The organism is Rahnella selenatireducens (assembly GCF_046449555.1).
Taxonomy (GTDB): Bacteria; Pseudomonadota; Gammaproteobacteria; order Enterobacterales; family Enterobacteriaceae; genus Rahnella; species Rahnella selenatireducens.
Window position 1 is genome coordinate 1 of record NZ_JBKEZJ010000004.1, and the last position, 57,671, is coordinate 57,671.

The 57,671-nt window shown below is 52.3% G+C and carries 51 protein-coding genes and 4 tRNA genes (1 of these 55 running past the window's edge); 32 read left to right on the plus strand and 23 right to left on the minus strand.

The window, feature by feature from the left end:
- Positions 1-168 precede the first annotated feature (168 nt).
- The 3 genes from actP to acs are packed head-to-tail and all read right to left on the minus strand — an operon-like array spanning position 169 to position 4,160.
- Positions 169-1,836, minus strand: coding sequence for a cation/acetate symporter ActP (actP, locus tag ACLBVC_RS07790; protein ID WP_410149154.1), 1,668 nt, complete (start codon positions 1,834-1,836; stop codon positions 169-171).
- Positions 1,833-2,144 (minus strand): DUF485 domain-containing protein, encoded by a 312-nt coding sequence (locus tag ACLBVC_RS07795; RefSeq protein ID WP_101078242.1) that lies wholly within the window; start codon positions 2,142-2,144, stop codon positions 1,833-1,835. The genes actP and ACLBVC_RS07795 overlap by 4 nt, the downstream gene beginning before the upstream one ends.
- Positions 2,145-2,198: 54 nt before the next feature.
- Positions 2,199-4,160 (minus strand): acetate--CoA ligase, encoded by a 1,962-nt coding sequence (gene acs / locus ACLBVC_RS07800; protein ID WP_410149155.1) that lies wholly within the window; start codon positions 4,158-4,160, stop codon positions 2,199-2,201.
- Between the two features lie 690 nt (positions 4,161-4,850).
- Here acs and ACLBVC_RS07805 point away from each other — a divergent pair.
- From ACLBVC_RS07805 to ACLBVC_RS07825, 5 genes are all read left to right on the plus strand, one after another.
- Positions 4,851-5,432, plus strand: a complete 582-nt coding sequence (locus tag ACLBVC_RS07805; protein WP_410149156.1) for a fimbrial protein — start codon at positions 4,851-4,853, stop codon at positions 5,430-5,432.
- A 95-nt stretch (positions 5,433-5,527) separates the two neighbouring features.
- On the plus strand, positions 5,528-8,029 hold the full coding sequence (locus ACLBVC_RS07810; protein WP_410149157.1) for a fimbria/pilus outer membrane usher protein: 2,502 nt from the start codon (positions 5,528-5,530) through the stop codon (positions 8,027-8,029).
- Between the two features lie 35 nt (positions 8,030-8,064).
- Entirely contained in the window at positions 8,065-8,802 is a 738-nt protein-coding gene (locus ACLBVC_RS07815) for a fimbrial biogenesis chaperone (RefSeq protein ID WP_410149158.1), read from the plus strand.
- 86 nt (positions 8,803-8,888) lie between these two features.
- The gene (locus tag ACLBVC_RS07820) at positions 8,889-9,827 is read left to right on the plus strand and encodes a fimbrial protein (RefSeq protein WP_410149427.1); all 939 of its coding nucleotides are present in this window, start codon (positions 8,889-8,891) and stop codon (positions 9,825-9,827) included.
- Between the two features lie 27 nt (positions 9,828-9,854).
- Positions 9,855-10,127: a helix-turn-helix domain-containing protein gene (locus ACLBVC_RS07825; RefSeq protein WP_104923563.1), complete on the plus strand. Its 273-nt coding sequence runs from the start codon at positions 9,855-9,857 to the stop codon at positions 10,125-10,127.
- A gap of 23 nt (positions 10,128-10,150) precedes the next feature.
- Here the strand turns inward: ACLBVC_RS07825 and ACLBVC_RS07830 are convergent, their stop codons facing one another.
- The 10 genes from ACLBVC_RS07830 to aspA form a co-directional block, all read right to left on the minus strand.
- Complete coding sequence (locus ACLBVC_RS07830; RefSeq protein WP_410149159.1) at positions 10,151-10,516, minus strand: hypothetical protein; 366 nt, start codon at positions 10,514-10,516, stop codon at positions 10,151-10,153.
- Between the two features lie 178 nt (positions 10,517-10,694).
- Positions 10,695-11,579 carry a winged helix-turn-helix domain-containing protein gene (locus ACLBVC_RS07835; protein ID WP_410149160.1) on the minus strand — a complete coding sequence of 295 codons (885 nt, stop codon included), beginning with the start codon at positions 11,577-11,579 and terminating at the stop codon, positions 10,695-10,697.
- A 264-nt stretch (positions 11,580-11,843) separates the two neighbouring features.
- Positions 11,844-12,869: a S66 family peptidase gene (locus ACLBVC_RS07840; protein WP_410149161.1), complete on the minus strand. Its 1,026-nt coding sequence runs from the start codon at positions 12,867-12,869 to the stop codon at positions 11,844-11,846.
- Between the two features lie 81 nt (positions 12,870-12,950).
- Positions 12,951-14,267 (minus strand): MFS transporter, encoded by a 1,317-nt coding sequence (locus tag ACLBVC_RS07845; RefSeq protein WP_410149162.1) that lies wholly within the window; start codon positions 14,265-14,267, stop codon positions 12,951-12,953.
- Complete coding sequence (locus ACLBVC_RS07850; protein WP_410149163.1) at positions 14,260-15,420, minus strand: mandelate racemase/muconate lactonizing enzyme family protein; 1,161 nt, start codon at positions 15,418-15,420, stop codon at positions 14,260-14,262. Before ACLBVC_RS07850 ends, ACLBVC_RS07845 begins: the two co-directional genes overlap by 8 nt.
- Before the next feature lie 392 nt (positions 15,421-15,812).
- Positions 15,813-15,888 (minus strand) — tRNA-Phe (locus ACLBVC_RS07855).
- Positions 15,889-16,017: 129 nt separating this feature from the next.
- Positions 16,018-16,593 (minus strand): division control transcriptional repressor DicD, encoded by a 576-nt coding sequence (gene dicD / locus ACLBVC_RS07860; protein ID WP_410149164.1) that lies wholly within the window; start codon positions 16,591-16,593, stop codon positions 16,018-16,020.
- A gap of 43 nt (positions 16,594-16,636) precedes the next feature.
- A complete protein-coding gene (locus tag ACLBVC_RS07865; protein ID WP_410149165.1) occupies positions 16,637-18,373 on the minus strand; it encodes a protein-disulfide reductase DsbD in 1,737 nt (578 codons plus the stop codon).
- 205 nt (positions 18,374-18,578) lie between these two features.
- Entirely contained in the window at positions 18,579-19,880 is a 1,302-nt protein-coding gene (locus ACLBVC_RS07870) for an anaerobic C4-dicarboxylate transporter (protein WP_410149166.1), read from the minus strand.
- Positions 19,881-20,015: 135 nt separating this feature from the next.
- A complete protein-coding gene (aspA, locus tag ACLBVC_RS07875; protein ID WP_152325347.1) occupies positions 20,016-21,452 on the minus strand; it encodes an aspartate ammonia-lyase in 1,437 nt (478 codons plus the stop codon).
- 372 nt (positions 21,453-21,824) lie between these two features.
- Between aspA and ACLBVC_RS07880 the strand changes: the two genes are divergently transcribed.
- The 4 genes from ACLBVC_RS07880 (at position 21,825) to ACLBVC_RS07895 (ending at position 25,167) form a co-directional block, all read left to right on the plus strand.
- The gene (locus tag ACLBVC_RS07880) at positions 21,825-22,316 is read left to right on the plus strand and encodes an FxsA family protein (protein WP_410149167.1); all 492 of its coding nucleotides are present in this window, start codon (positions 21,825-21,827) and stop codon (positions 22,314-22,316) included.
- Between the two features lie 214 nt (positions 22,317-22,530).
- Positions 22,531-22,824, plus strand: coding sequence for a co-chaperone GroES (locus ACLBVC_RS07885; protein ID WP_009636718.1), 294 nt, complete (start codon positions 22,531-22,533; stop codon positions 22,822-22,824).
- Positions 22,825-22,877: 53 nt separating this feature from the next.
- A complete protein-coding gene (groL, locus tag ACLBVC_RS07890; RefSeq protein ID WP_410149168.1) occupies positions 22,878-24,521 on the plus strand; it encodes a chaperonin GroEL in 1,644 nt (547 codons plus the stop codon).
- Between the two features lie 301 nt (positions 24,522-24,822).
- Entirely contained in the window at positions 24,823-25,167 is a 345-nt protein-coding gene (locus tag ACLBVC_RS07895; protein WP_014333641.1) for a DUF4156 domain-containing protein, read from the plus strand.
- A 101-nt stretch (positions 25,168-25,268) separates the two neighbouring features.
- Here the strand turns inward: ACLBVC_RS07895 and epmB are convergent, their stop codons facing one another.
- A complete protein-coding gene (epmB, locus tag ACLBVC_RS07900; RefSeq protein ID WP_410149169.1) occupies positions 25,269-26,297 on the minus strand; it encodes an EF-P beta-lysylation protein EpmB in 1,029 nt (342 codons plus the stop codon).
- A gap of 38 nt (positions 26,298-26,335) precedes the next feature.
- Here epmB and efp point away from each other — a divergent pair, with 38 nt between their 5' ends.
- The 3 genes from efp (at position 26,336) to ACLBVC_RS07915 (ending at position 27,372) form a co-directional block, all read left to right on the plus strand.
- Entirely contained in the window at positions 26,336-26,902 is a 567-nt protein-coding gene (gene efp / locus ACLBVC_RS07905) for an elongation factor P (RefSeq protein ID WP_101078258.1), read from the plus strand.
- 88 nt (positions 26,903-26,990) lie between these two features.
- Positions 26,991-27,119: an entericidin A/B family lipoprotein gene (locus tag ACLBVC_RS07910; RefSeq protein ID WP_013573743.1), complete on the plus strand. Its 129-nt coding sequence runs from the start codon at positions 26,991-26,993 to the stop codon at positions 27,117-27,119.
- 118 nt (positions 27,120-27,237) lie between these two features.
- The gene (locus ACLBVC_RS07915; protein WP_014333643.1) at positions 27,238-27,372 is read left to right on the plus strand and encodes an entericidin A/B family lipoprotein; all 135 of its coding nucleotides are present in this window, start codon (positions 27,238-27,240) and stop codon (positions 27,370-27,372) included.
- A gap of 77 nt (positions 27,373-27,449) precedes the next feature.
- Here ACLBVC_RS07915 and blc read toward each other — a convergent pair whose 3' ends face one another.
- The 5 genes from blc to frdA form a co-directional block, all read right to left on the minus strand.
- Entirely contained in the window at positions 27,450-27,974 is a 525-nt protein-coding gene (gene blc, locus ACLBVC_RS07920; RefSeq protein ID WP_410149170.1) for an outer membrane lipoprotein Blc, read from the minus strand.
- A gap of 121 nt (positions 27,975-28,095) precedes the next feature.
- Complete coding sequence (gene frdD, locus ACLBVC_RS07925) at positions 28,096-28,455, minus strand: fumarate reductase subunit FrdD (RefSeq protein WP_104923549.1); 360 nt, start codon at positions 28,453-28,455, stop codon at positions 28,096-28,098.
- A 9-nt stretch (positions 28,456-28,464) separates the two neighbouring features.
- Complete coding sequence (gene frdC, locus ACLBVC_RS07930; protein ID WP_410149171.1) at positions 28,465-28,881, minus strand: fumarate reductase subunit FrdC; 417 nt, start codon at positions 28,879-28,881, stop codon at positions 28,465-28,467.
- An 11-nt stretch (positions 28,882-28,892) separates the two neighbouring features.
- On the minus strand, positions 28,893-29,627 hold the full coding sequence (locus tag ACLBVC_RS07935) for a succinate dehydrogenase/fumarate reductase iron-sulfur subunit (protein WP_195813558.1): 735 nt from the start codon (positions 29,625-29,627) through the stop codon (positions 28,893-28,895).
- On the minus strand, positions 29,620-31,419 hold the full coding sequence (gene frdA, locus ACLBVC_RS07940; protein WP_195823969.1) for a fumarate reductase (quinol) flavoprotein subunit: 1,800 nt from the start codon (positions 31,417-31,419) through the stop codon (positions 29,620-29,622). Before frdA ends, ACLBVC_RS07935 begins: the two co-directional genes overlap by 8 nt.
- A gap of 283 nt (positions 31,420-31,702) precedes the next feature.
- On the opposite strand from frdA, the gene epmA reads away from it, so the two are divergent.
- From epmA to ACLBVC_RS07955, 3 genes are all read left to right on the plus strand, one after another.
- Positions 31,703-32,680, plus strand: a complete 978-nt coding sequence (gene epmA, locus ACLBVC_RS07945; protein WP_195813560.1) for an elongation factor P--(R)-beta-lysine ligase — start codon at positions 31,703-31,705, stop codon at positions 32,678-32,680.
- Between the two features lie 279 nt (positions 32,681-32,959).
- Entirely contained in the window at positions 32,960-34,324 is a 1,365-nt protein-coding gene (locus tag ACLBVC_RS07950) for a nucleobase:cation symporter-2 family protein (protein WP_410149172.1), read from the plus strand.
- A gap of 85 nt (positions 34,325-34,409) precedes the next feature.
- Complete coding sequence (locus tag ACLBVC_RS07955) at positions 34,410-35,768, plus strand: 8-oxoguanine deaminase (protein WP_410149173.1); 1,359 nt, start codon at positions 34,410-34,412, stop codon at positions 35,766-35,768.
- Positions 35,769-35,840: 72 nt separating this feature from the next.
- Here the strand turns inward: ACLBVC_RS07955 and mscM are convergent, their stop codons facing one another.
- The 3 genes from mscM to rsgA form a co-directional block, all read right to left on the minus strand.
- On the minus strand, positions 35,841-39,209 hold the full coding sequence (gene mscM, locus ACLBVC_RS07960) for a miniconductance mechanosensitive channel MscM (protein WP_410149174.1): 3,369 nt from the start codon (positions 39,207-39,209) through the stop codon (positions 35,841-35,843).
- A 34-nt stretch (positions 39,210-39,243) separates the two neighbouring features.
- Positions 39,244-40,233, minus strand: coding sequence for an archaetidylserine decarboxylase (asd, locus tag ACLBVC_RS07965; RefSeq protein ID WP_410149175.1), 990 nt, complete (start codon positions 40,231-40,233; stop codon positions 39,244-39,246).
- A 177-nt stretch (positions 40,234-40,410) separates the two neighbouring features.
- Positions 40,411-41,448, minus strand: coding sequence for a small ribosomal subunit biogenesis GTPase RsgA (gene rsgA, locus ACLBVC_RS07970; protein WP_410149176.1), 1,038 nt, complete (start codon positions 41,446-41,448; stop codon positions 40,411-40,413).
- 89 nt (positions 41,449-41,537) lie between these two features.
- On the opposite strand from rsgA, the gene orn reads away from it, so the two are divergent.
- The 4 genes from orn (at position 41,538) to ACLBVC_RS07990 (ending at position 42,633) form a co-directional block, all read left to right on the plus strand.
- Entirely contained in the window at positions 41,538-42,083 is a 546-nt protein-coding gene (gene orn / locus ACLBVC_RS07975) for an oligoribonuclease (RefSeq protein ID WP_410149177.1), read from the plus strand.
- Between the two features lie 203 nt (positions 42,084-42,286).
- Positions 42,287-42,362: transfer RNA gene (locus tag ACLBVC_RS07980), tRNA-Gly, on the plus strand.
- Positions 42,363-42,432: 70 nt separating this feature from the next.
- Positions 42,433-42,508 (plus strand) — tRNA-Gly (locus ACLBVC_RS07985).
- 49 nt (positions 42,509-42,557) lie between these two features.
- A tRNA-Gly gene (locus ACLBVC_RS07990) sits at positions 42,558-42,633 on the plus strand.
- Between the two features lie 313 nt (positions 42,634-42,946).
- Here ACLBVC_RS07990 and queG read toward each other — a convergent pair.
- Entirely contained in the window at positions 42,947-44,104 is a 1,158-nt protein-coding gene (gene queG, locus ACLBVC_RS07995; RefSeq protein ID WP_410149178.1) for a tRNA epoxyqueuosine(34) reductase QueG, read from the minus strand.
- Between queG and nnr the strand changes: the two genes are divergently transcribed.
- The 13 genes from nnr to rnr all read left to right on the plus strand — a co-directional run.
- The gene (nnr, locus tag ACLBVC_RS08000) at positions 44,103-45,629 is read left to right on the plus strand and encodes a bifunctional ADP-dependent NAD(P)H-hydrate dehydratase/NAD(P)H-hydrate epimerase (RefSeq protein WP_410149179.1); all 1,527 of its coding nucleotides are present in this window, start codon (positions 44,103-44,105) and stop codon (positions 45,627-45,629) included. The genes queG and nnr overlap by 2 nt on opposite strands.
- Positions 45,626-46,105: a tRNA (adenosine(37)-N6)-threonylcarbamoyltransferase complex ATPase subunit type 1 TsaE gene (tsaE, locus tag ACLBVC_RS08005; RefSeq protein WP_410149180.1), complete on the plus strand. Its 480-nt coding sequence runs from the start codon at positions 45,626-45,628 to the stop codon at positions 46,103-46,105. The genes nnr and tsaE overlap by 4 nt, the downstream gene beginning before the upstream one ends.
- A gap of 7 nt (positions 46,106-46,112) precedes the next feature.
- Entirely contained in the window at positions 46,113-47,900 is a 1,788-nt protein-coding gene (gene amiB, locus ACLBVC_RS08010) for an N-acetylmuramoyl-L-alanine amidase AmiB (RefSeq protein WP_410149181.1), read from the plus strand.
- A gap of 34 nt (positions 47,901-47,934) precedes the next feature.
- Positions 47,935-49,839: a DNA mismatch repair endonuclease MutL gene (gene mutL, locus ACLBVC_RS08015; protein WP_410149182.1), complete on the plus strand. Its 1,905-nt coding sequence runs from the start codon at positions 47,935-47,937 to the stop codon at positions 49,837-49,839.
- On the plus strand, positions 49,832-50,773 hold the full coding sequence (miaA, locus tag ACLBVC_RS08020; protein WP_410149183.1) for a tRNA (adenosine(37)-N6)-dimethylallyltransferase MiaA: 942 nt from the start codon (positions 49,832-49,834) through the stop codon (positions 50,771-50,773). Before mutL ends, miaA begins: the two co-directional genes overlap by 8 nt.
- Before the next feature lie 114 nt (positions 50,774-50,887).
- Complete coding sequence (gene hfq, locus ACLBVC_RS08025) at positions 50,888-51,199, plus strand: RNA chaperone Hfq (protein ID WP_104923534.1); 312 nt, start codon at positions 50,888-50,890, stop codon at positions 51,197-51,199.
- 98 nt (positions 51,200-51,297) lie between these two features.
- Positions 51,298-52,602 carry a ribosome rescue GTPase HflX gene (hflX, locus tag ACLBVC_RS08030; protein WP_410149184.1) on the plus strand — a complete coding sequence of 435 codons (1,305 nt, stop codon included), beginning with the start codon at positions 51,298-51,300 and terminating at the stop codon, positions 52,600-52,602.
- Between the two features lie 33 nt (positions 52,603-52,635).
- Entirely contained in the window at positions 52,636-53,931 is a 1,296-nt protein-coding gene (hflK, locus tag ACLBVC_RS08035; RefSeq protein WP_410149185.1) for an FtsH protease activity modulator HflK, read from the plus strand.
- A 2-nt stretch (positions 53,932-53,933) separates the two neighbouring features.
- Positions 53,934-54,938: a protease modulator HflC gene (gene hflC / locus ACLBVC_RS08040; protein WP_410149186.1), complete on the plus strand. Its 1,005-nt coding sequence runs from the start codon at positions 53,934-53,936 to the stop codon at positions 54,936-54,938.
- Between the two features lie 94 nt (positions 54,939-55,032).
- The gene (locus ACLBVC_RS08045; protein ID WP_410149187.1) at positions 55,033-55,233 is read left to right on the plus strand and encodes a DUF2065 domain-containing protein; all 201 of its coding nucleotides are present in this window, start codon (positions 55,033-55,035) and stop codon (positions 55,231-55,233) included.
- Positions 55,234-55,377: 144 nt separating this feature from the next.
- The gene (locus ACLBVC_RS08050) at positions 55,378-56,676 is read left to right on the plus strand and encodes an adenylosuccinate synthase (protein ID WP_101078282.1); all 1,299 of its coding nucleotides are present in this window, start codon (positions 55,378-55,380) and stop codon (positions 56,674-56,676) included.
- A 228-nt stretch (positions 56,677-56,904) separates the two neighbouring features.
- Positions 56,905-57,330 (plus strand): nitric oxide-sensing transcriptional repressor NsrR, encoded by a 426-nt coding sequence (gene nsrR, locus ACLBVC_RS08055; RefSeq protein ID WP_165058831.1) that lies wholly within the window; start codon positions 56,905-56,907, stop codon positions 57,328-57,330.
- A 41-nt stretch (positions 57,331-57,371) separates the two neighbouring features.
- A protein-coding gene (gene rnr, locus ACLBVC_RS08060) for a ribonuclease R (protein ID WP_218522147.1) crosses the window boundary here: on the plus strand, positions 57,372-57,671 show its 5' portion. 2,199 nt of this gene lie beyond the right edge of the window; 300 of the gene's 2,499 nt are visible here — the first part of the coding sequence; its start codon is at positions 57,372-57,374; the stop codon falls past the right edge of the window.

A 57,671-nucleotide genomic window follows, 5' to 3' on the forward strand; every position in this document is an offset into this window, starting at 1 on the left:
GGCATCAAATAAGTGGAAAGCCCTGTACTGACGTACAGGGCTTTTTGCTTTGAGGAATTTGAGACGTGGAATCGGTCAAGAAACCCACCAATTGCTCAGATTTTTCAGCCATTAATAGAAAAGGCCATCCTCACAGATGGCCTTTTTAACTTTTGTCTGCATAAAGACTCAGTGATTAGAACTCTGCGATATCCCAATGCCTGTTTGAGAACGAACAAACTGAGAATAGAAACGCTCTCTCTCTTTTTGTCCTTCAACAGAATTGTCGGTAATTGAGAAGAACCAGGTTCCTGCAAAGGCAACGATCATTGAGAAGAGAGCCGGATATTCGTAAGGGTAAATTGGCTTCGCGTGTCCTAAAATCTGCACCCAAATCGTTGGGCCAAGGATCATGAGTATCACGGCCGTCAGTAACCCCAGCCATCCACCTATCATCGCGCCGCGAGTCGTCAATTTAGCCCAATACATCGACAGAAGAATAATCGGGAAATTACAGCTTGCTGCGATGGAGAATGCCAGGCCCACCATGAACGCAATATTCTGTTTTTCAAACAAAATACCCAAAGCGATCGCCACGATACCGAGCACGATAACAGTAATCTTTGAGACCCTCAGCTCATCGCGTTCCGTTGCCTTACCATCTTTAATGACGCTGGCATACAGGTCATGAGAGACTGCTGATGCACCAGCCAGTGTTAATCCTGCTACGACGGCCAGTATTGTCGCGAATGCCACTGCCGAGATGAAACCGAGGAAGAAGCTTCCGCCAACCGCATCGGCCAGATGTACCGCTGCCATATTATTGCCGCCGAGCAATACGCCGCTGGCATCTTTGAATGCAGGGTTTGAACTGACCAACACGATAGCGCCAAAACCAATAATGAACGTCAGGATATAGAAGTAACCAATGAAGCCGGTTGCGTAAAATACGCTTTTACGAGCTTCCTTAGCATCATTAACGGTGAAGAAACGCATGAGAATGTGCGGCAAGCCTGCGGTCCCAAACATCAGGGCAAGGCCTAGTGATAACGCCGATATTGGGTCGGAAACCAGCCCTCCCGGGCTCATGATCGCGATACCTTTTGAATGTACTGCCACGGCCTGTGTAAAGAGGGTATTGAAGTTAAAACCAACAGATTTCATGACCATAACGGCCATAAACGTGGCGCCTGCCAGTAGCAGGATTGCCTTAATGATTTGTACCCAGGTTGTTGCCAGCATGCCGCCGAACAACACGTAGAGCACCATCAGGATCCCAACCAGGATGACTGCGACGTGATAGTTCAGGCCGAACAGTAGCTGGATAAGCTTACCGGCACCCACCATCTGTGCAATCAGATACAGTGCAACCACCACCAGTGAACCACAGGCTGAGAGCAGGCGAATTGGCTTTTGCTTCAGCCGATATGAAGCGACGTCGGCGAAGGTGTATTTACCCAAATTACGCAAACGTTCAGCAATCAGGAAAAGGATGATTGGCCAGCCGATAAGGAAGCCGATGGAATAGATCAGACCATCATAACCGGAGGTATAAACCAGCGCGGAGATCCCAAGGAAAGAAGCGGCTGACATGAAATCACCGGCAATCGCCATCCCATTTTGCAGACCGGTAATTCGGCCGCCAGCCGTGTAATAATCCTGACGGGAACGCGTCCGTTTAGCGGCCCAGTAGGTGATATAAAGCGTCGCACCCACAAACAAAACGAACATCACTATCGCTTCAATATTAAGAGGCTGGCGTTTTACCTCGCCTGCAATTCCTTCTGCTGCAAAAGCGCTGATAGGCAAAGCCAGAGATAACATCAGGAAAAGGAGGGAGCTACGGCGTGCGATCATGGCTTAACCTCACGGATAATATCAGCCGTCAGCTGGTCAAACTCGCTGTTGGCACGAATGACATAGATCCCCGTGAGGATGAAAGAAATCACGATCAGCCCGACGCCAACCGGAATACCTCGCGTGATTGTGGCACCTTCATACAATGGCGTCCCCAGCCACTGCGGATCGAACGCAATCAGCAATATGAACGCCACATAAAGCACCAGCGTAATGCCCGACAGAAGCCAGGCAAAACGGCTGCGTTTTTGCACCAGTTCCCTGAAGCGCGGATTACTTACAACTCTCTGATAAATGAGATCATTCATCTCAGTGACTCCTGTGAGGCATTGATAGAGTTCACCGCGCCAGGGCGGTGAAAATTATGACGGCACTTTCATTGATTGTTTTTCTTCCAACAATTTTTCAACTACGCCCGGATCCGCAAGCGTTGAGGTATCTCCCAGATTACTGGTGTCACCGGCAGCAATTTTGCGCAGAATACGACGCATAATTTTGCCGGAACGGGTTTTAGGTAATGAATCAGTCCAGTGAAGAACGTCCGGTGTAGCGATGGACCCTATCTCTTTACGCACCCAGTTACGTACTTCCGTATAGAGCTCCGGTGAAGGTTCCTCGCCATGATTCAGAGTGATGTAGGCATAAATAGCCTGACCTTTGATGTTATGCGGAATCCCGACAACGGCAGCTTCTGCAATTTTTGGATGTGATACCAGTGCGGATTCAATTTCTGCAGTTCCCAGGCGGTGGCCGGAGATATTCAGGACGTCATCCACGCGGCCCGTGATCCAGTAATAGCCATCTTCGTCACGACGCGCACCATCACCGCTGAAATACATGTTTTTGAAGGTGGAGAAATAGGTTTGCTCAAAGCGATCGTGGTCGCCAAACAATGTACGCGCCTGTCCCGGCCAGGAATCGGTGATGACCAGATTGCCCTCACATGCGCCTTCCTGCGGGATACCTTCATTATCAACCAGTGCGGGTTGCACGCCGAAGAAGGGGCGTGTTGCAGAGCCGGCTTTCAGCTCTGTTGCACCCGGCAACGGTGTGATCATAAAACCGCCGGTTTCGGTCTGCCACCAGGTATCGACAATCGGGCACTGGCTGTTACCAATCGCTTTGTAGTACCACTCCCAGGCTTCCGGGTTAATCGGTTCACCCACTGAACCCATGATCCGCAGCGAAGTGCGGCTGGTTCCTTCGACCGCTTTATCCCCTTCCGCCATCAATGCACGGATAGCTGTAGGCGCAGTATAAAGAATGTTTACTTTGTGCTTATCAATGACCTGCGCCATACGTGCTGGCGTCGGATAATTCGGCACACCTTCAAACATCAGGCTGATTGCACCGCAAGTCAGCGGGCCGTAAAGCAGGTAACTGTGGCCAGTGACCCAACCCACGTCGGCTGTACACCAGTAGATATCACCGTCGTGGTAATCAAAGGTGTATTTAAAAGTCAGCGCGGCATAAACCAGATATCCGCCGGTGGTATGCAAAACACCTTTAGGTTTGCCGGTGGAACCGGAGGTATAGAGGATAAACAGCGGATCTTCCGCTTTCATTTCTTCAGCCGGACAATCCGCCGGTACATCTTTTATTGCGTCATGCCACCAGATATCGCGGCCTTCTTTCCATTCACCCTGTTTCCCGGTGCGCTTGAAAATAATTGAGTGCGTGACGCTGGTGACTGCCGGATTTTTCAGGGCATCGTCCACATTCTGTTTAAGTGGGATGGTGCGACCTGCGCGCAAGCCTTCATCGGCGGTGATCACGACTTTGGCATTGGAATCAATGATGCGGCCGGAAACGGCTTCCGGTGAGAAACCGGCAAAAATGACGGAATGTACTGCGCCGATACGGGCACAGGCAAGCATTGCTACGGCGGCTTCAGGCACCATAGGCATATAGATGGCGACAACATCGCCTTTTTTGACGCCAAGTCCTTTTAATACGTTAGCGAACTGGCAGACATCATGGTGAAGCTGTTTATACGTGACGTGCTTATTTTCGGCGTTCGGATCATCGCCTTCCCAAATAAGTGCTGTCTGATCGCCTTTTTCTACTAAATGCCGGTCGAGACAGTTAGCGGCCAGATTGAGCGTGCCATCCTCAAACCAGCGAATATCAATATTCCCCGGTGCAAATGAGGTGTTTTTCACCTTGGTAAACGGTTTGATCCAGTCGAGTACTTTCGCCTGTTCTCCCCAAAAGGCATCGGGGTCTTCAACAGACTGCTGATAATACTGCTGATATTTTTCAGGTGTGATCAGGGCGCGTTCTGCCACAGAGGCAGGAATAGAATGCTTATGAATTTGGCTCATGGTTTTTCTCCTTTATTTTGTTAAATATATGTCAATCAAAAGTTAAGTGTAGTTTGCGTTAGGGCTTTGTTTGCTTTCTGGGGGGCAGATCACGCAAGCGGAGAAAAAACAGCAAGATATCTGCAACAGCGGTGCGGGACAGGCCACAAAAGTCAGGGCACCTTCAGCAGTAACCGGTCCATGAGCTAAAAAAGTTAACGGAAACTGTTCTTTCTCAATGCACACATGACGGTTTGATAAGAATGTTCCACTGAAAATGATCTGAGAAGAGATCTGGATGCTCTGTTCGAGGCTGGTCTTTTGATCTGAATGCAGAGTTTTCTCACTGCTGTTGGAGAAAATGTATCAATAACCCTGAAAACGTAAATTTTGATCACTCTAAAAGTAAAATATTGGTTAACTAAAGCTTAATTATTCAACTTAATAAGAATGATTTCTATTCAGGCTGGAACATTTAATGTTAATTATTTTAACTTTTAAGTTAATTTCCTTTCATAAAGGTGATGTTTAAAGATTAATCTGAGATTAAAGTTCTTAATATTTGCAATTATCAAATTATTATAACGTTAAATTAAAAATATCAGTATATTGATCTGGCAAGAGAGGGGTGCTCTCTTCGGTACAGCGAAAAATACCGCCTGTGAGCGTATTTATCACTTATTAGCTACCGTTAAATCTCAAGGACTTACTATGTTTAACGCTAAAAACAAGACACTGATTATTGCTTTATCCACTTTAATTTCTGCTTCAGCTTTTGCTGATGACGTCACAACACCTCCGACCGGCGCTGACCAGGGTTCCGGCCGTATTCATTTCACCGGTACCGTTATTAATGCGCCTTGCTCTATTGCCGCAGGCGATGAAGACATTAATGTCGATATGGGTCAGGTGGCGAATAAGGTGCTGGCAAGCGGCAATAAATATTCTCAAAACGTTAACTACACCATCCATTTGCAAGATTGTGATTTGACCGCGCAAACTGCAGGCACCATTGCATATCCGGCGATGTCTAAAGTTGCCGTATCCTTCGCAGGTACGCCTGACAGCAGCGCTGCTGAATTGCTGGCGAATACTGGCAGCGCGAAAGGTGCCGGCATCCGTCTCATCGATGCTAACGGTGATTTGTTGAAAGTTGGCGATACATCAAAAGACATTAATCTGGTAACAGGTAATAACGAGCTGGTATTTGCTGCGCGCGTTGAAGCCAACACCCAGCCAGTGTCCACAGGGACTATCGTTTCTCAGGCGACTTACGCCCTGAACTACAAATAAATATTGCTGTTATTTAGGGGAGTTATCTCCCCTTTATTTTCCGGGTGCATCGGGGTTCCGTGCTGGATCTATAAAAATAAATAAGTGATTTTATTATGTTGTTTGCGATGGACAGAACATCGACAAGGATGAGAATAACAACAGGGGTTATTATTTTCTTGTCGGGATGCCTTATTTCATTCAAAAGTCTGGCGGTGGAATTTAACGTTAACTTTATTGATTCTGCCGATCGCAATAATGTAGACCTTTCACGTTTTCAGGTGGCGAATTATATCGCGCCTGGTGAATATCTGCTGGATGTCGTACTCAATGGCCGCACGCTGGGCGATCAGAGCCTGATTAAATATATTTCCACTGAAGATAATAAAAACAGCCGTCTGTGCGTGCCGCCTTCACTGGTGGATAAATTCGATCTGACTAAAGCCGCGCAGGAAAAACTGACGCTCTGGCATCATGGCGAATGCACTTCTCTTGACCGCCAGAAAGAAATCACCGCGCGTTACGATCAGGAAAAACAGACGCTGAATATCAGTATCCCGCAGGCGTGGCTGACGTTTCACGATGAAAACTGGGTGCCGCCTTCCCAGTGGGATAATGGCGTAAATGGCGCATTGCTCGATTACAACCTGCTGGGTAGTCAATACATGCCACAGCACGGTGACAGCTCGACCAGTTTTAGCAGTTACGGTACCACCGGATTTAATCTGGGGGCGTGGCGTGCCCGTGCGGATTACCAGTATTCCGCCGCCCGTACGTCAGGATCGCCTGTGAACGACAAATTCACCTGGACACAAACCTATCTGTTTCGTGCGTTACCCTCCATCGGCGCACGTCTGACCGGCGGTCAGACCTATTTCAGCTCAGACATTTTTGATTCTTTTCGCTTTGTCGGCGTGTCCGTCAACAGCGATCAGAGGATGCTGCCGCCTTCACTGCGTGGTTATGCGCCTCAGGTAACGGGTATAGCCAAAACCAACGCCAAAGTCAGTATCAGCCAGAACGGTCGGGTGATTTATCAGACCAACGTATCTCCCGGGCCGTTTGTCGTTCAGGATCTGACAGAAGCCGTGCAAGGCGCGCTGGACGTTAAAATTGAAGAAGAAAACGGCAGTGTAACCACTTATCAGGTGACCACGGCGACGATCCCGTTTCTGACCCGCAAAGGTCAGGTGCGCTTCAAGACGGCGATGGGTAAACCGACTACCGGCAGCAGCAATCACGTTTTGCAGCCGGGTTTTTACAGCGGAGAAATGTCGTGGGGGGCGCTCAATGATTTCTCAGTTTATGGCGGGCTGATTGCCACCACCGGGAACTATCAGGCTCAGGCGCTCGGCGTCGGGCAAAACTTGCAAAAGCTGGGCGCGGTGTCTTTCGATGTCACGCGTTCTTCCGCAACAGTCCCTGTGGCGGGTAAACAAACGGGTTTCAGTTATCGCGCCAACTATTCCAAACGCTTCGATTCCACCGGAAGTCAGATCACGTTTGCCGGTTATCGTTTCTCGGAAAAAACTTTTATGTCGTTCAACCAGTATCTCGACAAGGTGAACGGCGACGGGTATTCCCGCGACGATAAACAAACTTATACGGTAACCGCCAACCAGTTTCTGCCGTGGCCGGCGATCACGTTGTATCTCTCGGCGACGCATAAGGTGTACTGGAACGAGAATCCCAGCAATAACTACAGCGTTTCCGTCAGCAAGATATTTGATATCGGGCGGTTCACCGGGATTTCCGGAACGTTGTCTGCCAGCAAACTGAGATACCGCGATACCGATGAAAACCAGATGTTTCTGTCATTCAGTTTGCCATTGTCTTCCGGGCAACAGATCAGCTATGACGCACAACAGGATTCCCAGGGCGGGTTTTCCCAAACCGCGTCTTATTACAACAGCCAGGATCCGAACAACAGCTGGCGCGTGGGAGCAGGCGGAAGCAGCCCTGACCTGCAAAAAGGCGACGGCGTTTTCCGTGCTAATTACCAGCATATGTCGCCGTACGGTCAGTTAGGTGTGAACGGCAGCGTAAAAAATAACGATTACCGCTCGGTAAATGCCAACTGGTACGGCTCATTTACGGCCACCGGAGGCGGAGCCGCCTTGCACCAGAGCAGCTCAGGCAGCGAGCCGCGCATGATGGTGTCAGCCGGGGTGAAGGGTATTCCGATCAGCGAAGGCGCATCGGTAACGAATGATTACGGCATCGCCGTCGTGAACGGCGTCTCCAGCTATCAGACTTCTGATATCCGCGTTGACGTCAATCATCTGCCTGATGATGTAGAAGTTTACAGCTCGGTTGTCAGCAAAACCCTGACTGAAGGAGCAATAGGTTTTCGCAAAATTCGCGCGATTAAAGGCGAGCGCCTGATGGCGGTCATTCGCCTCGCGGACGGCAGTTATCCGCCATTGGGTTCGTCGGTGACGGACAACAGTTCCGGGTTTGAAGCCGGCCTGATTGGTGATGGTGGTCTGGCGTATCTGGCGGGCGTTTCCGGCGAGAAGTCGTTGACTGTTCGCTGGGGCGAGGATCAGAAATGCCGGATACAGGTACCTCAGCAGCCCGTGAGCAATAGCGGACAGGTGTTATTACCGTGCATCTGAAAATTAACAAAGTGAATCAGGAAAGGAAGAGTCCGATGAAGAAGCAGATTTTACACACTGGCATGGCGTTACTGATGATGGCCAGCGTCGCCTTTCCGGTCATTGCGGCAGTAAACCTTGACCGGACGCGCATCATTTTTAATGCCAATGACAAATCGGTCAGCGTCATGCTGGAGAACCAGAGTAAGGATTTGCCTTATCTGGCGCAGGTCTGGCTGGAGAATGCGCAGGGCGAAAAGATTACATCTCCGCTGGTGGCGCTGCCGCCTATGCAGCGAATTGATGCGGGACAGAAAAGCCAGATCCGCGTACTTCAGTTACCGGAAACTGCCGCGTTGCCGAAAGATCGTGAATCGTTATTTTATTTCAATGTGCGTGAAGTGCCGCCAAAAAGCGAAATGGCCAACGTGATGCAGGTTGCGATTCAGAGCCGTGTGAAGCTTTTCTTCCGGCCCACCGAACTGCGCAAATTGCTGAAAGGAAACTGGCAGGAACAGCTTCAGGTCAGCCGCCTTTCGGACGGTTTGAAACTGACCAACCCGACGCCGTTCTATATCACCGTCGGTTATCTGGGAAAGGATAACAAGGGCAACGTGCCGGGTTTTGACAGTGTGATGTTGGCTCCGTTTGCGACGGAATCCCTGACCGGCAGCCAGTATGTCAGCGACCGGTACAGCCTGGGATATATGGACGACTACGGGGGTTTGCAGGTGAACGAGTACCAGTGCCAGACGCCTCAGTGTCAGCTCACCCGAAAAGAAGGCAAACGCTAAGCTGTGCGAAAGCCCGTATAAGAACCTGTTTATCTCCTTGATAAGGGATTGTTATGCCTGATATTTACCGGTTATCCGCTGGCAGGATGATATTAATTATTTTATTGCTCTGTTTTTCCCGCAGCGCGCTGGCGCTCGATTGCGTGGAAAAAGGAACGGGGATCGTCGATAAACCGGCGATCCCCGTCGGACAGCTGGCGATACCGTCGAATGTGCCGGTGGGCACCAAAATCTGGGAATCCAATGACATCAATGTCACCGCGTATTGCGATAACGTCCTGGGCTCAATCATTGATGTGGTGCACTTCTACTTCAATCCGAAATCGCAGTCGATCGGCGAAGGTTTACTGCTGGGTGTGAGCTATAACGGGCAGGATCTCGAACAGAATGAACAGCGTCTCAGCACCAACAGCACGCCCATCAAAAAAGGCCAGAACGTTACAGTAAATGTCACTTTCCGCCTGTATATCAAAGTCAGCGGGAACGCGCCTTCCAGCGGTCATTATCAGGGAGCCGACCAGTTCACGGTATTCCAGCTTGATGGCAGCCGGGGCATCAATAAAACGCCTGGCGCGAAAAACCTGAAATATAACCTCTCGGGCTTACAGGGGATTCGCTTCCTGGCCTGTGGCTCAGATTTGAAGGTCTATCCGGAATCTCAGATTGTGGATTTCGGCCCGATTCAAAGCACCATTCTGTCCCGATCTTCCGGCATTTCTCTGCCGTTTGCTATCAAAGCTGTTAAGCAGGGATGCCTGGATAATTTCTCCCTGCAAGCCGAGTTTTCCACGGCCAGTCCGCTGATCGATAACACGGCTATAGACTTGTCGAATGGCGCCAAACTAATGCTCTATAACGATAAAGAACAGGCGATTACGTTCAATCGTTACGATGATTTTGCTGAGCTTAATAACGTGAATGAAGTGACGAAAAACTTCACTGCGAAAGTGAGTGCGATCCCGGGGAGAGCACTTTCTCTCGGGCAATTTGATGCGTCAGTGATCGTCAAGATTAACTACTACTGACCGTGTCTGTAAGAGAGGGAGAACGACATGCTAAGAACGGCTAAATTACGGGCTCAGGCGCTTGAAGAACCGGTATATTCTGCGCAGGCTCCGGAACTGATTGCTGAGACAGAAATTCATGCGTTGTTGCAAACCTTACGCGAAGATGCCGGATTAAATAAAACTGAACTGGCCCGACGCCTGGGGATAACACCTCCGGCCATCACCCGCCTGGAAAAGCGTCCGGCACAGGCCAGTTTCAGTACGCTGGCTCGTTACGCACAAGCCTGCGGATTTCAGCTCTATCTGTATTATAAATAGACAAAAGCAGTGACTGCCGGGTCTCACAGACTCTTACTGAAGACGCACAGCGTAAACGGTGACTGATTGTTTTCGATGAGGAGGGCGTTATCGCCGTACTTCTTTAAGACCAGCGTATCTGTGTGGCCCGTCAGAAAAAAACTGTTCATCAGTAAAAGTGAGGAAATACGCCAGTCAAAATCATCCACGCTGTCGATATTGATCTGACTGCTGGTCATCGAGTAGGTATCCGTGGCTTTACTTTCATGGATATAATCATAATAGATATTGCGCAGCAGCGTTTTTTTCTCAACGACGACATTTTCGTTGTTATACAAATATCCTGTCCCGCTCAGAGAAATCAAAATTTTATTCTTGCTCAGAAAACTAAAGTACAGCGATGTCACCATTCTGGCTCTTTGATTATCATATTGTGCTTCTATGATCATGTTTCCCCTGCAAGGGATGTTAACCGGAAATGCCTCTTTATCTCTTCTTAAAAAAATCTCGCAAAAAATAATTAACAATAAAACAATAATAGGGGGTATGGATAAAATAAGGTTCTTCTTTACGGAAGATAATCTTTTATTATAGTTTGTCATTCGTGGTCCTGTCATTTGTATAATAACTTATGCAAATGTTCATCTTATGATTATCATCGGTATTACATTGCGTCATGAAGTCGCGCACAGAACCCGTATTTATCGGGAGAGAAAATCGCTCACTTTGAAATATGAATATTTCACCGGGCTTGCAGGAAATATTGTTTTTTCGCAGGAATATTTCGGCCAGACGCGCGAATTCCTCCTTTCGTGAAGGAGTGACGGGCGCGGCTGAATACAGTTCGCAGACGCCTATTCTCGCAATCTGCAAATGCGCCAACGGGTCACTCAGATTTTGGTGAAGGATGAAAATCCCCCAAGCCGTGATCACTGTCGTGACTAAAATACTTATAAAAACAGAGTGTTTTGTTTCCCACCCCTGATGATCCAGTGTCATTGTTTCGGGCTTAACTGGCTCAGTTACAACCGCTGAAGAAATTTGCTCTTCAGCGGCGGGCAGAATGATTTCCGGGATTTCGATAACACTTCTGCACTCTTGCGTATTTTCTGCGGGAGGTGCGATTTGCTCAAAATTCACCGCAATGGCGATCTCTTTCCTGATGAAAAAACCAACTTTGGGAACGGTGACAATGAATTCATCGGAATAACCCAGCATAGAAATCACTTTGCGTAATTTGCTGATACAGTGATTGAGATTGTTATTACTGGCGGTCAGTCCGTAGTCATCCCATACCTTTTTAAAAAATGTTTCACGATGAACAACAATGCCATGTTGTTCAATCAGCAATAATAAAATTCTCCGCGCAGGATTGGATACAGCGACCTTACTCTCAGCGTCGCTCAGCAAAGAAAGTGAGTTATCCTCTGGATTGAATACTATTTCATTTTCAATCAGATAAATCATTTGCATCCTTCGTCTCCCTGTTAAAAATATCCTGTCTTACATTTGCATTCAGATAATTAGTACAGTGCTACCCTATCAGAATTTTACCCTGATATACCGTCGTAAAGGGGCAGTCAGTATAAACCGTACTATTTAAAAGTCAGATTGTTGTCAGAAATATTTACATGCTGGCAATACACAGCCTTAACGGGGGAGAAGAAAAAGGGAGGCTTGAACCGGAGAGATATAAATCACGTACGGAATTTTAGTAGTACGTGATTTATACGGTCATCATGACAGGTACTGGCCGGTAATGTGAATCTGCTGCCGGTCAAAGTCGACAGCGATATCGACACCCAGCGGCAAGGTGAGCATCGGGTGAGTATGGCAGCAGTCAAAGCCATCGACTAACGGGATATCCTGGCCGTTAAGAATTTCCAGGAGTACATCGGCGGGCTGCCTGCCGGTTCCGGCGTCATCGAATAATTCATGCTTCCCGAGCACTATCGCACTGACGCGGTCGAAAACGCCATTGAGCTTAAGCATGGAGAACGAACGTTCGACGGTGGCGATATTCAGCAGGCTATCTTCGATAAACAAAATGTCGCCCTGACGGATTTCAGGCTGATAAGAACTTCCCCAGATACCCGAAAGCGTATTCAGATTACCGCCCATGACGCGTCCTTCAATACGTCCTTTGCCCAGAAAACGGCAGGTATTCACATATAAATGCTTAGCACGAACCGGAGCAATATCATTCCAGTTAAGCTTTTCGTCCGTCCAGTGTGAGGGCAGAGAATAACCATACGGCGCGTCGTGACGGTTCATCAGAACGTCAGTAAAAGATGCATAAGTCACATCAACCAGCGGGGGAAATTCGCCGAAAGAGGCAACCAGCGCAGGCCCGTAAAAAGTAATCAGTCCGGTCTGTGCGTAAATGCCTGCCAGCAGCGCGGTGGTATCTGAATAACCAATAATGATTTTCGGGTCAGCGCGCAGGGCATCGTAATCGAGATAAGGCAGCAGGGAGTTGGTGTTATTGCCACCGATGGTAGACATCACGCAACGCACCTGCGGATCACGAAACAGTTGGTTTAATTCTTCAGCCCGCCGGGCAACAGATCCTGAACGGTAAAGGTCTGATTCGCCGGTCAGCAATCCCGGTTTGAGCACAAAACCTTTCTCCCGCAGGAAGTTTTTCCCGCGCGCAAAGCGATTTGGTGCCGTAACGGTAACCGGTGAAGAGGCGGAGAAGAAACCAATAGTGTCACCGGTTTTCAATGCTGGCGGGAAAAGCGGAGTTCCGGACGAAGGCATTTCTATATCCTATAAATTTGCTCAATGTTCAACCTGCAATGTATCAGCTCAGTTGCAGGTTGAACATGACAAATCAAGGGATTAATGCTCAGTAATGACGTCTTCTGACGGGCTTTTTTTACCAAAAAGTTCATTCACTTTATCCTGGCGTACGAGTATGGCCATTGCGACCACACCGACGATCGCCAGACCGCTCGACAGGATAAAAGCAGACTGATAACCGCCGCCGTACTGGATTAAAAAGCCGGTAATGCTGGGAGATAAAATCCCGGCCAGATTAGCCAGCAGATGGACAAATCCCCCCGCTGTTCCGATGCGGTGCGCCGGCACGATATCCTGCAACAGCGACCAGCACGCCTGCGGGGTCATATACGCAAAGATACTGGCGACGGTGATCAGGGCGACGGCACCGGCCGTATTGCGAGTATAAGCGGTCATCAGCACGCAACCTGCGGCGATAATCAGGCCGGTGAAAATGACAGCTTTGCGTGAGAAAAGGAAGTTACCGGTCCGGCGGTACAGCATATCCGCCACAACGCCGCCGCCAATGAAGCCTGCCGTTGCGCCCAGCCACGGGAGAATGCCGATAATGCTCATGCTCCTGATGTCCAGATGTTGGAAATCCGTGAGGTAGCTCGGCAGCCATGACAGGAAAAAATACTGAATATAGTTGAAGCAGAAAAACGCGGCGGCCACGCCTAATACCGGTTTGGAAAAAACGTAATACCACAGGGTATGCCCATCTTTTTCTTTCATCCCGGAAGTGACCGGTGTCGCCGGACGGTCGCTGGCAATCAGCGTTTTCTCAGCTTCGGAGACGCGCGGATGCTGTTCCGGTTTATCGCGGAAAAGAATCATCCAGGCCGCCAGCCAGACGAAGCCCAGCGCGGCAATTACCACAAAGGCAATGCGCCAGCCGAAGTGCAACCCGATCAGCCCGACAATCGGTGCCGCAATTGCAGCGCCCAGCGGTTGCCCGGCGTTGGTAAATCCGACTGCGCGCCCGACTTCTTTACGCGGGAACCAGTTAGAGATGGACTTGTTGGTGGTGGTGCCCATTGGCCCTTCACCGATACCAAACATTACGCGTACGATCAGCAAATGCCCGAAACCTGTCACCAGCGCTGTAGCGCCGCAGAATACCGACCAGAAAGCCGCCGCCAGCCCGAACACTTTTCGCGGCCCGAATCTGTCAGCGCTCCAGCCCCCGATGAAACAAAACAGGCAGTAACCGATGAAGAAGGCGCTGAACAGAATTCCCATCTGCGCATCGTCAATGTGCAAATCGCCTTTGATCAGCGGTGCCATGACCGACAGCGCGGCGCGATCGAGATAATTCAGCATGCCCGCAAAGAACAGCAGCAGGGCAATAACGACGCGGTAATTGGATTTACGCATGAGTCGCCTCCGCTGTCAGGGAAAGCGTTTGTGAGCTGACGAGGTATTTCTGAATGACGGCGGGAGAAGGCTCGAAACCGAGACCCGGCGCATCAGGTAAAACCATGCGCGGTGTGAAGTCCAGCTGCGGATAAAGCTGTTCCTGCCACTGAATGAAAGGCACCTCCAGGCTAACACTTTCATCAAGCAAGGCCACCAGTTGCGCGCTCGCCATCAGGCCGGCGCCATAATAGAAGCAGTGCGGGACAACCCGGACAGAATATTGTTTTGCCAGCGCGAAGACTTTCAACATGGCCGTGATACCGCCAACTTTGCTGACGCTTGGCTGCGCGACGTCAATCGCACCGTGTTCGAAATGCTCGACAAATCCCTGTACGCCAGCGGCATTTTCGCCAGCGGCAATCCGTGTGCCTTGTGTTCGGACCTTCGCCAGACCGGCCAGATCATCCGGTGGCCAGACGGGTTCTTCCAACCATCCTAGATCCAGCGGGCGTAATTTCTGTGCCTGCGCCGTGGCATCTTCAACACTCCACGGGCAATTCACATCGACCATCAGTTCGGCATCCTGCGGCAACACTTCCCGCGCGGCGGCAATGGCAGTGTATTCGGTTTCATGCAATTTGATTGCGCGGAATCCGGCGTCATATGTGTTCAGCACTTTTTCTGCCACGCGTTGCGGGTCATTTCCATAACTCACCAGACTGGCATAAACACCGATTTTATGACGCTTCGCCCCGAGCAATTGCCAAAGCGGTTGGTTTCTGGCCTTTGCCACCAAATCCCACAGCGCGATATCCACCGCTGAGAGCGCAAACATCACCGGCCCCGTGCGGCCAAAGGCGTGGAAATTGATTTCTGCCTGTTGCATCAGTGAGTCAATTTCGTCGGGGCTTTGCGGGCAGGTTTGACCGAGGAAAAATCTGCCCACCAGGCCGTTCAGCGCCGTTTCCGTCATCGGGTTAGAAAGATGTCCAAAACCCTCGCCCCAGCCGTGTAAACCGGTATCCGTGGTGATTTTGACCAGCAGCGTTTCCATACGGGTTAATGTCGGTGACGCCGCGTTGTAAGCGTCAGTATTTTTCTCATGTGATTTTTCCCTGCCGCTGCTGAAAGGAATAGCAACGCGCAATACCTGAATGTGGGTTATTTGCATCAGACAATCCTGTTTGTAGGGCTTTGAGTAAATTTTTTAGCCTAAGGAAACAGTCTAAAGCGAGGAAACATGCCCGTTAACGGACGTTGGCCTAACTTTTAAACAGGATTAAACGGGGATTTTGTGCAAATGAATGAAGGGGTGAGAAGTGAGTCACGAAAGGAGAGTATTAGAATTTTTTGGATAGCAGAAAGCAAAAAACCAGCCGTTAAGCTGGTTTCTTTAAATATGGTGCCCGGACTCGGACAATGCTGCGAAGCAGCTTTGAACAGCGCTTGCGCTGGCCCCGAAGGGGTGAGTCTCAGTATGAGACGAATAATCGAACGGAGTTCGATGGAGAGTCCGTCGCTCAGAAAGCAAAAAACCAGCCGTTAAGCTGGTTTCTTTAAATATGGTGCCCGGACTCGGAATCGAACCAAGGACACAGGGATTTTCAATCCCTTGCTCTACCGACTGAGCTATCCGGGCAACGGGGCGCATTAAACCGTATTGGGCATGTGTCGTCAACGGCTTTGTCATCTAAAACACATAAAAGACGTTCGTTTGCTGTCTTTTCATTCAAAAATGGCGAAATGCCCTGTCTGTGGTCAGAGAAAGTCAGGAAAGTGCGCCATGTTCACGGCAGCGTGCAACATTCAAAACATCTTCTGCCAGACGTCGCGCCACTTCCACATCGATGAGCTGACGTTTCACCAGCAACTTGCTCAGACAACCTTCAAGGATCAGTTCCATCTGCTGCGCCACCATTTCGGCGTCATCGGAGCCCATTTCCTGGAGCAAAGACAGCGTGTAGTCGTAGGACGCCCGTTTCTGATTTTCGGCCAGTTGATGAATAGGCGCGTCGCTCTCAGGGAAAAACGTACAGGCCGCGATAAAGAGGCATCCCGGATAACGCTGCTGGCGCACCTGTTCATCGAGCACTTTATACCGTGCCAGCAATTTCTGCGGCGGAGTGAGCGTTTCATCCAGCATCAGCTGACGCCGCCAGATTTCAATTTGCTCACCATGATAACGCAGGCTGTCGTAGAGCAGCGCTTCGGCGTCGGGCCAGAAACGGCGCAGTTCATTGAGCGGAACGTCGACGAGTTCAGCGACTTTTTCCAGTGACAATGTTGCAAGGCCACGTTGTTCCAAGAGATTAAGGGTTTGATCGAGAACCTGTTCACGTAGCACGTTTGCCTCCTCACAATTCGCGTACTTCAAAATGTAGTGTCGTTTAAGGGCGGGCTTTCTGCAAATGCTCACTGAACTCAGCGGCATCCATAAAACCGGTGACCCGTGACTGCGGCAATTCATGGCCGTCGGGGCCAAAGAATAAAATCGTAGGCAAGCCCAGAACTTCAAGACGGTCTAACAACGCCTTCTGCTCCGCCGAGTTTTGCGTCACATCGGCCTGAAGCAACAAAGTGTTCGCCAGCTCATTCTGCACTTCTGGCGCGGAAAACGTATATTTTTCGAACTCTTTACACGCCACACACCAGTCTGCGTACAAGTCCAGCATGACGCGTTTGCCCTGCGCGCCCTGCAAGGCGGCGTTCAGTTCATCAACGTTATGAATTTTCTGGAAGTTCAGCGCGTGCTGTGGCGTGGACTGACTGCTGGCGGGCGCAAAAGCCCAGTCCTGCAACGGACGGCTGACGATAAGCGCAGCGGCGAGGAAAATCAGTTGCAGCACACGCATGATACCGCGCTGGCTTTTCAGGCTCAGCAGTAACGCCCAGCCGAAGAACGCGATGCCAAGCAGGCTCCAAAGACGTAATCCCCAGGTATCGCCAATCACACGCTCAAGTAAAAACACCGGCAGCGCGAGAATGACAAAACCAAAGCCTTCTTTGACGTAATGCATCCATGGGCCGCTGCGTGGCAGCAGTTTATTCCCGAACATCGTCACGATAATCAGCGGGATCCCCATCCCCAGAGCGTACAGATAAAGCGTGCCGGCACCGGCCAGCAGGTTTCCGCTCTGGGCGATGTACAGGAGGATGGCGCTCAGCGGCGCGGTGGTGCAGGGGGAACAAATCAGGCCTGCCAGAGCGCCCATAATAAAGACGCCCGGCAGCGAACCGCCTTTTTGTTCATTGCTCCACAACGCCAGCCGGGTCTGAACGGAGGACGGAAGCTGCAGGCTAAAAGCCCCAAACATCGATAATGCCAGCGCGATAAACATCACGGATAAAACGATCAGTACCCACGGGCTTTGCAATGCGGCCTGAAACTGCAAGCCCGCAGCGGCGACCGCCATCCCAAGCAGCGTATACGTCAGCGCCATGCCCTGTACGTACACCAGCGACAGCAGGAAAATTCGCTTCATGCTGTGCGGACGCTGGCGCCCGAGAATAATGCCGGAAATCAGCGGATACATCGGCAGCACGCACGGTGTGAACGCGATGCCGATACCAATCAGCAACGCCCAAAGTGGCGAAAACGGCAGCGGCGTGGAGATTTTCGCTGGTGTGGCCTCAATCGGTGGACGGGGGGATTCTGCAATGTCTGAGCTGGCTTTAACCGGCTCAGAAACTTCACTGAGCGGCACTTCGCGGATTTCCGGCGGATAGCAGAAACCGGCAGCGGCGCATCCCTGATAGGTCACGCGGACGGTCGCATCGGCGCTGGCCTGTCGTAATGGCACCGTAAGGCGCAGTGCGTTTTCGAAGACTTCACTGTCGCCGAAAAACTCATCGTGATGCTCACGGCCCTTCGGCAGGATATACGCTGCCAGCCGGGCATTCTTCGGTTCAATCTCAATTTTGCTGCGATATAAATAGTAACCGTCGCGGATCTGCCAGTTCAGTTTGAGGTCATGGCCTTGTTGTTGAAAATCAAAGCTGAAAGCCTGATCGACAGGGACAAATTGCGGGGCAGCCGGTTTATCAAACAACGAGGCGTGTGCCTGCAAAGGCAACATAAACAGGCTGCACAGCAGGAAGACAATTCTAAGAATGCGGTGATCCATGCGGAGTAAAGTTCTCTTTGTCGCGGCAGGTGAACGGCCACTGGGTGATTCGACAGAAGATGCGGACGGCTTCATGCCGCAGCGCGTTAATGAAATGTGAGTATACCCCGTGCGAACGCGGCGCAGAAAGCCTTGCAGGTACTTTACAAAAGAGTGAAGCGGGAGAACGCAGGGAAGACGGGGGCCGCAGCCCCCGGAAAAACTGTCAGAGAATAATACTGCCGACGGCGAAGCCGAAAAGAACCGACAAAAATACGCCGATCGTGCCCGGTATAAAGAACGGATGGTTAAAGACGAACCGGCCAATTCGGGTGGTGCCGGTATCGTCCATCTGCACGGCGGCCACCAGCGTCGGATACGTTGGCAAAATGAACAGCCCGGAAACTGCCGCGAAAGAGCCCACCGCCGTCAGCGGGGAAACGCTCAGCGCCAGCGCCATTGGCAACAGGGCTTTGGTCGTCGCGGCCTGTGAATAGAGCAGGGCCGAACTGAAGAAGAAAATCACCGCCAGCAGCCACGGATGTGCCTGAATAATGGTGCCCGCGGTGTCCTTAATCCAGCCCAGATTCGCCTGTACAAATGTGTCTCCGAGCCAGGCAACGCCGAGGATACAAATACAGGCGCTCATGCCAGATTTGAACGTGCTGGAGGTCAGAATTGAGTCGGTTTCGATGCGGCACAACAGGGTGATTAATGTCGCCACGCTGAGCATGATAATCAGAATCGCGCTGTTGGTCGTCATCACCGGTTGAGCAACCCAGCCAAGGCTTGGGCTGTTAATCACGGCGTAGCCGACCACAGAAAAAACGCCCAACAGGAACAGTAAAACGGAAAGCTTCGCGCCACGTTTTATTTCCACTTTTTTATCGCCACGCAGCTCAATCAGGCCCTCTTCATAACGCTTGAGATAAACCGGATCGTTGGAGAGTTTCGAGTCAAAGCACCAGCTGATAATCAGTGACATTACAATCACGGCGGCCAGCGTTGAAGGAATCATCACCATCAGCAAATGCAAATAACTGACGCCGTGGCCTTCCATCGTCGATGCCATATAGACCACGGCGGCGGAAATCGGCGAGGCGGTAATGGCGATCTGCGCTGCAACAACGGCCGTAGAAAGCGGACGACAAGGTTTGATCCCCTGCTCTTTTGCCACTTCAGAAATCACCGGGAGCGCAGAAAGTGAAATGTTACCGGTACCGGCCATGATCGTGAGGAAATACGTGACGATCGGCGCCAGAACGGTAATGTGTTTCGGGTTGCGGCGCAGCAGTTTCTCGGTTTGCTGCACCAGATAATCCATCCCGCCCGCGACCTGCATGGTCGAGATGGCGGCAATTACGGCCATGATGATGGAGATAACGTCAAAAGGAATCGAGCCCGGTTTCACGCCGATTAAAGCGAGCACCAGAACACCCAATCCACCCGCGAAACCAATGCCGATCCCGCCTAAGCGGGCACCGAGAAAAATCGCGGCGAGTACAATAATAAGTTCGATGATTAACATGGCTGTCCGTCCATATATCCAGCAATCCTTAAGGAATTGAAAAATAATTGTTATGTAATTGTTGTTTGTTGCTCAGTAAAAAGGCCCGCTGTTCCGAAGAACAACGAGCCTTTAAAAGGTCAGAAATGGAGTCTGTTACTGTTCATTTTCATCGGTATAACGCTTCGCTTTGTAAGCCGGGTGCTTCAGGTTTTCGATAGAGAAAATATCGTCCAGCTCGGCTTCCGTCAGCAAACCGCGCTCAAGCACGACTTCACGGACACTTTTGCCGGTTTCGGCACAAATCTTCCCGACGATATCGCCATTGTGGTGGCCGATGAACGGGTTCAGATACGTCACGATCCCAATAGAATTGAAGACGTAGAACTCGCACACTTCTTTGTTCGCTGTAATGCCGTTGATGCATTTTTCCAGCAGGTTGTAGCAGGCGTTAGTCAGGATATGCACGGATTCAAACATGGCCTGGCCAATCACCGGTTCCATGACGTTCAGCTGTAACTGACCCGCTTCGGCGGCCATCGTGACGCACATGTCGTTGCCGATGACTTTGAAGCAAACCTGATTCACTACTTCCGGGATTACCGGGTTAACTTTGGCAGGCATAATGGAAGAACCGGCCTGCAATTCTGGCAGGTTAATCTCATTGAGCCCGGCGCGCGGCCCGGAAGAGAGCAGGCGCAGGTCGTTACAAATCTTAGAAAGCTTAACCGCCAGACGTTTCAGGGAGCTGTGAACCATCACGTAAGCGCCGCAGTCTGATGTCGCTTCGATCAGATCTTCAGCCGGAACGCAGGCCAGATTGCTGACTTCCGCCAGTTTCTGCACGGCCAGCTGCTGATAACCTTCCGGCGTATTCAGACGCGTACCGATCGCCGTTGCCCCGAGGTTCACTTCCAGTAGTAATTCACCGGTGCGGATCAGGTTGCGGGTTTCTTCTTTAAGCAGCACGTTGAATGCATGGAATTCCTGACCGAGCGTCATCGGTACCGCATCCTGCAACTGCGTGCGGCCCATTTTGATGACGTTTTCAAATTCGACCGCTTTGCGCTCGAAGCCATCGCCCAACTGGGAAATCGCATCAACCAGCTTCAGCAAAGAGGCGTAAACCGCGATACGGAAACCTGTCGGGTAGGCATCATTGGTGGACTGACATTTATTAAGGTGATCGTTGGGATTAAGGAACTGGTAATCGCCTTTCTGGTGACCCATCAGCTCGAGACCGATGTTCGCCAGCACCTCATTCGTGTTCATATTTACCGAGGTTCCCGCGCCGCCCTGATAGACGTCGATAGGGAACTGGTCCATGCATTTACCTTTATCAAGCACTTCGTCGCACGCCTGAATGATGATGTCTGCAATGTGACGTGGAATGGTGCGCAGCTCTTTGTTCGCCAGAGCCGCCGCTTTCTTCACCATCACCATGCCACGAACAAACTCAGGCACATCGCTGATCTTGGTGTTGCTGATATAGAAGTTTTCAATCGCCCGCAGGGTATGAATGCCGTAATAAGCTTCTGCCGGTACTTCACGCGTGCCCAGCAGGTCTTCCTCGATACGAATGGTGTTTGACATGAGAACCTTCTCTTCGGTACTGAATGCGTTATGCGATGTTTAAAATTATGTTACTAGCCGTGGTAAATTTAAAACGATCAACCGTTGTTTCCACAACGAAGGCGATCATATGCTGCTTCAGGCGAATTGCACGTACTAAGATCACTATCCTGCCCTATGATTGTGCAAGATTTTAGTATCTGTGAGAATTCTCACAATTCATTTACGTGCTCAATTAAATCAGGTCTGGCGCTTGAAATCACCGTAACACAGCACCATTTCAGTGTAGTCAGCCTGCATTTCTTTGATGGCAAACATCGGAAACAGGCACTTATTCAGGGTTTCGAACGTTTCTGAAAAAGAACTTCGGGGCCAAATCACAAGGAGAATGCGGTGCGCTGGTTACCGTTACTACTGTTATTCCTGCTGGCTTATATTGAAATCACCTTATTTATCAAGGTGGCCGCGGTCGTTGGCGTCGCCACGACGCTATTGCTGGTGGTATTTACCTCCTGCGTGGGTGTTTCTCTGGTCAAAAATCAGGGAATGAAAACGTTCATGCAGCTTCAGCAGAAGCTGGCTGTGGGTGAAAGCCCGGCGGCTGAAATGGTGAAGAGTGTTTCACTGGTCATTGCCGGTTTCCTGTTACTGGTTCCGGGATTTTTTACCGATTTCCTCGGCTTGCTGCTCCTGCTGCCACCGGTTCAGAAACGACTGACGCTTAAGCTGATGCCACATCTGAATATTGTTCGCTCTGGCGGTAACTGGGGTAACAGCGCGCCCACCGGAAATACTTTTGAAGGCGAGTTCCAGCGGACAGATGAAACACCGGAACGTCTGGTTTCACCGAAAAAAGATGACGACACAGAGCACCGCGATCGCTAATCTCTGTGGCCTTGATTGTTAATACATTGTTGGGAAGTGGTTTTCAGGCCGGGTTTTGATTGCCTGAAAGCCAAAAGAAAAATCGAAATTTTTTCTGTTCTTCCCCTTGAAGGGCGATGTATTGCCCCCATTAAACAAACCACGAGGCCGGGCAGCATTTGTCAGGCATTCAACCCTAAAAATAGATATGGACCCGCTCACAGGAGAGTTATCAATGAAAATTCGTCCATTGCATGACCGCGTTATCGTCAAGCGTAAAGAAGTAGAATCTAAATCCGCTGGCGGCATCGTTCTGACTGGCTCAGCCGCTGGTAAATCTACCCGTGGCGAAATCCTGGCTGTCGGCCATGGTCGCATTCTGGAAAACGGTGAAGTTAAAGCGCTGGACGTTAAAGTTGGCGACATCGTCATCTTCAACGACGGCTACGGCGTGAAAGCTGAAAAAATCGACAATGAAGAAGTGTTGATTATGTCTGAGAGCGACATCCTGGCAATCGTAGAAGCCTGATCTTCCTCCGACCCACTTTTTTCTGAACTGAACGAATTGAAGGGAAATTAACAATGGCAGCTAAAGAAGTAAAATTCGGTAACGACGCCCGTGTGAAAATGCTGCGTGGCGTAAACATCCTTGCTGATGCAGTAAAAGTGACCCTGGGCCCTAAAGGCCGCAACGTGGTTTTGGACAAATCTTTCGGTGCTCCAACCATCACTAAAGACGGCGTGTCCGTTGCACGTGAAATCGAACTGGAAGACAAGTTCGAAAACATGGGCGCACAGATGGTGAAAGAAGTGGCGTCCAAAGCGAACGATGCAGCGGGTGACGGTACGACTACCGCAACCGTTCTGGCACAAGCCATCATCACTGAAGGCCTGAAAGCTGTTGCCGCTGGCATGAACCCAATGGATCTGAAACGCGGGATCGACAAAGCGGTCATCCACGCTGTTGAAGAACTGAAAAAACTGTCTGTACCTTGCTCTGATTCTAAAGCGATTGCACAGGTTGGTACCATCTCTGCTAACTCCGATGAAACTGTCGGTAAACTGATCGCAGAAGCGATGGAAAAAGTCGGTAAAGAAGGCGTCATCACTGTTGAAGAAGGCACTGGCTTGCAGGACGAGCTGGACGTTGTTGAAGGTATGCAGTTCGATCGCGGTTACCTGTCCCCATACTTCATCAACAAACCAGAAACCGGTTCAATCGAACTGGAAAGCCCGTTCATTCTGCTGGCTGACAAAAAGATTTCTAACATTCGCGAAATGCTGCCAGTACTGGAAGCCGTTGCTAAAGCCGGTAAACCATTGCTGATCATCGCTGAAGACGTTGAAGGCGAAGCTCTGGCGACTCTGGTTGTGAACACCATGCGTGGCATCGTGAAAGTGGCTGCGGTTAAAGCACCTGGCTTCGGCGATCGCCGTAAAGCTATGCTGCAGGACATCGCAACCCTGACCGGCGGTACCGTAATCTCTGAAGAGATTGGCCTGGAGCTGGAAAAAGCGACTCTGGAAGACATGGGTCAGGCTAAACGTGTTGTGATCAACAAAGACACCACCATCATCATCGATGGCGTTGGCGAAGAAGCAACCATTCAGGGCCGTGTATCTCAGATCCGTCAGCAGATCGAAGAAGCGACCTCTGATTACGACCGTGAAAAACTGCAAGAGCGTGTGGCTAAACTGGCAGGCGGCGTCGCTGTTCTGAAAGTTGGCGCAGCGACTGAAGTTGAAATGAAAGAGAAAAAAGCCCGCGTTGAAGATGCGCTGCACGCAACCCGTGCTGCTGTAGAAGAAGGCGTGGTTGCTGGTGGTGGTGTTGCGCTAGTTCGCGTTGCTCACACTCTGGCTAACCTGAACGGCGACAACGATGACCAGAACGTGGGTATCCGCGTTGCTCTGCGCGCAATGGAAGCTCCTCTGCGTCAGATCGTTGTGAACGCAGGCGAAGAAGCTTCTGTTATCGCGAACACTGTTAAAGCAGGCGAAGGTAGCTTCGGTTACAACGCTTACACCGAACAGTACGGCGACATGATCGCAATGGGTATCCTGGATCCAACTAAAGTGACCCGTTCTGCTCTGCAGTACGCGTCTTCTGTAGCTGGCCTGATGATCACCACTGAGTGCATGATCACCGACCTGCCTAAAGACGATAAAGTCGATATGGGCGCTGGCGGTATGGGTGGCATGGGCGGTATGGGCGGCATGATGTAATTATCATCCCCCTGCGCTCATCCGCAGGTACGGCAAATCAGCAGCAATTTTGTTGTCTGAGTTAACGTACTGAAGAAACCCGGTCTGAAAAGGCCGGGTTTTTTTATTTGACCATTTTTTATCGTGTTCAGTAAGATAAGTCTCAATGTCTTCCGGGTTTAACGTGTAGACTCATTTCTGCGTGGTTTTCGGATTTATACCGATAGCGCAGAACCTTGGGTATGCGTGGCAACGGATGCCTAAGAGAGCCAGGTGTTTTCTGATAGGCTTTATGTGATTACAAAAACAAATGGGGAAAGTGATGCGGATTAAAATGTTACTGGGCCTGTCAGCTATCGCGCTGCTTGCCGGGTGCAGTACCACTCATCAACTGGATGCAGCGGGACAGCAGGTGAAATTCACGGACGACAAACCAGGCGCAAATTGTCAGCTCCTCGGTGAAGTCACTGGTGCCCAAAGCAACTGGTTCTCCGGTACCGGCGGCGATGGCAGCTCAATGCGTGGTGCGGCCAACGACCTGCGTAATAAGGCAGCAGCGATGGGCGGCAATACCATTTATGGTGCCAACAGCCCGTCTCAAAATTTCCTGTCCAGCTTTGCACCGGTTGACAGCAAAATGGTCGGCCAGGTCTATAAGTGCCCATAGTCGGGCCGTTTACGCTTTAGCTGCGTGAACCTGCATAGACTCTCATAGAAATACTAAAGGGATGCCCGATGGCATCCCTTTTTGCATTTCGGCATTCGTGTTTACGACTGTTTAAGGCGTAAATCCAAAATAGTTTTACTCGGTTCGCCGCCAATCTCACGGGTCAGTTTCGGCACCATATAACCGGAAACTTTGCTCATCAGCCCCTTCATGATGAGGCGAGCTTCATCGTCGCTCACCATGAAATGCGCCGCGCCCTGTACTTTATCCAGCACGTGAATGTAGTAAGGCAAAATTCCCGCATCAAACAGCGCATTGCTAAGCGCAGCAAGCGCATCGGCAGAGTCATTGACGTCACGCAACAATACGCTCTGATTGAGCAGCGTAACGCCATGACGTTTCAGTTTGGCCATGCTGGCGCGCAACGCGTCATCGATTTCATTGGCGTGATTAATGTGCGTCACCATCAGCACCTGCAAACGCGACTGTTCCAGGCGCTGGCAGAGCGTGTCCGTGATGCGCGCCGGGATGACCACCGGTAAACGGGTATGGATACGCAGGCGTTTGATGTGTGTGATCCCTTCCAGTTCACCGATCAACCAGTCGAGTTCGTGATCTTTCGCCATCAGCGGATCACCGCCGGAGAAAATAATTTCATCGAGTTCGGGCCGTGTACGGATATAATCCAGCGCCTGAACCCAGTTGGCCTTATTTCCCTGGTTGTCCTGATACGGGAAATGGCGGCGGAAGCAGTAGCGGCAGTTCACCGCACAGCCGCCTTTCACCAGCAACAGGGCGCGATTGCTATACTTGTGCAACAGACCCGGAACAACGCTGCGTTGTTCATCAAGCGGGTCGGTGGTAAAGCCCGGCGCGGTGATAAATTCTTCGCGTGCGGTCAATACCTGGAGCAACAAAGGATCCCGCGGATCGCCGTGCTGCATACGTGCTACAAAGGCACGGGGCACGCGAAGCGGGAACAAACGACGGGCTTCATGGCCACTTTGCAGATCTGCATTGTCGTTAAGTGCCAGAAGAGTAAGCAGTTCATTCGGGTCAGTGATAACATCGCCGAGTTGATACAACCAATCTTCTCTAAATGGCGTGTTTAGGGTTACAATGTTTGCCATTTTTTTGGCTAATACCAGTTTAAAATTAGAGGGCCATCATGGCGACTTATTCTAGCAACGATTTCCGTCCGGGTCTTAAAATCATGTTCGAAGGCGAGCCTTTCGCAATCGAAGACAGCGTGTTCGTAAAACCAGGCAAAGGCCAGGCTTTCGCACGTGTGAAAATGCGCCGTCTTCTGACCGGTTCCCGTGTAGAAAAAACCTTCAAATCTACTGACTCTTGCGAAGGCGCAGACGTTGTAGATACCAACATGACTTACCTGTACAACGACGGTGAGTTCTACCACTTCATGCACCCTGAGACTTTCGAGCAGCACGGTGTTGAAGCTAAAACTGTTTCTGAAGCTTCTAAATGGCTGCAAGACAACGCTGAATGTATCGTGACTCTGTGGGACGGTCGTCCTATCGCTGTCCAGCCACCGAACTTCATCGAAGCAGAAGTTGTTGATACCGATCCAGGCCTGAAAGGTGATACCGCAGGTACCGGCGGCAAGCCAGCAACCCTGAGCACCGGCGCAGTGGTTAAAGTGCCTTTATTCGTGCAGATTGGCGAAATCGTCCGTTGTGACACCCGCTCTGGCGAATACGTTTCCCGCGTTAAATAAGTTTCTTATTACGCTGGATGAAAGCTGCCACAGGGTAATGCCTGTCGCAGCTTTCCGGCTCAACCTGTTGAATGGGATTGTGTTTTCCATGTTGAAGAAGATGATGTTTATCGTGGTTTCAGTGATGTTGCTGGCTTCGTTATCCGGCTGCAACACGGTTCACGGTTTTGGTGAAGACATCCAGCATCTGGGTGGCGCGATTTCCAAAGCAGGCTGATTCCTTCAGCCTCGTTTTACCCACTGTCCTAAAATCCTGCCTTTTCCCTCCCGTATTCAGAAAATTAACTACACTTAGTGAGTCTTACTTTACATTCTCTTATAGGAAGGAATTTTATATGTTGAAGAAAAGTATCCTCGCAATCTTGTCTGTTCTTGTTCTGTCTTCTGCGTTAACTGCCTGCAATACCACGCGTGGCGTGGGTGAAGACGTTTCTGCTGGCGGCCAGGCAATTCAGAAAAGCGCTCAGTAAAGGGCGTGTGCGTTGAAGTATGCTGAAGTCTGCCTGCACATTGATGCAGGCAGTATTGTTTCTGAAGGGCGGAAAACTTAAGGCTGTTTGACCCATACCAGCTTGCTGGTATCAAAGCCGTAGCCTTGCGCGGTTTTCAGCAGTTGCTGTTTTACACTGTCATCCAGCGTCGGGGTTCGTGAGAGGATCCACAGGTAGCTTTTATCCGGCCCGCAGACCAGCGCATAGCGGTAATCTTTATCCAGCTCGATAACGTTATAGCCGCCGTAGAACGGGCCAAAGAACGAAACTTTAAGCGCCGCGCGTGACGTTGAACCGGTGAAATATCCTTTGCCTTCACTTTCTTGCCATTTGTTTTTCTCAGGATTAAAGCCGCGGTTAATAACTTTCACACCGCCATCTTCGCGCAGGCTGTAATTGGCCGTCACGCGCTCAAGCCCGCTTTCAAAGCTGTGATCCAGCCTTGCCACTTCATACCAGGTTCCCAGATAGCGGCTAAGCTCGAAATTACTGACGACTTTGACGTCTTTGGGTGGCGTCACGCTGCAAGCGACCGATAAAAGTGCCGTGACAATCACACCGAGTTTTGACCAGATACGCATAAATGTTCCTTCCTTAGGTAATCACCTAAGTATAGGTAACAATTAAGGAAAAGTGAAAAGGGAGGGCAGTAAAAAATCAGCGGCCATGAAAATGACCGCTGAAGAAAGTGATCTTCTCAGATCAGAGGCGGATCAGCACGATAAGTGTGACAACGCTTAAGATCATTGCCAGACCGTAGAACACCCATTTACCGGCAGGAACGTGGATTTTCAGGTCATGCATGGCGTGGTGGATCCTGTGCAGGCCGCACCACAACGGCAGGACGATCATCAGCAGCAGAAACAGGCGGCCAATCCAGCTTTGTGCGAACGCCAGTACGCGCGGATAGCTCAGCGCGTCACCGGGGAAAAACCCCAGTGGCAACAGGAAGCACACCAGCAGAATCATCACCGGCGCAAAAATCGCACTCCACATGCCGCCCGCGCCAAACAGCCCCCAGAACACCGGCTCATCTGAACGTTTAGGAAGAGTATTTTTCATGTCGCCTCCTCAAAGAAACAGCGCGATGGCAAGGATCACCAGCGTCACAACGGCAGTTACGCACCAGAAACCGGTAATCACCGGCTCCGGCCCCATCTTCTTGCCTTTAACGATGACGATGGAGGCTTTTGGTGCCAGTTCAAACCAGGTTTTGGTGTGAAGCAGCGCAGCCAGCAAAGCAATCAGGTTGATCAGCATCACCACCGGATTTTGCAGGAAATGCACAAATCCCGACCAGCTTTCCGGCCCGTTACGTAAGGCGAAAATACCGGCCAGCAGCAAGATACTGAACCAGACTGCCGGAACGGACGTGCCTTCACGCAGCATATAGAAACGATAGAAAGGTGAACGTTGCCACCAGCTGGCGGGCATTTCGCGCACGTAAGGTTTACGTTTGCTGCCCGGGGTCTGAGTTCGAGTCGTCATATTTTCCTCCCTCATTGCGGTCTCAGCCTTGCTATCATGAAGTCTTTCGAACTTTCGACCTTACCTTGTTGAATAGCGGCGGCCGGATCGACGTGTTTCGGACAGACTTCAGAACAGTAGCCGACAAACGTACAGCTCCAGACGCCGTTCTGGCCGTTAAGCTGCGGCATACGCTGGGCTTTGCCGTGATCCCGGTTATCCAGGTTATAGCGGTGCGCCAGCGTAATCGCAGCCGGGCCGATGAATTCCGGATTCAGGCCAAATTGCGGGCAGGCGGCGTAACATAGACCGCAGTTGATACAACCGGAGAACTGATGATATTTCTCCATTTGTGCAGGCGTTTGTTTGCCCGGACCTTCCGCAACGGTTCGGGTATTGCCAATGATGTACGGCTTAATGGATTCGAGGCTTTCGATAAAGTGGGTCATATCGACCACTAAATCGCGTTCGACCGGGAAGTTTGCCAGCGCCTCTACCTGCATTCCGTCCGGATATTCACGCAGGAACGTTTTGCAGGCCAGTTTTGGCACACGGTTGACCATCATGCCGCAGGAACCGCAAATGGCCATACGGCACGACCACCGGTAGGAAAGATCGGCGGCGAGATAGTCTTTGATATAGCCCAGCGCGTCGAGCAGCGACGTTGTTTCGTCGAAAGGCACGTCATACACCACCGGATGCGGCGCGTTGTCCGTCTCCGGGTTATAGCGCATGATTTCAACCTTCAGGCTTCGCATTTTAGCCACGTGATTGCTCCTTATCTTTTTTATCGTGATTCTCAGCTTCCCCGCCATACATACGTTTTGCTGGTGGCAATGTGGTGATTTTCACATCGCCATATTCAAGACGTGGCGCGGAATCTGGCTGATAAAAGGCCAGCGTATGCTTCAGGAAATTGACGTCATCGCGTTCGGTACAGCCTTCATCCAGACGCTGATGCGCGCCACGGGATTCCCGGCGATGCAGGGCAGAGTGCGCCATACATTCGGCCACTTCCAGCCCGTGTCCCAGCTCGATGGTGTACAGCAAATCGGTGTTGAAAACGCTGGAGGTATCTTTGATTTTGACGCGTTTGAAACGCTCTTTCAGCTCGGTCAGCTTGTCGATGGTTTTCTGCATCAGCTCGGTGGTGCGGTAAATCCCGCAGCCTTCTTCCATCGCCAGACCCATTTCGTCGCGGATGGCTGCCCAGCTTTCATCGCCTTCCTGCTTCATCAGCGCGTCAACGCGGTTTTCGATATCACGAACCTGCGCGTCGAGGGCTTCGGTATTGCCGTAGTCTTTGGCTTCGGCGGCGCGTTCTGCCGCTTTTTCACCGGCCATGCGGCCAAACACCACCAGTTCTGCCAGTGAGTTGGAGCCCAGACGGTTTGCGCCGTGCAGGCCAACCGATGAACATTCACCGACGGCAAACAGGCCTTTGATGCGGGTTTCGCACTGTGCATCCGTTTCGATCCCACCCATCGTGTAGTGTGCAGTAGGGCGTACAGGGATTGGATCGGTGATCGGATCGACGCCGACGTAAGCTTTCGCCAGTTCACAGATAAACGGCAAACGCTCGCGCAGCTTTTTCTCGCCGAGATGACGTAAATCCAGATACACCACATCGCCACGCGGAGTGGAAATGGTGCGTCCGGCGCGCCATTCGTGCCAGAACGCCTGCGACACTTTGTCGCGCGGGCCGAGTTCCATATATTTGTTTTTCGGTTCGCCGAGCGGGGTTTCCGGGCCCATGCCGTAATCCTGCAAATAACGGTAACCGTCTTTATTCACCAGAATACCGCCTTCACCACGACAGCCTTCTGTCATCAGAATGCCGGAGCCGGGCAGGCCTGTCGGGTGATATTGCACGAACTCCATATCACGCAGCGGAATGCCATGACGGAACGCCATACCCATGCCGTCGCCGGTGACAATCCCGCCGTTGGTGTTGTAGCGGTAAACGCGGCCTGCGCCGCCGGTCGCCATCACGACTGCGTTAGCGCGGATTTGTACGCGGGTGCCTTCCATCATATTGATGGCGACGACGCCGCGAACCTGGCCGTCATCGACCAAAATATCGAGAACGAAATGCTCGTCGAATCGTTTGATTTGCGGGTATTTCAGCGAGGTCTGGAACAGGGTATGCAGCATGTGGAAGCCGGTTTTATCTGCGGCAAACCAGGTGCGTTCGATCTTCATCCCCCCAAAACGGCGGACGTTGACTGAACCATCTTCCTTACGGCTCCACGGACAACCCCAGAGTTCAAGCTGCGCCATTTCAGTCGGACATTGATGAACGAAATGGTCCACTACGTCCTGCTCACACAGCCAGTCGCCTCCGGAAACGGTATCCTGGAAGTGAAAATCAAAGCTGTCGTGATCTTGCGTCACTGCGGCAGAACCGCCTTCGGCGGCCACCGTGTGGCTGCGCATAGGGTACACTTTCGAAATCAACGCGATATTCAGGTTGGGATTGGCTTCCGCTGCGGCTATTGCTGCGCGTAAACCCGCCCCACCTGCACCTATAATTGCAATGTCGGCGTTAAAGGTTTGCACTGCATTCCTCCACTATCATCAATGAGATCGGGTTTGAAACACCCGCGAAAAAGGTTTTTGAATCTGAGGCTTAACCACCGCTGATGACATGCAGGCGCTGTCCCAGAGGCTAATATTCTTATTATTTGTAAGGGAATTATTATACCTAATGAGGAGTAGTGGTAATTTGATGTGAATGCAGGTTTAGGCTTTCTCTGTATTTTGCTTCGCAAAATGAGATATTTGTTTGCCCTGAGGGTTGCAGGTAGACTGCATGACTTTTCTGAATTCGGAGTAAATCACCATGAGCGAAACGGCAAGCTGGCAACCCAGTGCTCCTGTCGCCAATTTGTTGAAGCGTGCGGCTATTCTCGCTGAGATTCGACGTTTCTTTGCCGATCGCGGCGTGCTGGAAGTAGAAACGCCGGCCATGAGCCAGGCCACGGTGACCGACATCCATCTGGTGCCTTTTGACACACGTTTCGTCGGGCCGGGTGCCGCTGACGGCATGACGTTGTATCTGATGACCAGCCCGGAATATCACATGAAACGTCTGCTGGCCGCGGGCAGCGGGCCGATTTACCAGATGGGTCGCAGCTTCCGTAATGAAGAAGCCGGTATCCATCACAATCCTGAATTCACCATGCTGGAATGGTATCGTCCGCGTTATGACATGTACCGCCTGATGAATGAAGTGGACGATCTGCTGCAACAGGTGCTCGATTGCGATACGGCAGAAACCCTGTCCTATCAGCAGGCGTTTACGCGCCATCTGGGCGTGGATCCGTTGTCTGCGGATAAAACCGAACTGCGCGAAGTTGCCGCGAAGCTGGATTTATCAAACATCGCGGATACTGAAGAAGACCGCGACACTTTATTGCAGTTGCTGTTTACGATGGGTGTTGAACCGCATATTGGCCGCGACAAGCCGACTTTCGTGTATCACTTTCCGGCGACGCAGGCGTCTCTGGCGGAAATCAGCACCGAAGATCACCGCGTTGCTGAGCGTTTTGAGGTGTATTACAAAGGCATCGAACTGGCGAATGGCTTCCGCGAACTGACCGATGGCCGCGAACAACGGCAGCGTTTCGAGCAGGATAACCGTAAACGCGCCGCGCGCGGTTTGCCTCAGCATCCTATCGACAACAACCTGCTGGACGCGCTGGAACACGGTATGCCGGAATGCTCTGGTGTGGCGCTGGGCGTTGATCGTCTGATTATGATTGCGCTGGGTGCGAGCAGCCTGAGCGAAGTGCTGGCCTTCCCGGTAACACGCGCCTGAGTCGGTTTTCCCCAATCCTGGCCCTCGGGTCAGGATTAACTTTCTTTCCCACCATGCCTCCTTTCCCTGCCCTGTGATTGTGCAATAACATTAAAATTGCCCCTTTAGTGAAACAAAAGTACCTAAAGTGCGTAACACTGATTTTAAAGTTTCAGAGATGACACTCCGGCACGAATCCGCAATCCTTCTGGCTCCTCAACGATTTAACGCAAATTTACTCTCCGCTGGCCTGATTTATGCATTACAGGATAACTACTCAATCAGCTCTGGGATCCCGTTATGTCTGAATCTGGCGACAAAGAACTTCTTTATGGTCTGGAGGCGCGTATTGCACCTGCACCGGCATTTTTCACGGCCATCCAGCATGTCCTCGCGAGCGTGGTGGGGATTATTACTCCGCCGCTGATTATCGGTTCGGTGCTCGGACTGAATGCGTACCTCCCTTATCTCATCAGCATGTCTCTGCTGGCTTCCGGCATCGGGACGTTCATTCAGGCGCGCCGGTTTATGTCGGTGGGCGCCGGAATGATTTGCTTGCAAGGCACCAGTTTTGCATTTCTGGGCGTGATCCTCTCCGGAGGAATGCTGGTGAAAAGCCGCGGGGGCTCGCCTGAAGACATCATGGCAATGATTTTTGGCGTGAACTTTGTCGCGGCGTTTATTCCGCTTCTGGTCAGCCGGTTTATCGGGCAGATGCGCCGCGTGTTTACCCCGCTGGTCAGCGGCACGGTGATTGCCCTGATTGGTATCAGCCTGATTAAAGTCAGTATTACAGACTGGGCGGGCGGGCACGGTGCGGCAAATTTCGGTGCGCCGGTCAATCTGGCGCTGGGCGCGCTGACGCTGCTGGTGATCGTCACATGTAACCGCATTAATGTCCGCTGGCTGCGCCTTTCATCGATAGTATTAGGGATTATTGTTGGGTGTATCGCGGCTGCCCTCACCGGACATCTGCCGCTTAAACCGTTGCAGGGCGACTGGTTTGCGCTACCGCAGTTATTCCGCTTCGGCTTCAAGTTTGACTGGATCATCTTCGTGCCAATCGCGCTGGTGTCGTTTATCAGTATTCTGGAAGCGGTCGGCGATTTGACAGCGAACTGCATGTTGTCGCAGCAGCCAATTGAAGGGGAAAGTTTCCGCAAGCGCCTGAAGGGGGGGATCCTGGCCGATGGCGTTAGCTGCATTATCGCTGCGGCGTTTTCCTCCTTCCCGAATACCACTTTTGCGCAGAACAACGGCGTGATCCAGATGACCGGCGTTGCCAGCCGTTATGTTGGAATGTACATCGGGGGCGTTCTGGTACTGCTCGGGCTGTTCCCGTTTATTGGCGAAGTCTTGCAGCAAATCCCTGCGCCGGTGCTGGGTGGCGCGACGCTGGTGATGTTTGGCAGCGTGGTCGCTGCGGGCATTCGCATCATGACGCAGTCGCCGGTTGGCCGCCGCGAAATGTTAATTATCGCGATTTCCTTTGGCATCGGTCTTGGCATTGAAGCGGTGCCCGATGTTCTTGCGCAGTTCCCGCCGATTGTGGGGAATATCTTCGGCCACGCAGTCACCAGTGGCGGCGTGATCGCCATCCTGCTGAATCTGCTGATGCCGGCAGAGCGCGCTATCACCGTGGCAGAAGAGGTGAAAGTTCACTAACGTTCTCCGCGCGTGCGCCCCTGGATCAGCAGACAGGGCATAACTGAGCTGACTCACTTTTGAATTCATGAAGAGGAAGTCAGTTATGTCTTTGCAACGCACCTTGATTAAAAATCCGCTGGCGGTATTTACCGCCAATGAACTCGATGCCCGCGGCGGTATCGTCGTCGAAGGCTCCACGATCGCCGAAGTTCTGGCATCCGGCCAGTTACCCTCAAAGCCGGTTGATCAGATTGCCGATGCCACCGGCTGCGTACTTATGCCCGGCCTCATCAACACCCATCATCATTTCTATCAGACGCTGACCCGGGCCTGGGCGCCTGTGGTCAATGTACCGCTGTTTCCATGGCTGAAAAAACTGTATCCGGTCTGGGCGCGTTTGCAGCCTGAAGCGCTGGGTCTCGCCAGCCGTGTGGCGATGGCCGAACTGTTGCTTTCCGGCTGTACCACTACGACTGACCACCATTATCTGTTCCCGCAGGGAATGGAAGAGGCGATTGATGTGCAGGTTGAGGTGGTCCGCGAGCTGGGGATGCGTGCTCTGCTGACGCGCGGCTCGATGAGCCTCGGAGAAGAGCAGGGAGGTTTACCGCCGGAGCAGACGGTGCAATCGGGAGATACGATTTTGCGCGACAGCCAGCGGCTGATTGACCGTTATCACCAGCGCGGCGACGGGGCGTGGATGCAAATTGCGCTGGCGCCGTGCTCGCCGTTTTCCGTGACCACGGACATCATGCGCGAAAGCGCCGAGATGGCGCAGCGTGAAGACGTCCGGCTACATACGCATCTGGCAGAAACGCTGGATGAAGAAGTATTCTGCCTGAAAATGTTCGGGCTGCGCACGGTGGATTATCTGGAAAGCGTCGGCTGGCTGAATGACCGGACGTGGCTGGCGCACGGCATTCATTTCAATGCGAACGAAATTCAGCGGCTTGGCGCTGCCGGAACCGGGATCTGCCATTGTCCGGTGTCGAATATGCGACTGGCGTCCGGCATGTGTCCGACGCGCGACCTTGAAGCGGCAGGCGTCCCCATCGGTTTAGGCGTGGACGGTTCGGCATCCAACGATGCGTCAAATCTGATGTACGAAGCGCGTCAGGCGCTTTACCTGCAACGTCTGAAATATGGCGCGGAATACGTCACGCCGGAAAGAGTTTTAGGCTGGGCAACGCGCGGTTCTGCGAAGCTTATCGGGCGTGATGATATCGGGCAAATCGCGGTTGGGAAGCAGGCGGATCTGGCACTTTTCCGGCTGGATGAATTACGTTTCAGCGGCAGCCATGATCCGGTTGCTGCGCTGCTGTTGTGCGGAGCAGAACGGGCTGACCGCGTGATGGTTGGCGGAAAATGGCGGGTGATTGACGGACAGATTGTCGGGATGGACATCAAATCGCTGATTTCTCAGCACCGTAAAGCAGCGGCGGCGCTGATTGCAGATCTGTAAAACAATGGATTCAGGGGCAGAGAAAATCTGCCCCAGGTTTTCTATTAAAAAATCGTTATTTCACAACCGGTTTTACAAATCGCCTGGAGAACGTGAACTGTTACCGCTGCGACCACTGCCGCTGCTGCTGGTAAACGTCGCATTATTGCCATTCTGCGCACGGTGCAACGTTTCCATACGGACCTGGAACGGAGGGAACGGCAGCGTGATGCCGTGCTCGCGGAACCCGGCCAGAATTAGCTGATGGATTTCGTGGCGAAGCGGCATACGGTGCGCCATTTCGGCGGCATGCATACGCAGCTCGAAGATCTGAATCCCTTGTTGTAAATCCACGAGATATGCTTCCGGTGCAGGCATATCCAGCACCAGAGAACAGCGGTGCGCGGCGTTAAGCAGAATTTGCGTCACTTCCTCACTGTTAGCTTCCGAAGGTGCCGGAACAGTCAGTACGACACGCGTGACGGAATCGGAAAGCGACCAGTTGATGAACTGCTCGGTGATAAAGGCCTTGTTCGGCACGATAATTTCTTTGCGGTCCCAGTCGGCAATCGTCGTGGCGCGCGTATTGATTTTGGTGATGCTGCCGGTCAGGTTGCGGATGGTGACGGTATCGCCGATACGGATCGGTTTTTCGAACAGAATAATCAGGCCGGAAATGAAGTTAGCGAAAATTTCCTGCAAACCAAAGCCCAGCCCGACACCCAGCGCGGCGACCAGCCATTGCAATTTTGCCCATTCGATCCCGATAAGCGAAAAGCCCACCAGCCCGCCAATCAGCAGCAAAACGTATTTGGTGATAGTCAGCACGGCGTAACCGGTACCCGGCGTCAGCTCCAGATGTTGCAGCAGCGCCAGTTCCAGCAGGGCGGGTAAATTACGCACCAGCTGCGTGGTAATAATCAGCACCAGAATGGCGATCAACACGGATCCGAGGGTGATCGGTTGCATGCTTTCCACGCCCTGAACGGTCGAGGAAACCTGCCACAAATGAATATTTTCCAGGAATGAAAAGGCGGAATGGATTTCCGACCACAGGAAGATCACCGAGATCAGCGCGATCAACGTCAGCAGGGATCGCACCAGCCTCAATGACTGCGCGGAGATCGCGTCCAGATCAACAACGGGTTCTTCGATTTCCACCGTGCCTTCGTTACTGCTGCTGGTGTGATGCCCCTCTTCTTCACCGCGAGCGCGCTGGTTTAGCATTTCTGCGCGGCGCTGTTTGGCACGCTCAAAAGCGATACGGCGCCGCTGAATGAGCATCCAGCGGCGGATAATGTGATAAATCACCAGCAGAACAAACCAGATGGCGACCGAGGTTTCCAGACGTGCCAGCAGCGCCTGTGACGTCGCGAGGAAGCCCATCAGCGAAGCCAGTGCAGCCACGAGTGGGGCGCCCAGCAACATCCACCACAGCGTGTTATTGAGGACGTTCTCGCTGTTACCGTGTTTATCGTGATAGAGCGGAATGCCCGCGCGTTTCAGGCTATGAGTCACCAGCGCGACGACCAGACAGAGAATAACGAAACACAGGCGACCCAGCGTATTGGAGAACTCGCGGTCATTGAGATTATCGAAGGTAATCAGCGCCATAATCAGCGGCACCATCACCCAGATCGACAGGGCGTAATAGCGTAATGCCCGCGAGACGGCGCGCTGCGGCCAGCCAAAGTGTGCGACAAACAGCCCCTGAGGATGGGCAAGCGCGGCGCTGACCATAAACGCCCAGAGGATCGGCAGCGTCGCGGTTACGCCATCGCCAATGGCGACCGCAATCGGATAGGGCCACGCACTTTGCAGCCCGAAACCTAACGCCGCCCACAGCACAGGCAACGGCATGGCCACCAGAATTGACCAGAACACCGTGCGCATCGTCAGCGAGAAATGGTCTTGGGTGACTTTACCGACCTTGCTGCTGGCACGCGCCAGAAACGCGTAATAGTGTTTGCGGGAGCTGATGCTGACAATCACCAGGATCAACGCGCCAAACAGCGGCAGCAGCGTTTCTTTGCTGGTGATCATCATCATGGATGCGCCACCCAGCTGGCTAAGTGAATCAAGCGACACCAGACGTTTCAGGTCATGCGCGACCTGCACCGGATAGGAAAAACCAATCGGGCTGACGTCGGCGACCCAGAACAGATAACGGTGCGCGGCGTCATGCACGTCATTCAGCGCTTCCACCAGCTGGCTGTTGGCGACTTTCAGTTTGGTCAGTTCAAGAATTTGCGTATCGCAGCCGGAGAGCAGCGAATTGAGTAAATCACGCTGAGTCCGCAACTGGGCATCAAGGATTTTTTGCTGCGCAGCCGTGAGCGGTTTGCCGTCGTCCTGACGCCCCTGGCGGTAAATCGCCTGCTTATCCAGTAAATCTTCAAAATGCAGACGCTGGACGCGCAGCTGTGCCATATCGCGGTCTAGCTGTTGCGGTTTAGGCATGTCCGGCAGACGGGAAACTTGCGCCCGGAGCGTTTCGCCCAGCAGATTTGACGCGCCCAGCCACTGCGCCTGTTCGCGGATAGTGTTAATCGCCTGACGAACCTGTTGTGTCTGCGCGGCAGCCTGACGCTGTTGCGAGGAAATCAGATCCATGCGCTGCGCCTGCTGGTTCAGCGCCAGTGACAGCTCGCGGTTCGACTGCAACTGCTGGCTGATGGAATGCGGAAGCTCACCGCTTTGTTCGGCTAACTGCTCGGTTTTTTCCAGTGCCTGTTCAGCTTCGCGCTGGCGCTGGTTGTTGAGCATGTTGCGTAAAGCCTGCAACTGCTGGTCGAGAAAATCGGCACGTTTTTTGTAGAGATCGGCGCGAAGTCGGGAAAGTTCCTGCCGGTTATTGGCAGATAGCTGCGCGAGTTCCAGTTCGTCCACCTTGGCTTTGCGTGCCGCCGATTCAGCCTGAAGCGCGCTGAGCTGAGCCTGCGCGAGCGGTGAGGATGACGCCGCCGCCGTGGCCGCCTGCATGCGCTGCTCAATATCGCTGAGCGCATTCCGGGCTTCGGTTTGTTGTTGGGGGATCTGGCTGACTGAATCGCTGATATCGCGGAAGCGGTCCTGCTCCTGACGTAGCTGGCGGGTTTCTTCCAGCTGCTGGCTGCTGACCTGCAAAATCTGCTGCTCAAGCTGCGCGGCAGGGATGCTGTCATCAACGGCAGGCGGCTTTTCCGGCTGGTTTTGCAGCTCGAGGCGTAGCGCCTGCGTCAGTTTTGGAAAATCATCGATAACGGTTTGGTATTGCGCGGTGCGCCCGGCCGAAACATTCATCTCATTCAGCCAGTTGAGCGCACTTTGCAGCGCCTCAACCACCTGCGTCTGATTGGCCATTTCTTTATTGGCTTCCGCCTGTTTCAGCTCTTGTTTGAGCTGATCTTCGGTCGGGGTTGCTGTCGCCACCAGAGGCAGGGCCAGCAATAAACTCATCAGCAGGGCGGGGATCAGGCGCACTTGGTCAATTCCTTTTCAATGGTTTAACGCGTACTCAGTAGTCTTTGGGCGCTTGTGGTTCAGCTGTGGCCACGCCTGCCGGCATTTCTTTGATGACAGATGCTTCCTGGGTGACAAGTACTTCTGGTACTTCAGGTTCCGCCGTTGCAGTTGCCGGTGTACGCAGTGCTTCGGCAAACGGTTCGCCCATACGTGTCACCGTGCCGTTACTCAGTTGTGGCATGAAGCGGATCTGGTTTGCAGCAAACAGATTAATCACGGTTGAGCCCAGTTTGAAACGTCCCATTTCCTGGCCTTTTTCCAGCGCAATCGCGCCTTCTTCGCCAGCGGCTGGGTATGTCCAGCGTTTTATGATGCCTTCGCGCGGCGGCGTGACGCAGCCTGCCCACACGGTTTCGATGCTGCCGACGATGGTCGCGCCGACCAGAATCTGCACCATCGGGCCAAATTCAGTATCAAATACGCAGATGACGCGTTCGTTACGGGCAAACAGGTTCGGGACGTTAGCCGCCGTCAGCGGGTTCACGGAGAACAAATCGCCGGGCACGTAAATCATTTCGCGCAGCACGCCGCCGCACGGCATATGCACGCGGTGGTAGTCGCGCGGTGCCAGATAAATCGTGGCGAACTGGCCTTCTTTGAATTTTTCAGCCAGCAGGTAATTTCCGGCCAGCAACGCTTCGAGGCTGTAGAAATGCCCTTTTGCCTGGAACAGTTTGCCGTCGGTAATCGCGCCTAACTGGCTGACTGCGCCATCGGCAGGCAGGCAAAGCATGTCCAGACCGCTAACCACCGGGCGAGCGCCATCACGCAGCGGACGCACGAAGAATTCATTGAAGGTGGCATACGATTTGAGATCCGGGTTTTGCGCTTCTTTCATGTCCACGCTGTAGAAACGAGCGAAAGCTTTGATGACCCAATGCGTCAGCGTGGCTGCGCGTTTATCTGCGCCCCAGCCTGCCAGACGGGTTAATCCTTGTTTAGGAAGTAAATATTGGAGTTTGATTTTGATACTGTCCAGCACGGGAAAACCTCTTGGATGGTATGAATGACCGGTGTGATCCGGCCATTTTGCAGGAGGCCGTCTTTTGACGGCCCCACAGTGTTTTAAGGTGGGGGATTGTAACGGGGTGAAATCATCGGTTCAACTTCCGTTAACGTCACCCGTTTGCCCTTAACCTTTTAGCTCAATGGCTTAACATTAAAGCGCGTCGAAGTTTTTACGCGTTTTTACGTCTTCCATACTTTCCAGAATGCGGTGGTAGTTGTCGAAACGCTCTTCGGCGATTTCGCCGCGATCGACCGCATCACGGATTGCACAGCCCGGATCGCTGCCGTGTTTGCAGTCGCGGAATTTGCAATAGCCGAGGAAAGGGCGGAATTCGACAAACCCTTGTGTGATTTGCTCTGGTGCAAGATGCCACAGGCCAAATTCACGCACTCCAGGGGAATCGATAACATCACCGCCGTGCTGGAAGTGATAAAGGCGGGCTGCCGTGGTCGTGTGCTGGCCCAGGCCGGAGTTGTCGGAGACTTCATTCACCACGATCTGTTTTTCTTCCGGCGGAAGCAGGGCATTCAGCAAACTGGATTTCCCCACGCCTGACTGACCGGCAAAGATACTGATGCGATCCGTCAGCGCCGTTTCAAACGCCGGCATGCCTTCACCGGTCTGGCTAGAAACTTCAAGCACGCGGTAATTAATCTTGCGATAAATGTCCATCATGCCTTCGACGAATTTACGGCCTTCGTCGTCGAGCAGGTCAATTTTATTGAGCACAATAAGCGGCTCAACTTCTACGGTTTCGCAGGCCACCAGATAGCGGTCGATAATGTTCAGGGACAGCTCTGGCAGGATGGCGGAAACAATGACGATCTGGTCGATGTTGGCGGCGATAGGTTTCACGCCGTCGTAGAAATCAGGACGCGTCAGGACGGACGTGCGCTCATGTACCGCCTCAACGATACCTTTAACGCTGTCGTTTTCGCCTCTGCGCCAGACGACGCGGTCACCGGTGACCAGTGAACGGATGGTACGGCGGATGTTGCAACGGTGCTGGCTGCCGTCGGCCGCTTCAACGTCCGCATGCATTCCGAAACGGCTGATGACGATGCCGTCCTGCGGTTCGCCGTGCAGAGAATCGTCCAGCTCTTTCCGTTTGTCGGTCTGTGTCAGACGACGCTGGTGGTTAGTCTGAACGCGACGTTGTTGCCCTTTAGACAGTTTTGACTTAGTCACTGCGCCTCACTTGACTGGCTTTAATCGCTCGGTGCGACCAAAACGTCTATGATACCAGCTATATCTCTTTCATTGTAATAGGACACATCATGGCTGCAAATGACTCGAATTTGATTTGGATCGACCTGGAGATGACCGGTCTGGATCCTGAGCGCGACCGCATTATTGAGATTGCGACGCTGGTCACCGACGCGCATCTGAACATTCTGGCTGAAGGCCCGGTGATGGCAGTTCATCAGTCTGACGCGCAACTGGCGCTGATGGACGACTGGAATGTTCGCACGCACACCGGCAGTGGTCTGGTCGATCGCGTGAAAGCCAGTCCGTTTGACGATAATGCCGCGCAGCAAAAGACGATTGAGTTCCTGCGCGAGTGGGTGCCAGAAGGCAAATCGCCAATTTGTGGCAATAGCGTCGGGCAGGATCGCCGTTTCCTGTTTAAGTACATGCCGGAGCTTGAGGCGTACTTCCACTACCGTTATCTGGATGTCAGCACCCTGAAAGAACTGGCGCGCCGCTGGAAACCGGAAGTGCTGAGCGGCTTTAAGAAGCAAAACACGCATCAGGCACTGGACGATATTCGCGAATCCGTGGCTGAACTGGCGTATTACCGCGAGCATTTCATCCAGCTTTAAGTTTTTTAAAAATACCTGAAATCTTTTTTACTGCGGTGCGGAGCATGAAATCACCGTGTTTCGTTGCTTAAATCGCCGGTTTGCTGTTTTAATCGACACTTGAACAAAAAAATCGTTTTTTTGCTTTCAGGGGCTTGCGGCTAAAAGGATTTCTCGTATAATGCGCACCCCGTACCGATGAAGAATTTCGTTGAGTGCGCAGAGCGGGAATAGCTCAGTTGGTAGAGCACGACCTTGCCAAGGTCGGGGTCGCGAGTTCGAGTCTCGTTTCCCGCTCCAAATTTTTAAGTGTTTGTTTTAAGTGTTTTAGATTTATCATTTAGATGTAAAACATGCAGTGCCATGCGACGCGGGAATAGCTCAGTTGGTAGAGCACGACCTTGCCAAGGTCGGGGTCGCGAGTTCGAGTCTCGTTTCCCGCTCCAAAAATTTCAAAAGCTGTAAATTTACAGCGGATGCAATCAGCATCTCAATGCGGGAATAGCTCAGTTGGTAGAGCACGACCTTGCCAAGGTCGGGGTCGCGAGTTCGAGTCTCGTTTCCCGCTCCAATTTTCTTCTTCGATTTACTTTCATTTCTCAGCAGCGTTTTCATGCATATTTCGTGCGTGATTTAGACCATCATTACACGGTTTGTAGTAATTTTTTAAACAGACTTATCCACAGGTTTAGCTGTTTTTCTACACTGTCCGTTTTTTGCGCTGCCCATATTGCCAATTATTAATTATTTGATTTTATTAAAAATAAATTTATAGCAAAACGTTATGACGATCACTTGCTCTTTTTTTTGCACTTGATTGGCAAAGCATTTTTATTTTTATGCACAGATAATATGGCTTTTCTAATAATGTGCTTTGCGATTTGCTATGCATCCCTCGGCAGACCTTTTTCAACAGCGCGGATGAGGCGTTTCTGCTGCGAAGTTTGCACTTCAATACGGTGTTCACTCCTTCTTTCGGTTTGTTGCCGGATTGCCCATTCGATATGTTCATCCAGCAGCGGATTTTCGCCTGTACGTGAATTCAGCGCGTCCAGCACCTCTTCCGACCAGGGAGCATTGCCCAGCGCTACAGAAATATTCCGCAGCCAGCGCAAATGACCGATGCGGCGGATAGGGGACCCTTCGGTGATGCGCAGAAACTTCTCTTCCGTCCAGGCAAACAGCGCGATCAGCTCCGGCGAATGCAACGCGGCGCGCGGGCTGAAATCCTCTTCATCCGTCAGTTGTGAATAACGGTTCCACGGACAAATCAGCTGGCAATCGTCACAGCCATAGATGCGATTGCCCATCATGGGCCGAAATTCTTCCGGTATCGCGCCTTCCAGTTCAATGGTCAGGTAAGAAATGCAGCGACGCGCATCGACGGTATAGGGGGCGACAATGGCACCGGTCGGGCAGGTGGTGATGCAGGCCACGCATTTGCCGCACTTTTCTTCCTGTGGCTGATCAACCGGCAACGGCAGATCAATCAGCAGTTCGCCGAGAAAGAACCAGGAACCGGATTCTCGGTTAAGAATAAGTGAGTGCTTGCCAACCCAACCAAGGCCTGATTTCGCCGCAAGAGGGCGCTCCATAACGGGCGCTGAATCGACAAAAGGCCGGAATGTGACAGACTGGTCGGGTTGCTGTTCGGTGCAATGCGCCTGAATCATATCGCCGAGCTTTTTCAGTCGCTGACGCAACACTTTGTGATAATCGCGCCCGAGCGCATACCGGCTGACATAGCCGAGCTGCGGATTATTCAGGGTTTTGGCGAAGGCGGCTTTGGCGGGCAAATAGTTCATGCGCACGCTGATCACCCGCAATGTGCCGGGCAAAAGCTCGTGAGGGCGTGCACGTAACATGCCGTGGCGCGCCATCCATTCCATCTCGCCATGATATTGTTTATCAAGCCAGTCCTGGAGTTTGGGCTCTTCTGCGGATAAGTCTGTATCGCAGATGCCGACCTGCTGGAAGCCTAGCGATTGGCCCCATTGCTTGATATGTTGAGCCAGTTGAACGAGATCGAGAGGGAGTGTCATGACGAACCAACGTGAAAAACGAAACGAGGCGAGTTTACCACATTCCGTGTTTTCTGCTGACTGGCTGAGAAAAGCTGAGCGTCAGGCGGCGCAGGAAACAGGGGTTTCTCTGTTTACCTTGATGCAGCGCGCGGCCAAAGCGGCTTTTTTGCTGGCTCAGTGTCAGTTTCCTGATGCGCGTCACTGGCTGATACTTTGCGGGCACGGCAATAATGGCGGCGATGGATATGAAGTTGCCCGTCTGGCTAAGCTGGCCGGAATTCGGGTGACGCTGCTGGCGGTCGACGGCCACAAACCACTGCCCGATGAAGCAGAATCAGCGCGTCTGGGCTGGGGGCAAGCGGGCGGTGAAATCGGCGCTGCTGATACGCAATGGCCGCAGGGTATTGATCTCATTATCGATGGTTTGCTTGGCACTGGCCTCAAGTCTGCGCCGCGTACGCCTTATGACGGGCTTATCGGAAACATTAACGCGACGCCGGTTCCGGTTCTTTCTTTAGATATCCCGTCTGGTCTGGATGCCCAAACCGGGCAGGCTGTCGGGCAGGCGGTTCACGCCACTCATACGCTGACCTTTATTGCCCTGAAACCCGGCTTACTCACCGGGCAGGCTCGCGATTACGTGGGGAAATTGCATTGCGATCCGCTCGGGCTGCAAAGCTGGCTGGGCGGACATCTTCCGCACTTGCAACGGCTGGACGCAACGCAGCTGGCGCAATGGCTGCATCCGCGTCGCCCCTGTTCGCACAAAGGCGATCACGGGCGTTTACTGATGGTCGGCGGCGATACGGGTTTAGCTGGTGCTATTCGCATGGCGTCCGAAGCCGCGCTGCGTAGCGGTGCAGGTTTGGTGCGAGTACTTACTCACATTGAAAACGTCGGTCCAATGCTGACGGCAAGACCTGAACTGATGGTGCAGGAACTCACGGCAGAATCACTGGAAGAAGGCCTGAAATGGGCAGACGTTCTGGTCATCGGTCCGGGGCTCGGACAAGGCGACTGGGGCAGGCAGGCGGCAGAACGGGCTGAAAAATCGGATAAACCGGCGTTATGGGACGCCGATGCGCTTAACCTGCTGGCAATCAATCCCGGGAAACGGCAAAATCGCGTACTGACACCGCATCCCGGCGAAGCAGCTCGTTTACTCGGGTGCAGTGTGGAGGAGCTTGAGAGTGATCGCTTACTTTCAGCCAGAAAACTCACTGAACGCTACGGCGGTGTGGTCGTCCTGAAAGGCGCAGGCACGCTGATTGCCAGCGAACACGGCGAGCTCGCCGTCGCCGACGTCGGGAATGCCGGAATGGCATCGGGCGGCATGGGCGACGTACTTTCTGGTATTATCGGCGGATTACTGGCTCAAAAACTCGATGTATATGATGCGGCCTGCGCGGGCACAGTGGTTCATGGCGCAGCTGCGGACGAAATCGCCCACCGGCAGGGAACGCGCGGTATGCTGGCGACTGATCTTTTAGCGGTGATTCCCCCGTTAGTTAATCCAGACCTGAAGAAACAGATATCTGAATGAATCAACTTAATATCTCTTTACCCGACGAAGCAGCGACGCTGCAATTAGGTGCTTCCCTGGCGAAAGCCTGCGAAGGCTCTGCGGTTATCCATCTTTATGGTGATCTGGGCGCCGGTAAAACGACCTTTAGCCGGGGTTTTCTTCAGGCATTAGGGCATCAGGGCAACGTGAAAAGCCCGACCTACACGCTGGTTGAGCCTTATCAGCTGGACAATATCGCTGTTTATCATTTTGATTTATATCGCCTTGCGGATCCGGAAGAACTGGAGTTTATGGGGATCCGTGATTATTTTGCGCAGGATTCCATTTGTCTGGTGGAATGGCCGCAGAAAGGTGCAGGTGTTTTACCTGAACCGGATATTGAACTGACTTTGGATTATTCATCGCAGGAGCAGCCACTGGCGCGCACGGCGAAGCTGGTCGCCGTGTCGGAAGCCGGTGTTAAGTTATTACATCGTGTTCAACAGCAAGGATGATCGCGCGATGAACTCACGTTTCACCTCTCTTTTTCATTCAGCGGCGACACTTTTGTCGACGCTGATGCTGTTTGTCGTTTTGATTCCGTCCGCCGCGATGGCGGCCGGTATGAAAAACATCAATGTTTCCAATGGTGCAACGCAGTCGACGGTGACAATTACCTTTGACGGCTCACCCGATTATTCTTTTTTCCCGCTGCATAATCCCGAGCGCGTTGTCATGGATATCCGTCAGGATGGCGTGATGAAAGGGCTTCCGCTGACGTTTAACGGGCAAAATCTGGTGACCCGCGTGCGCGCGAGTACGCCGCCGAATGCGCAAAGTCAGCGTCTTGTTTTTGAACTGAATCAGAAAGTCAGAACCAACGCGACGAAACAAAAAGACGGCAGCCAGTACACCGTAGTGCTGACCATGAATGCGTCGGCGGCTCCGCGTCGTAATATGCCGGTTTCTACGGTAACGAATACGCCGTCGCCAAACGCTGTTTCCACGCCAGTTGCATCGCAAAAATCGAATCCGTTTACGAATGACCAGACAAAAGTTGTCGCGACTGCCGTCGCACCGGACAACTCACGTTCTTCCACTGTTTCCACCAGCGACAGTAAAATTATTGTCGCGATCGACGCCGGTCACGGCGGGCAGGATCCGGGCGCTATTGGCGGCGGCGGCCTGAAAGAAAAAAATGTCACTATCGCCATTGCCCGTAAGCTTCAGACATTGCTCAACGCCGACCCGATGTTCAAACCGGTGCTGACCCGCGACGGCGACTATTTCATTTCCGTCATGGGACGTTCTGACGTGGCGCGTAAGAAAAATGCCAACGTTCTGGTCTCTATACATGCCGATGCGGCGCCAAGCCGCAGTGCGCGCGGGGCGTCGGTGTGGGTTCTGTCCAACCGTCGCGCGAACAGCGAAATGGGTAACTGGCTGGAGCAGCATGAGAAACAATCAGAATTGCTCGGCGGTGCAGGCGATGTGCTGGCGAATACCGCGTCTGACCCTTACCTGAGCCAGGCGGTTCTGGATTTGCAGTTCGGCCATTCACAACGCGTGGGTTATGACGTGGCGACCCGCGTTTTACGGGAACTTCGCTCGGTCGGCTCGCTGCACAAAGCCAAACCGGAACACGCCAGTTTAGGCGTGCTCCGTTCTCCGGATATCCCCTCTCTGCTGGTAGAAACCGGCTTCATCAGTAACTCAACCGAGGAGCGGCTGCTGGGCAGCAGCGCGTACCAGGATAAAATTGCACGAGCCATTCATATTGGCCTGCGTAATTATTTCCAGTCGCATCCGATACAAAACGGCCCAAAGGTCGAAAACCGTCCGCTGCTGGCATCAGCATCGGCGGCAAGTGATAGCGCAACGGCGGGTGCATCAGCCAGTTCTTCCGTCAGTCAGCCCGGTCCGATTGAAGCTACTGCGGCTTCCGGTGGGGCAACACAAATCCACAAAGTCACACGTGGTGAGACGCTTACCGGCATTGCCAGCAGTTACGGAACGACCAATGCTGCGCTGCGTGATCTCAATAAATTGAAAAAAGATGGCGTCTGGGTCGGACAGAGATTGAAAGTACCGGCCGGCACCCGCACTTCTACAGCATCATCTTCATCGCGCGCTTCTGCCACGACGGCCAAAGCAACGAAGAAACCGGCGAAACATACGGTGAAACGCGGTGATACGCTTTCCGCGATAGCGAGCAAATACGGTGTCAGCATGAGTGACATCAAAACGGCGAATCACATGAAGTCTGGCGAGGTGCAGCTCGGCCAAACCTTAACGATTCCACAGTCATAACGGCGGTTTACAACCGCCAGCCACAGGAGCCGATATGCCGATCAAGGTATTGCCGCCGCAGCTTGCTAATCAGATAGCGGCCGGTGAAGTTGTCGAAAGACCGGCTTCCGTGGTGAAAGAACTGGTGGAAAACAGTCTGGACGCGGGTGCGACGCGCATCGATATTGATATCGATCGTGGCGGCGCCAAGCTCATTCGTATTCGTGATAACGGCTGCGGGATTGGTAAAGACGATCTGGCTCTTGCGCTGGCACGTCACGCCACCAGCAAAATTACCTGCCTCGACGATCTGGAGGCCATTCTTAGTCTCGGTTTTCGCGGCGAGGCGCTGGCCAGCATCAGCTCTGTGTCGCGTCTTATTCTGACGTCACGCACCGCAGAACAGCAGGAAGCCTGGCAGGCGTACGCCGAAGGCCGCGACATGGCGGTGACCGTCAAACCCGCTGCGCACCCGCAAGGTTCGACCGTTGAAGTTCTGGATCTGTTTTACAACACGCCAGCACGGCGCAAATTTATGCGCACCGAAAAGACCGAATTTACTCATATTGATGAAGTCGTCCGCCGTATTGCGCTGGCGCGTTTTGACGTTTCCGTTAATCTCAGCCACAACGGCAAACTGATCCGGCAATATCGCGCCGTGAAAGATCCGTCGCAATCTTCCCGCCGTCTGGCCAGCATTTGCAGCCCGACGTTCGTTGAACATGCGTTGGAAGTCGAGTGGAGTCACGGTGATCTGGCGATCCACGGCTGGGTTGCGGATCCGGCGGGTTCGCGCAGCCTGACGGACATGCAGTATTGCTATGTGAACAACCGCATGATGAAAGATCGTCTGATTAATCATGCGATCCGCCAGGCGTATCAGGATCAGTTAAAAGACGATCAGCAGCCCGCATATGTGTTGTATCTGGATGTCGATCCGCATCAGGTGGATGTCAACGTGCATCCGGCGAAACACGAAGTGCGTTTCCACCAGTCGCGGCTGGTGCATGATTTCATTTATCAGGCCGTGATGTCTGTTTTGCAACAGGCGGGCAATCCGGGGCTTGAAGAACCGCAGTTGCAGGAAGAGGCGCCGCGCTGGCAGCCGGAAAACCGGCAGGCGGCGGGGGGAAATCACTTCTCACAGCCCGCAGATAAAAAACCGGCTCAGCCCGCCCGGGAAAATGTGTTTCCAGAAACCGCCCGAAGCAGCGCGCCGCGCGAACCAGCATTTCGGAGTCCTGAACCGGCTTACAACCGCGGTGAAGCGAAACCCTATCAGCAGCTTTTACAGCCTGCCGCCGGGGATTTCTCTTTGCAGGAACCGGCTCCGGCGGTGGCACAGGCCGCTAAGCCTGCGCCATCCGCCGCCCGTACACTGGCTGAACCGGCACTTGAAGCGCACAGCCAGAGTTTCGGGCGCGTACTGACGGTCTGTTCGGCGGAATATGCGTTGCTGGAACGCGGAAAGCAACTGGTGCTTTTATCGCTGCCGGTGGCCGATCGCTGGCTGAAGTGGGCGCAGCTAACGCCGCCGGAAGAAGGGCTTCGTCCGCAGCCTTTACTGATCCCGTTGAAACTGACGGTGAGTAAAGAAGAAGCCGCGGTGCTGGCGAAACACGCCTTGTTATTACAGCATTTTGGTTTAGAAATGCTCAGCGAGTCACAGCATGTGACGGTTCGCGCGGTACCTTTACCATTACGCCAACAAAATTTACAAAAGTTGATACCCGATCTGTTAGGTTACCTTGCTGTTCAGCAGGAGGTGACTTCTGATGCGGTAGCTATGTGGTTTGCCCGCCACTGTGGCTGCGAGCACGAGGTCTGGTCGGTTTCACAAGCCATACAATTACTCACGGACGTTGAGCGACTTTGCCCACATTTGGTTAAATCGCCTCCTTCCGGACTTCTGCAACCTCTTGATTTACAGTCCGCGCTGGCGGCTTTTAAGCATGACTGATTCTGAAAAACACTCCGCTCCCCCGGCGATCTTTATTATGGGGCCGACCGCATCCGGTAAAACGGCACTGGCGATGTCGCTGATGAAGCATCTTCCCGTTGAGTTAATCAGTGTGGATTCCGCACTGATCTACCGTGGAATGGATATCGGCACCGCGAAACCGACGGCGGAAGAACTGGCGCAAGCACCACATCGTCTGATTGATATTCTTGACCCGACCCGCGCTTATTCTGCTGCTGACTTTCGTGCTGATGCTTTACGCGAAATGGCAGAAATAACCTCACGCAATAAGATCCCGTTATTGGTGGGTGGGACTATGCTTTATTTCAAGGCGTTGCTTGAAGGGCTTTCCCCCTTACCGCCTGCCGATCCTGCCGTGCGTGAACGCATTGAAAAACAGGCCGCAGAGCAGGGTTGGGAAGCGCTTCATGGCAAGTTGAGCGAGATTGATCCTGTCGCGGCTATGCGAATTCATCCGAATGATCCGCAGAGACTGTCCAGAGCACTGGAAGTTTTTTATATTTCGGGTAAAACTTTAACGGAACTGACTAAAATTTCGGGTGAAACGTTGCCTTATCACGTTCATCAGTTTGCGATTGCCCCGACCCGCCGTGAAACATTACATGCGCGTATCGAGGAACGTTTTAGTCAGATGTTGTCCAATGGTTTTGAAGACGAAGTCAGAACGCTGATAGCTCGGGGCGATTTGCATACGGATTTGCCTTCCATTCGTTGCGTCGGATACCGCCAGATGTGGTCATATTTGTCCGGTGAATTCGATTACGATGAAATGGTTTTTCGTGGTGTTTGCGCGACACGACAGCTGGCCAAGCGTCAGATGACCTGGTTACGAGGTTGGGAGGATGTCCAATGGCTTGATTCTGAGAAGCCACAAGAGGCCTTAAACCGTGTAATTCAGGTTGTTAGTGCATAGGTTGGGTGATTGTGTACAATTGATGAGTACTCAGCGCGCAAATTTTTTATGTGATTTATTTTCGAGCCGATAGGCTCAAAGTTACAAACAACAAACTAATAAGGAAAAGATAGAATGGCTAAGGGGCAATCTTTGCAAGATCCGTTCCTGAACGCATTGCGTCGTGAACGTGTTCCGGTTTCTATTTACTTGGTGAATGGTATTAAGCTGCAAGGCCAGATTGAGTCTTTTGACCAGTTTGTCATTCTGTTAAAAAATACGGTAAGCCAGATGGTGTATAAACACGCTATCTCCACCGTAGTGCCTTCCCGCCCGGTGTCACATCATAGCAATAATCCAGGTACGGGCAGCACCAGCAGCAATTATCACCATGGTAGCACTCCGTCTGCGCAGCAGCCGCAGCAGGAAAACGATGACGCTGAATAAAGCGCAACGTTGGTCAACCACGAAGGGGTTCATAAGTATTCCGATTATGCTTATGCACCCCCGGCTGGCGAATTTTTCCCAAATGAGAGGTCGCAAGCTTGTTTGACCGTTATGAAGCCGGTGAGCAGGCCGTACTGGTTCATATCTATTTCTCGCAAGACAAAGACACGGAAGACCTGAGCGAATTTGAATCGCTGGTATCTTCTGCAGGTGTAGAGGCGTTGCAAGTCGTCACCGGGAGCCGCAAGGCACCGCACCCTAAATACTTTGTCGGTGAAGGAAAGGCCCAAGAAATCGCAGATGCCGTCAAAGCAACGGGCGCTTCTGTCATCCTGTTCGATCACGCTTTGTCCCCCGGCCAGGAACGAAACCTGGAAGCCTTATGCGAATGTCGCGTTGTCGACCGCACCGGTTTGATTTTAGATATTTTTGCCCAGCGGGCACGAACTCACGAAGGTAAGTTACAAGTAGAACTGGCGCAATTACGCCACATTGCTACCCGACTGGTTCGCGGCTGGACACACCTTGAGCGTCAGGGCGGCGGTATTGGTGCGCGTGGCCCGGGTGAAACCCAGCTCGAAACGGACCGCCGTTTACTGCGGGACCGGATTACATTAATTCTCAGCCGTCTTGAAAAAGTGGCTAAGCAGCGCGAAACAGGTCGTCGTTCGCGCGTCCGTGCGGATGTTCCGACGGTGTCTTTGGTGGGGTATACCAACGCCGGAAAATCTACACTCTTTAACCGTATCACTCAGGCCGATGTTTACGTGGCCAATCAGTTGTTTGCTACGCTGGATCCTACGCTGCGCCGTATTATGGTGGCAGATGTCGGGGAAACGGTTTTGGCGGACACCGTAGGGTTTATTCGTCACCTGCCCCATGATTTAGTTGCCGCCTTTAAGGCAACGTTGCAGGAAACCCGACAGGCATCTCTGTTAATACATGTGATTGATGCAGCGGACATCCGGGTTCAAGAAAACATTGACGCGGTGAATACGGTGCTGGCAGAGATTGAAGCAGATGAAATTCCTGCGCTGTTAGTGATGAACAAAATAGATATGCTGGATGATTTTGTCCCGCGTATCGACCGCAACGAGGAGAATTTACCGGTCAGGGTCTGGCTCTCAGCCGTGACAGGTGAAGGTATTCCGTTGCTCTTTCAGGCGTTAACGGAGCGGTTATCTGGCGAAATTGCGCAGCATGAATTGTGCCTGCCGCCGGAAGCAGGCCGCCTTCGTAGCCGTTTTTACCAGCTTCAGGCCATTGAAAAAGAATGGATTGAAGAGGATGGCAGTATTGGTCTGATGGTGCGAATGCCCATTGTTGACTGGAGCCGCCTCTGCAAACAAGAGCAGGAACTGGCCAGCTATGTCCGCAACCAGAGCCTGTCTGATTTGGCCTGAAGAACACCAATCATAGAATAATGGAGCTATAACATGGCGTGGAATCAGCCCGGTAATAACGGACAGGACCGCGACCCCTGGGGCAGCAGCAATAATAATAGCGGCAACTCTGGTGGAAATTCTGGTGGTAATAATGACAACAAAGGCGGCCGCAATCAGGGGCCTCCTGACCTGGATGATATCTTCCGTAAACTTAGCAAGAAGCTGGGTGGATTCGGCGGAAAAGGTTCAGGCAGCAACAATAATAACAATGGCGCGCCAACCGGTTCTGGTCATGGAATGAGTGGCACCCGGATAGCGGGCATCGCGGTTGCCGCGGTGGTTGTGATTTGGGCGGCGACGGGCTTTTATACCATTAAAGAAGCAGAGCGTGGCGTGGTGACTCGTTTTGGTAAGTTCAGCCATCTGGTTGAGCCGGGCCTGAACTGGAAGCCGACCTTCATCGATCAGGTACGCGCAGTGAACGTCGAAGCTGTACGTGAACTGGCGGCGTCTGGTGTGATGCTGACGTCTGACGAGAACGTGGTACGCGTTGAAATGAACGTGCAGTATCGCGTGACCGATCCGGCAGCCTACCTGTTCAGTGTCGCCAACCCTGACGACAGCCTGAGCCAGGCGACGGACAGTGCTTTGCGTGGTGTTATCGGCAAATACACGATGGACAAAATCCTGACTGAAGGCCGTACGACCGTGCGTAGTGACACCCAGCGTGTACTGGAGGAAACCATTCGTCCGTACAAAATGGGTATCACCATTCAGGACGTCAACTTCCAGACCGCGCGTCCGCCGGAAGAAGTGAAAGCTTCCTTCGATAACGCGATTGCTGCCCGTGAAAGAGAGCAACAGTCTATTCGTGAAGCAGAAGCTTACGCGAACCAGATCCAGCCTCTGGCAAACGGTGAAGCACAACGCTTACTGGAAGACGCGAAAGCGTATAAAGACCGTACCGTTCTGGAAGCGCAGGGTGAAGTGGCCCGGTTCTCCAAGCTGTTACCTGAATATAAAGCGGCACCGGAAATTACCCGTGAGCGTCTTTATATCGAAACCATGGAAAAAGTCCTCAGTCACACCCGCAAAGTTCTGGTGAGTGATAAAGGAAATAACCTGATGGTATTGCCACTGGATCAGATGTTGCGCGGAAATAATGCCGCAGCGAACGACGCCAGCAAAAATGATGAAGCAGGTTTGCTACCTTCTGTACCGGGTTTAACCAGCAGTAATGGCAAAAGCAGTGCCGATAACAGCAGTTCCCGTTCGTCTGGCAGTGTCATGGACCAGCGCCGTGCTAATGCACAGCGTGACGATACACTTCGCGTAGGGAGAGAATAACAATGCGTAAGTCATTTTTACTTATCGTCGTTGTGGTGCTGATGGCGCTTTATGCTTCACTGTTTGTGGTTCAGGAAGGTCAGCGCGGAATCGTACTGCGCTTTGGCAAAGTTCTGCGCGACAGCGATAACAAGCCTTTAGTGTATGCGCCGGGTCTGCATTTCAAGGTTCCTTTCGTGGAATCCATCAAAATGCTCGACGCGCGTATCCAGACTATGGATAACCAGGCCGACCGTTTCGTGACGAGCGAGAAGAAAGACCTGATCGTCGATTCTTACCTGAAATGGCGTATCAGTGATTTTAGCCGCTACTATCTGGCCACGGGCGGCGGTGACGTCTCTCAGGCTGAGATTCTGCTGAAACGTAAATTCAGTGACCGTCTGCGTTCTGAAATTGGTCGTCTGGACGTGAAAGACATCGTGACCGATTCCCGTGGCCGTCTGACATTGGACGTACGTGATGCGCTTAACACTGGTAGCGTAGGTGATGAGCCGGAAGCGACGACCGAAGCGGATGATGCCATCGCATCTGCGGCTAAACGTGTTGAGCAGGAAACCAAAGGCAAACAGCCTGCGGTGAACCCGAACAGCATGGCCGCGCTCGGTATTGAAGTGGTTGACGTTCGTCTGAAACAAATCAACTTGCCTGAAGAAGTGTCCAGCGCGATTTACGATCGTATGCGCGCTGAGCGTAATGCGGTGGCATTGCGTCACATTTCTCAGGGTAAAGAAGAGGCGACTAAAATTCAGGCCGCAGCGGATTACGAAAGAACCCGTACTGTTGCTGAAGCAGAACGTACCGCCCGTATTACGCGTGGTGAAGGCGATGCAGAAGCCGCGAAACTGTTTGCTGATGCATTCAGCCAGGATCCTGACTTCTACGCATTCATCCGAAGCTTGCGTGCTTACGAGGCCAGCTTCAAAAGCGGGAACGACGTTATGGTGTTAAGCCCTGACAGCGACTTCTTCCGCTTCATGAAGTCACCTGACCAGCTAAAAAATAAATAATTGCGGATGCAATTTCCAAAAGGCCCTTCGTGGGCCTTTTGTCATTTCTGAAACTCCTTTTCCTGCTGAAGGGAATTACTGAGACACATTCAACATGAACTCGACAATCTGGCTGGCGCTGGCCTTAGTTTTGGTTCTGGAAGGCCTCGGGCCGATGCTTTATCCAAAATCGTGGAGAAAAATGATCCTTACATTGGTGAATCTTCCGGACTCCGTTTTACGTCGTTTTGGCGGGGGTCTTGTGGTTGCAGGCTTCGTAATTTACTACATGTTGCGTGGTCGTTTGGGTGGTTGAGGTTTTGTTACGTTCAGCGTGTCACGTCCTGTTGAGACCGGTAGCACGCAATTAAAATTTTTCCCGCAAACGTGTGCTAAAAGTACTGGAAAGCACAGAATGAGATGTTAGAATCCTTTTTTAAGCAACCTGGTGATTCTTGAGATGGGTAAGAACGTCGTCGTACTCGGCACACAATGGGGTGATGAAGGGAAAGGCAAGGTCGTAGACCTGCTTACTGAACGGGCTAAATATGTTGTGCGCTATCAGGGCGGTCACAACGCCGGTCACACTCTGGTTATCAACGGTGAAAAAACCGTTCTTCATTTAATTCCGTCTGGCATTCTGCGTGAGAACGTGATCAGCATCATCGGCAACGGTGTTGTTCTGGCACCTGACGCGTTAATGAAAGAAATGGGCGAACTTGAAGCTCGTGGCATCCCTGTACGCGAACGTCTGTTACTGTCTGAAGCTTGCCCGCTGATCCTGCCTTACCATGTCGCACTGGACATGGCGCGCGAAAAAGCGCGTGGCGATAAAGCCATCGGCACCACCGGTCGTGGCATCGGCCCGGCTTATGAAGATAAAGTTGCTCGTCGCGGTCTGCGCGTTGGCGATCTCTTCAACAAAGAAACTTTCGCTATTAAGCTGAAAGAAATCATCGATTATCATAACTTCCAGCTGGTCAACTACTACAAAGTCGAAGCCGTTGATTTCCAGAAAACGTTGGATGATGTCATGGCTATCGCCGACATCCTGACGGCTATGGTTGTTGACGTGTCTGAGCTGCTGGATGGCGCGCGTAAGCGTGGCGATCTGATCATGTTCGAAGGCGCGCAAGGTACGCTTCTGGACATCGACCACGGGACTTATCCGTACGTAACGTCTTCCAACACCACCGCTGGCGGCGTCGCTACCGGTTCGGGTATTGGTCCACGTTATGTTGATTACGTTCTGGGTATCGTAAAAGCCTATTCTACCCGTGTAGGTGCAGGTCCATTCCCGACTGAACTGTTTGACGAAACCGGCGAATTCCTGCGTAAGCAAGGTAACGAATTTGGTGCGACCACCGGTCGTAGCCGTCGTTGCGGCTGGCTGGATATCGTTGCCGTACGTCGTTCTGTGCAGATCAACTCCCTGTCTGGTTTCTGCCTGACCAAACTGGACGTGCTGGACGGTCTGAAAGAAGTTAAACTGTGTGTAGGCTACCGCATGCCTGATGGCCGCGAAATGACGACCACCCCGCTGGCAGCAGAAGGCTGGGAAGGTATCGAGCCAATCTACGAAATCATGCCAGGCTGGAGCGAAACCACCTTTGGCGTGAAAGAAGTCGAAAATCTGCCACAAGCAGCACTGAACTACATCAAACGTATCGAAGAGCTGACTGAAGTTCCTGTTGATATCATTTCGACTGGCCCGGATCGTAGCGAAACCATGATCTTGCGCGACCCGTTTGACGCATAACAGCCTGAGCTGATTGCGTAAAAACGTTATAACCGGGCAAATTTGCCCGGTTTATTTTTTTCTGACCGTCCACGCTTGTTTACTTCCCGCGAAGCATCCACTATCTAAATGATTAGCTGCAAAGTTCGCGGCTGGTTTATCATCAAAGTGTCATAATAAACAATCATCTTCACCCTGTTGTCATTGCTGACGTGGAAAGACCGGGTAAACAACTACCCAGAGGTATGTGTGCAGTTAACGAGTTTTACTGATTATGGTTTGAGAGCGTTGATTTATATGGCATCCCTGCCAGGCGATCAGATGACCAACATTTCGCAGGTCACCGAAGTTTATGGTGTATCGCGCAACCACATGGTGAAAATCATTAATCAGTTGAGCCGTGCAGGCCTGGTCACCGCTGTCCGTGGGAAAAACGGGGGCATTAAACTGGGGAAACCCGCGGAGACAATCCGCATTGGCGATGTGGTTCGCGAACTCGAGCCGCTTTCACTGGTTAATTGTGACAGTGATTTTTGCCATATCACGCCCGCTTGCCGGCTAAAACAAGTCCTGCACACTGCTGTAGAACATTTTCTTGATGAGCTGAATCAGTACACTCTGGCCGATATGGTCAAAGATAACTCAACGCTCTACAAATTATTGCTTGTTGAATGAAAGACTTTCAACAAACTGCTGATGACAACGGAGGAACCGCTATGTCACAAGATCCATTCCTGGAACGAGAAGCAGAAAAATACGAATCACCTATTCCCAGCCGTGAATTTATTCTTGAACATCTCGCCAAACGTGAAACGCCCGCCAGCCGGGAAGAGATTGGGAATGAGCTGAATCTTTCCGGAGAAGAAGCACTGGAAGCCCTGCGCCGTCGTCTTCGCGCGATGGAGCGTGACGGACAACTGGTCTTCACCCGTCGCCAGTGCTACGCGCTGCCGGAGCGTCTGGACTTACTGAAAGGGACTGTCATTGGCCATCGTGATGGCTATGGTTTCCTGCGC

Excerpts from the sequence above, each read along its gene's own strand:
- actP (WP_410149154.1), bottom strand. The coding sequence starts at position 1,836 with ATGATCGCACGCCGTAGCTCCCTCCTTTTCCTGATGTTATCTCTGGCT.
- ACLBVC_RS07795 (WP_101078242.1), bottom strand. The coding sequence starts at position 2,144 with ATGAATGATCTCATTTATCAGAGAGTTGTAAGTAATCCGCGCTTCAGG.
- acs (WP_410149155.1), bottom strand. The coding sequence starts at position 4,160 with ATGAGCCAAATTCATAAGCATTCTATTCCTGCCTCTGTGGCAGAACGC.
- ACLBVC_RS07805 (WP_410149156.1), top strand. The coding sequence starts at position 4,851 with ATGTTTAACGCTAAAAACAAGACACTGATTATTGCTTTATCCACTTTA.
- ACLBVC_RS07810 (WP_410149157.1), top strand. The coding sequence starts at position 5,528 with ATGTTGTTTGCGATGGACAGAACATCGACAAGGATGAGAATAACAACA.
- ACLBVC_RS07815 (WP_410149158.1), top strand. The coding sequence starts at position 8,065 with ATGAAGAAGCAGATTTTACACACTGGCATGGCGTTACTGATGATGGCC.
- ACLBVC_RS07820 (WP_410149427.1), top strand. The coding sequence starts at position 8,889 with ATGATATTAATTATTTTATTGCTCTGTTTTTCCCGCAGCGCGCTGGCG.
- ACLBVC_RS07825 (WP_104923563.1), top strand. The coding sequence starts at position 9,855 with ATGCTAAGAACGGCTAAATTACGGGCTCAGGCGCTTGAAGAACCGGTA.
- ACLBVC_RS07830 (WP_410149159.1), bottom strand. The coding sequence starts at position 10,516 with ATGGTGACATCGCTGTACTTTAGTTTTCTGAGCAAGAATAAAATTTTG.
- ACLBVC_RS07835 (WP_410149160.1), bottom strand. The coding sequence starts at position 11,579 with ATGCAAATGATTTATCTGATTGAAAATGAAATAGTATTCAATCCAGAG.
- ACLBVC_RS07840 (WP_410149161.1), bottom strand. The coding sequence starts at position 12,869 with ATGCCTTCGTCCGGAACTCCGCTTTTCCCGCCAGCATTGAAAACCGGT.
- ACLBVC_RS07845 (WP_410149162.1), bottom strand. The coding sequence starts at position 14,267 with ATGCGTAAATCCAATTACCGCGTCGTTATTGCCCTGCTGCTGTTCTTT.
- ACLBVC_RS07850 (WP_410149163.1), bottom strand. The coding sequence starts at position 15,420 with ATGCAAATAACCCACATTCAGGTATTGCGCGTTGCTATTCCTTTCAGC.
- ACLBVC_RS07865 (WP_410149165.1), bottom strand. The coding sequence starts at position 18,373 with ATGGATCACCGCATTCTTAGAATTGTCTTCCTGCTGTGCAGCCTGTTT.
- ACLBVC_RS07870 (WP_410149166.1), bottom strand. The coding sequence starts at position 19,880 with ATGTTAATCATCGAACTTATTATTGTACTCGCCGCGATTTTTCTCGGT.
- aspA (WP_152325347.1), bottom strand. The coding sequence starts at position 21,452 with ATGTCAAACACCATTCGTATCGAGGAAGACCTGCTGGGCACGCGTGAA.
- ACLBVC_RS07885 (WP_009636718.1), top strand. The coding sequence starts at position 22,531 with ATGAAAATTCGTCCATTGCATGACCGCGTTATCGTCAAGCGTAAAGAA.
- groL (WP_410149168.1), top strand. The coding sequence starts at position 22,878 with ATGGCAGCTAAAGAAGTAAAATTCGGTAACGACGCCCGTGTGAAAATG.
- ACLBVC_RS07895 (WP_014333641.1), top strand. The coding sequence starts at position 24,823 with ATGCGGATTAAAATGTTACTGGGCCTGTCAGCTATCGCGCTGCTTGCC.
- epmB (WP_410149169.1), bottom strand. The coding sequence starts at position 26,297 with ATGGCAAACATTGTAACCCTAAACACGCCATTTAGAGAAGATTGGTTG.
- efp (WP_101078258.1), top strand. The coding sequence starts at position 26,336 with ATGGCGACTTATTCTAGCAACGATTTCCGTCCGGGTCTTAAAATCATG.
- ACLBVC_RS07910 (WP_013573743.1), top strand. The coding sequence starts at position 26,991 with ATGTTGAAGAAGATGATGTTTATCGTGGTTTCAGTGATGTTGCTGGCT.
- ACLBVC_RS07915 (WP_014333643.1), top strand. The coding sequence starts at position 27,238 with ATGTTGAAGAAAAGTATCCTCGCAATCTTGTCTGTTCTTGTTCTGTCT.
- blc (WP_410149170.1), bottom strand. The coding sequence starts at position 27,974 with ATGCGTATCTGGTCAAAACTCGGTGTGATTGTCACGGCACTTTTATCG.
- frdD (WP_104923549.1), bottom strand. The coding sequence starts at position 28,455 with ATGAAAAATACTCTTCCTAAACGTTCAGATGAGCCGGTGTTCTGGGGG.
- frdC (WP_410149171.1), bottom strand. The coding sequence starts at position 28,881 with ATGACGACTCGAACTCAGACCCCGGGCAGCAAACGTAAACCTTACGTG.
- epmA (WP_195813560.1), top strand. The coding sequence starts at position 31,703 with ATGAGCGAAACGGCAAGCTGGCAACCCAGTGCTCCTGTCGCCAATTTG.
- ACLBVC_RS07950 (WP_410149172.1), top strand. The coding sequence starts at position 32,960 with ATGTCTGAATCTGGCGACAAAGAACTTCTTTATGGTCTGGAGGCGCGT.
- ACLBVC_RS07955 (WP_410149173.1), top strand. The coding sequence starts at position 34,410 with ATGTCTTTGCAACGCACCTTGATTAAAAATCCGCTGGCGGTATTTACC.
- orn (WP_410149177.1), top strand. The coding sequence starts at position 41,538 with ATGGCTGCAAATGACTCGAATTTGATTTGGATCGACCTGGAGATGACC.
- nnr (WP_410149179.1), top strand. The coding sequence starts at position 44,103 with ATGACGAACCAACGTGAAAAACGAAACGAGGCGAGTTTACCACATTCC.
- queG (WP_410149178.1), bottom strand. The coding sequence starts at position 44,104 with ATGACACTCCCTCTCGATCTCGTTCAACTGGCTCAACATATCAAGCAA.
- tsaE (WP_410149180.1), top strand. The coding sequence starts at position 45,626 with ATGAATCAACTTAATATCTCTTTACCCGACGAAGCAGCGACGCTGCAA.
- amiB (WP_410149181.1), top strand. The coding sequence starts at position 46,113 with ATGAACTCACGTTTCACCTCTCTTTTTCATTCAGCGGCGACACTTTTG.
- mutL (WP_410149182.1), top strand. The coding sequence starts at position 47,935 with ATGCCGATCAAGGTATTGCCGCCGCAGCTTGCTAATCAGATAGCGGCC.
- miaA (WP_410149183.1), top strand. The coding sequence starts at position 49,832 with ATGACTGATTCTGAAAAACACTCCGCTCCCCCGGCGATCTTTATTATG.
- hfq (WP_104923534.1), top strand. The coding sequence starts at position 50,888 with ATGGCTAAGGGGCAATCTTTGCAAGATCCGTTCCTGAACGCATTGCGT.
- hflK (WP_410149185.1), top strand. The coding sequence starts at position 52,636 with ATGGCGTGGAATCAGCCCGGTAATAACGGACAGGACCGCGACCCCTGG.
- hflC (WP_410149186.1), top strand. The coding sequence starts at position 53,934 with ATGCGTAAGTCATTTTTACTTATCGTCGTTGTGGTGCTGATGGCGCTT.
- ACLBVC_RS08045 (WP_410149187.1), top strand. The coding sequence starts at position 55,033 with ATGAACTCGACAATCTGGCTGGCGCTGGCCTTAGTTTTGGTTCTGGAA.
- ACLBVC_RS08050 (WP_101078282.1), top strand. The coding sequence starts at position 55,378 with ATGGGTAAGAACGTCGTCGTACTCGGCACACAATGGGGTGATGAAGGG.